Origin of the sequence: Streptomyces sp. NPDC050617 (assembly GCF_040654795.1) — a bacterium.
Classification (GTDB): domain Bacteria; phylum Actinomycetota; class Actinomycetes; order Streptomycetales; family Streptomycetaceae; genus Streptomyces.
The window spans coordinates 114,870-169,726 of the sequence record NZ_JBFAIS010000019.1; the positions used below are offsets into that span (position 1 = coordinate 114,870).

The 54,857-nt window shown below is 72.1% G+C and carries 46 protein-coding genes (1 of these 46 only partly in view); 15 read left to right on the top strand and 31 right to left on the bottom strand.

The window, feature by feature from the left end; translation table 11 throughout:
* The 5 genes in view from hisH to hisD are tightly spaced (at most 43 nt apart) and all read right to left on the bottom strand, a layout consistent with a single transcriptional unit that may run on beyond the window.
* Nucleotides 1-479 carry the 5' portion of an imidazole glycerol phosphate synthase subunit HisH gene (gene hisH / locus AB0I49_RS24405; protein WP_363229182.1) on the bottom strand. Its footprint begins 166 nt before the window's first position, so the window shows 479 of its 645 coding nt (coding positions 1-479); the start codon lies at nucleotides 477-479; the stop codon falls past the left edge of the window.
* The gene (locus AB0I49_RS24410) at nucleotides 479-646 is read right to left on the bottom strand and encodes a hypothetical protein (protein WP_363229183.1); all 168 of its coding nucleotides are present in this window, start codon (nucleotides 644-646) and stop codon (nucleotides 479-481) included. The genes hisH and AB0I49_RS24410 overlap by 1 nt, the downstream gene beginning before the upstream one ends.
* Nucleotides 647-689: 43 nt before the next feature.
* Nucleotides 690-1,283: an imidazoleglycerol-phosphate dehydratase HisB gene (gene hisB / locus AB0I49_RS24415; RefSeq protein ID WP_363229184.1), complete on the bottom strand. Its 594-nt coding sequence runs from the start codon at nucleotides 1,281-1,283 to the stop codon at nucleotides 690-692.
* Complete coding sequence (locus tag AB0I49_RS24420) at nucleotides 1,280-2,479, bottom strand: histidinol-phosphate transaminase (RefSeq protein WP_363229185.1); 1,200 nt, start codon at nucleotides 2,477-2,479, stop codon at nucleotides 1,280-1,282. Before AB0I49_RS24420 ends, hisB begins: the two co-directional genes overlap by 4 nt.
* Nucleotides 2,480-3,808, bottom strand: a complete 1,329-nt coding sequence (hisD, locus tag AB0I49_RS24425) for a histidinol dehydrogenase (protein WP_363229186.1) — start codon at nucleotides 3,806-3,808, stop codon at nucleotides 2,480-2,482. It lies immediately after the preceding gene.
* 184 nt (nucleotides 3,809-3,992) lie between these two features.
* Here hisD and AB0I49_RS24430 point away from each other — a divergent pair, with 184 nt between their 5' ends.
* Genes AB0I49_RS24430 through ybaK form a run of 3 tightly spaced genes read left to right on the top strand, consistent with a single transcriptional unit; the run spans nucleotide 3,993 to nucleotide 6,934 of the window.
* Nucleotides 3,993-5,594, top strand: a complete 1,602-nt coding sequence (locus AB0I49_RS24430) for an oxidoreductase (protein ID WP_363229187.1) — start codon at nucleotides 3,993-3,995, stop codon at nucleotides 5,592-5,594.
* Between the two features lie 44 nt (nucleotides 5,595-5,638).
* Nucleotides 5,639-6,379, top strand: a complete 741-nt coding sequence (locus AB0I49_RS24435; protein ID WP_363229188.1) for an LON peptidase substrate-binding domain-containing protein — start codon at nucleotides 5,639-5,641, stop codon at nucleotides 6,377-6,379.
* 57 nt (nucleotides 6,380-6,436) lie between these two features.
* Entirely contained in the window at nucleotides 6,437-6,934 is a 498-nt protein-coding gene (ybaK, locus tag AB0I49_RS24440) for a Cys-tRNA(Pro) deacylase (protein WP_363229189.1), read from the top strand.
* Nucleotides 6,935-7,253: 319 nt separating this feature from the next.
* Here ybaK and AB0I49_RS24445 read toward each other — a convergent pair whose 3' ends face one another.
* The 4 genes from AB0I49_RS24445 to AB0I49_RS24460 form a co-directional block, all read right to left on the bottom strand.
* Nucleotides 7,254-7,949, bottom strand: coding sequence for a hypothetical protein (locus AB0I49_RS24445; protein WP_363229190.1), 696 nt, complete (start codon nucleotides 7,947-7,949; stop codon nucleotides 7,254-7,256).
* Nucleotides 7,946-8,785 (bottom strand): ABC transporter permease, encoded by an 840-nt coding sequence (locus tag AB0I49_RS24450; RefSeq protein ID WP_363229191.1) that lies wholly within the window; start codon nucleotides 8,783-8,785, stop codon nucleotides 7,946-7,948. Before AB0I49_RS24450 ends, AB0I49_RS24445 begins: the two co-directional genes overlap by 4 nt.
* A gap of 103 nt (nucleotides 8,786-8,888) precedes the next feature.
* Complete coding sequence (locus AB0I49_RS24455) at nucleotides 8,889-9,860, bottom strand: ABC transporter ATP-binding protein (RefSeq protein WP_363229227.1); 972 nt, start codon at nucleotides 9,858-9,860, stop codon at nucleotides 8,889-8,891.
* 265 nt (nucleotides 9,861-10,125) lie between these two features.
* Nucleotides 10,126-11,415 carry an NYN domain-containing protein gene (locus tag AB0I49_RS24460; RefSeq protein WP_363229192.1) on the bottom strand — a complete coding sequence of 430 codons (1,290 nt, stop codon included), beginning with the start codon at nucleotides 11,413-11,415 and terminating at the stop codon, nucleotides 10,126-10,128.
* A gap of 254 nt (nucleotides 11,416-11,669) precedes the next feature.
* On the opposite strand from AB0I49_RS24460, the gene AB0I49_RS24465 reads away from it, so the two are divergent.
* Nucleotides 11,670-11,846, top strand: a complete 177-nt coding sequence (locus AB0I49_RS24465; protein ID WP_363229193.1) for a hypothetical protein — start codon at nucleotides 11,670-11,672, stop codon at nucleotides 11,844-11,846.
* Between the two features lie 159 nt (nucleotides 11,847-12,005).
* Here the strand turns inward: AB0I49_RS24465 and dnaE are convergent, their stop codons facing one another.
* A complete protein-coding gene (gene dnaE / locus AB0I49_RS24470; protein WP_363229194.1) occupies nucleotides 12,006-15,548 on the bottom strand; it encodes a DNA polymerase III subunit alpha in 3,543 nt (1,180 codons plus the stop codon).
* A gap of 180 nt (nucleotides 15,549-15,728) precedes the next feature.
* Between dnaE and AB0I49_RS24475 the strand changes: the two genes are divergently transcribed.
* The 5 genes from AB0I49_RS24475 to AB0I49_RS24495 all read left to right on the top strand — a co-directional run bounded on the left by AB0I49_RS24475 (nucleotide 15,729) and on the right by AB0I49_RS24495 (nucleotide 20,380).
* Nucleotides 15,729-17,084 carry a DUF2252 domain-containing protein gene (locus AB0I49_RS24475; RefSeq protein WP_363229195.1) on the top strand — a complete coding sequence of 452 codons (1,356 nt, stop codon included), beginning with the start codon at nucleotides 15,729-15,731 and terminating at the stop codon, nucleotides 17,082-17,084.
* Nucleotides 17,085-17,147: 63 nt separating this feature from the next.
* Entirely contained in the window at nucleotides 17,148-17,786 is a 639-nt protein-coding gene (locus AB0I49_RS24480) for a hypothetical protein (protein WP_363229196.1), read from the top strand.
* Nucleotides 17,787-17,866: 80 nt separating this feature from the next.
* Nucleotides 17,867-18,688, top strand: coding sequence for a thioredoxin domain-containing protein (locus AB0I49_RS24485; RefSeq protein WP_363229197.1), 822 nt, complete (start codon nucleotides 17,867-17,869; stop codon nucleotides 18,686-18,688).
* A gap of 101 nt (nucleotides 18,689-18,789) precedes the next feature.
* Nucleotides 18,790-19,479, top strand: coding sequence for a hypothetical protein (locus AB0I49_RS24490; protein ID WP_363229198.1), 690 nt, complete (start codon nucleotides 18,790-18,792; stop codon nucleotides 19,477-19,479).
* A gap of 52 nt (nucleotides 19,480-19,531) precedes the next feature.
* Nucleotides 19,532-20,380 carry a thioredoxin domain-containing protein gene (locus AB0I49_RS24495; RefSeq protein WP_363229199.1) on the top strand — a complete coding sequence of 283 codons (849 nt, stop codon included), beginning with the start codon at nucleotides 19,532-19,534 and terminating at the stop codon, nucleotides 20,378-20,380.
* Between the two features lie 56 nt (nucleotides 20,381-20,436).
* Here the strand turns inward: AB0I49_RS24495 and AB0I49_RS24500 are convergent, their stop codons facing one another.
* Nucleotides 20,437-21,027, bottom strand: a complete 591-nt coding sequence (locus tag AB0I49_RS24500; protein WP_363229200.1) for a dienelactone hydrolase family protein — start codon at nucleotides 21,025-21,027, stop codon at nucleotides 20,437-20,439.
* 103 nt (nucleotides 21,028-21,130) lie between these two features.
* Between AB0I49_RS24500 and AB0I49_RS24505 the strand changes: the two genes are divergently transcribed.
* Complete coding sequence (locus AB0I49_RS24505; RefSeq protein WP_363229201.1) at nucleotides 21,131-22,240, top strand: mechanosensitive ion channel domain-containing protein; 1,110 nt, start codon at nucleotides 21,131-21,133, stop codon at nucleotides 22,238-22,240.
* A gap of 153 nt (nucleotides 22,241-22,393) precedes the next feature.
* Here the strand turns inward: AB0I49_RS24505 and AB0I49_RS24510 are convergent, their stop codons facing one another.
* The 4 genes from AB0I49_RS24510 to AB0I49_RS24525 all read right to left on the bottom strand — a co-directional run bounded on the left by AB0I49_RS24510 (nucleotide 22,394) and on the right by AB0I49_RS24525 (nucleotide 26,791).
* Nucleotides 22,394-23,980, bottom strand: a complete 1,587-nt coding sequence (locus AB0I49_RS24510) for a Na+/H+ antiporter (protein ID WP_363229202.1) — start codon at nucleotides 23,978-23,980, stop codon at nucleotides 22,394-22,396.
* Nucleotides 23,981-24,151: 171 nt separating this feature from the next.
* The gene (locus tag AB0I49_RS24515) at nucleotides 24,152-25,093 is read right to left on the bottom strand and encodes an RluA family pseudouridine synthase (protein ID WP_363229203.1); all 942 of its coding nucleotides are present in this window, start codon (nucleotides 25,091-25,093) and stop codon (nucleotides 24,152-24,154) included.
* Between the two features lie 92 nt (nucleotides 25,094-25,185).
* Complete coding sequence (gene lspA / locus AB0I49_RS24520) at nucleotides 25,186-25,755, bottom strand: signal peptidase II (protein ID WP_363229204.1); 570 nt, start codon at nucleotides 25,753-25,755, stop codon at nucleotides 25,186-25,188.
* 148 nt (nucleotides 25,756-25,903) lie between these two features.
* Complete coding sequence (locus AB0I49_RS24525) at nucleotides 25,904-26,791, bottom strand: TraR/DksA C4-type zinc finger protein (protein WP_363229205.1); 888 nt, start codon at nucleotides 26,789-26,791, stop codon at nucleotides 25,904-25,906.
* A 618-nt stretch (nucleotides 26,792-27,409) separates the two neighbouring features.
* Between AB0I49_RS24525 and ileS the strand changes: the two genes are divergently transcribed.
* On the top strand, nucleotides 27,410-30,553 hold the full coding sequence (ileS, locus tag AB0I49_RS24530; protein ID WP_363229206.1) for an isoleucine--tRNA ligase: 3,144 nt from the start codon (nucleotides 27,410-27,412) through the stop codon (nucleotides 30,551-30,553).
* Nucleotides 30,554-30,722: 169 nt separating this feature from the next.
* On the opposite strand, the gene AB0I49_RS24535 is transcribed toward ileS, so the two are convergent.
* The 16 genes from AB0I49_RS24535 to rsmH all read right to left on the bottom strand — a co-directional run bounded on the left by AB0I49_RS24535 (nucleotide 30,723) and on the right by rsmH (nucleotide 48,551).
* Nucleotides 30,723-31,895: a DivIVA domain-containing protein gene (locus AB0I49_RS24535; RefSeq protein WP_363229207.1), complete on the bottom strand. Its 1,173-nt coding sequence runs from the start codon at nucleotides 31,893-31,895 to the stop codon at nucleotides 30,723-30,725.
* Nucleotides 31,896-31,953: 58 nt separating this feature from the next.
* Complete coding sequence (locus AB0I49_RS24540) at nucleotides 31,954-32,238, bottom strand: YggT family protein (RefSeq protein WP_363229208.1); 285 nt, start codon at nucleotides 32,236-32,238, stop codon at nucleotides 31,954-31,956.
* Between the two features lie 72 nt (nucleotides 32,239-32,310).
* Nucleotides 32,311-32,913 (bottom strand): cell division protein SepF, encoded by a 603-nt coding sequence (gene sepF / locus AB0I49_RS24545; RefSeq protein ID WP_363134495.1) that lies wholly within the window; start codon nucleotides 32,911-32,913, stop codon nucleotides 32,311-32,313.
* Nucleotides 32,914-33,037: 124 nt separating this feature from the next.
* The gene (locus AB0I49_RS24550; protein ID WP_363229209.1) at nucleotides 33,038-33,757 is read right to left on the bottom strand and encodes a YggS family pyridoxal phosphate-dependent enzyme; all 720 of its coding nucleotides are present in this window, start codon (nucleotides 33,755-33,757) and stop codon (nucleotides 33,038-33,040) included.
* A gap of 3 nt (nucleotides 33,758-33,760) precedes the next feature.
* Complete coding sequence (pgeF, locus tag AB0I49_RS24555) at nucleotides 33,761-34,492, bottom strand: peptidoglycan editing factor PgeF (RefSeq protein WP_363229210.1); 732 nt, start codon at nucleotides 34,490-34,492, stop codon at nucleotides 33,761-33,763.
* A gap of 10 nt (nucleotides 34,493-34,502) precedes the next feature.
* On the bottom strand, nucleotides 34,503-35,735 hold the full coding sequence (ftsZ, locus tag AB0I49_RS24560) for a cell division protein FtsZ (protein ID WP_363229211.1): 1,233 nt from the start codon (nucleotides 35,733-35,735) through the stop codon (nucleotides 34,503-34,505).
* A 240-nt stretch (nucleotides 35,736-35,975) separates the two neighbouring features.
* The gene (locus AB0I49_RS24565) at nucleotides 35,976-36,770 is read right to left on the bottom strand and encodes an FtsQ-type POTRA domain-containing protein (protein WP_363229228.1); all 795 of its coding nucleotides are present in this window, start codon (nucleotides 36,768-36,770) and stop codon (nucleotides 35,976-35,978) included.
* 109 nt (nucleotides 36,771-36,879) lie between these two features.
* Nucleotides 36,880-37,974 carry an undecaprenyldiphospho-muramoylpentapeptide beta-N-acetylglucosaminyltransferase gene (gene murG, locus AB0I49_RS24570; RefSeq protein WP_363229212.1) on the bottom strand — a complete coding sequence of 365 codons (1,095 nt, stop codon included), beginning with the start codon at nucleotides 37,972-37,974 and terminating at the stop codon, nucleotides 36,880-36,882.
* Nucleotides 37,975-37,980: 6 nt separating this feature from the next.
* On the bottom strand, nucleotides 37,981-39,372 hold the full coding sequence (ftsW, locus tag AB0I49_RS24575) for a putative lipid II flippase FtsW (RefSeq protein ID WP_363229213.1): 1,392 nt from the start codon (nucleotides 39,370-39,372) through the stop codon (nucleotides 37,981-37,983).
* Nucleotides 39,373-39,426: 54 nt separating this feature from the next.
* Nucleotides 39,427-40,872 carry a UDP-N-acetylmuramoyl-L-alanine--D-glutamate ligase gene (gene murD, locus AB0I49_RS24580; RefSeq protein WP_363229214.1) on the bottom strand — a complete coding sequence of 482 codons (1,446 nt, stop codon included), beginning with the start codon at nucleotides 40,870-40,872 and terminating at the stop codon, nucleotides 39,427-39,429.
* Nucleotides 40,854-41,918 carry a phospho-N-acetylmuramoyl-pentapeptide-transferase gene (gene mraY, locus AB0I49_RS24585; RefSeq protein WP_363229216.1) on the bottom strand — a complete coding sequence of 355 codons (1,065 nt, stop codon included), beginning with the start codon at nucleotides 41,916-41,918 and terminating at the stop codon, nucleotides 40,854-40,856. Before mraY ends, murD begins: the two co-directional genes overlap by 19 nt.
* The gene (murF, locus tag AB0I49_RS24590; protein ID WP_363229217.1) at nucleotides 41,915-43,345 is read right to left on the bottom strand and encodes a UDP-N-acetylmuramoyl-tripeptide--D-alanyl-D-alanine ligase; all 1,431 of its coding nucleotides are present in this window, start codon (nucleotides 43,343-43,345) and stop codon (nucleotides 41,915-41,917) included. The genes mraY and murF overlap by 4 nt, the downstream gene beginning before the upstream one ends.
* Nucleotides 43,346-43,410: 65 nt before the next feature.
* Entirely contained in the window at nucleotides 43,411-45,111 is a 1,701-nt protein-coding gene (locus AB0I49_RS24595) for a UDP-N-acetylmuramoyl-L-alanyl-D-glutamate--2,6-diaminopimelate ligase (RefSeq protein ID WP_363229218.1), read from the bottom strand.
* A 12-nt stretch (nucleotides 45,112-45,123) separates the two neighbouring features.
* Nucleotides 45,124-47,076, bottom strand: coding sequence for a penicillin-binding protein 2 (locus AB0I49_RS24600; RefSeq protein WP_363229219.1), 1,953 nt, complete (start codon nucleotides 47,074-47,076; stop codon nucleotides 45,124-45,126).
* Between the two features lie 3 nt (nucleotides 47,077-47,079).
* Complete coding sequence (locus AB0I49_RS24605) at nucleotides 47,080-47,595, bottom strand: septum formation initiator family protein (protein ID WP_363229220.1); 516 nt, start codon at nucleotides 47,593-47,595, stop codon at nucleotides 47,080-47,082.
* Complete coding sequence (rsmH, locus tag AB0I49_RS24610; protein ID WP_363229221.1) at nucleotides 47,592-48,551, bottom strand: 16S rRNA (cytosine(1402)-N(4))-methyltransferase RsmH; 960 nt, start codon at nucleotides 48,549-48,551, stop codon at nucleotides 47,592-47,594. Before rsmH ends, AB0I49_RS24605 begins: the two co-directional genes overlap by 4 nt.
* A gap of 383 nt (nucleotides 48,552-48,934) precedes the next feature.
* On the opposite strand from rsmH, the gene AB0I49_RS24615 reads away from it, so the two are divergent.
* The 4 genes from AB0I49_RS24615 (at nucleotide 48,935) to AB0I49_RS24630 (ending at nucleotide 54,591) form a co-directional block, all read left to right on the top strand.
* Nucleotides 48,935-49,489, top strand: a complete 555-nt coding sequence (locus AB0I49_RS24615) for a carbonic anhydrase (protein ID WP_363229222.1) — start codon at nucleotides 48,935-48,937, stop codon at nucleotides 49,487-49,489.
* 202 nt (nucleotides 49,490-49,691) lie between these two features.
* Nucleotides 49,692-50,732: a MoxR family ATPase gene (locus tag AB0I49_RS24620; protein WP_363229223.1), complete on the top strand. Its 1,041-nt coding sequence runs from the start codon at nucleotides 49,692-49,694 to the stop codon at nucleotides 50,730-50,732.
* 83 nt (nucleotides 50,733-50,815) lie between these two features.
* Complete coding sequence (locus AB0I49_RS24625) at nucleotides 50,816-52,156, top strand: DUF58 domain-containing protein (RefSeq protein WP_363229224.1); 1,341 nt, start codon at nucleotides 50,816-50,818, stop codon at nucleotides 52,154-52,156.
* Entirely contained in the window at nucleotides 52,153-54,591 is a 2,439-nt protein-coding gene (locus AB0I49_RS24630; RefSeq protein WP_363229225.1) for a DUF3488 and transglutaminase-like domain-containing protein, read from the top strand. Before AB0I49_RS24625 ends, AB0I49_RS24630 begins: the two co-directional genes overlap by 4 nt.
* The last annotated feature ends 266 nt before the right edge of the window (nucleotides 54,592-54,857 follow it).

The window sequence follows — 54,857 nt, forward strand, 5'->3', positions numbered from 1 at the left end:
TCGAAGCCCCACTCGCGCACCGCGTAGGAGTGCACGAAGTAGTAGTACGCGTCGGCGTCGAGTCCTTCGAACAGCCGCGATCCGGCGGCGGGTTCGACGGTGTTCCAGCCCATGTGGGGCACGACCGGGGCCTTGAGGGGCTCGACGGAGCCGGGCCATTCGTCGAGGCCCTCGGTCTCGACGCCGTGCTCGATGCCGCGCTGGAAGAGGATCTGCATGCCGACGCAGATGCCCATGACCGGGCGGCCCCCGGCGAGGCGGCGGCCGACGATCCAGTCGCCGCGGGCCTCGCGGAGCCCCGCCATGCAGGCGGCGAACGCGCCGACGCCGGGCACCAGCAGCCCGTCGGCGTTCATCGCCCGGTCGTAGTCGCGGGTGATCTCGACGTCCGCGCCGACGTGCGCGAGCGCCCGCTCGGCGGAGCGTACGTTGCCGAAGCCGTAGTCGAAGACCACGGCCTTCTTCGCGGAGCCGCCCATCAGTCCCAGACTCCTTGCAGCCGCATGACGCCCGCGACCAGGCACATCACGGCGCCGATCGAGACGAGCACGATGAGGCCCTTCGGCATCTTCTGCTTCCAGAAGGAGTAGACGCCGCCGGCGAGGAAGAGCCCCACGACGATCAGAATGCTGGAAAGGCCGGTCACTTCTCTGTCTCTCCGTTCACTTCTCCACCCGCGAACACGCCGCTCACAGTGCGCCCTTCGTCGAGGGAAGGATTCCCGCGGCACGCGGGTCGCGCTCCGCGGCGTAGCGCAGGGCCCGCGCCAGCGCCTTGAACTGGCACTCCACGATGTGGTGCGCGTTGCGCCCGTACGGGACGTGGACGTGCAGCGCGACCTGGGCCTGCGCGACGAAGGACTCCAGGATGTGCCGGGTCATCGTCGTGTCGTACGTGCCGATCATCGGCGCGATGTTCTCGGGCTCCGTGTGCACCAGGTAGGGGCGGCCGGAGAGGTCGACGGTGACCTGGGCGAGGGACTCGTCCAGCGGCACCGTGCAGTTGCCGAAGCGGTAGACGCCCACCTTGTCGCCGAGCGCCTGCCGGAAGGCGGCGCCGAGCGCGAGGGCGGTGTCCTCGATGGTGTGGTGGGTGTCGATGTGCAGGTCGCCGTCGGTCTTGACCTTGAGGTCGAAGAGGCCGTGGCGGCCGAGCTGGTCGAGCATGTGGTCGTAGAAGCCGACCCCGGTCGAGACGTCCACCTGTCCCGTGCCGTCGAGGTCGATCTCGACGAGGACCGAGGTCTCCTTGGTGGTGCGCTCCACGCGCCCGACGCGGCTCATCGCTTGGTCTCCTTCGTGCTGCGGTCCTGCGAGCTGTGGTCCTGCGCACTGCCGGCCTGCGTATTGCCGGCCTTTGTACTGCGGTCCTTGAAAAGCGTGCGCACCGCGTCCAGGAACGCGTCGTTCTCGGCCGGGGTGCCGGCGGTGACCCGCAGCCAGCCCGGTACGCCGTTGTCGCGGACCAGCACCCCCTGGTCGAGGATGGCCTGCCAGGCGGCGTGCGCGCCGCCCACACCGTCGAAACGGCCGAATTGCACGAAGTTGGCGTCCGAGTCGGTGACCTGGCAGCCGATGGCCCGCAATTCGGTGACCAGGCGGTCGCGTTCGGCCTTGAGCTGCCGCACGTACCCCAGCAGCGTATCGGTGTGCTCCAGCGCGGCGAGCGCGGTGGCCTGGGTGACGGAGGACAGGTGGTACGGCAGGCGGACCAGCTGGACGGCGTCGACGACGGCCGGGTCGGCGGCGAGGTAGCCCAGGCGCAGCCCGGCCGCGCCGAACGCCTTGGACATGGTGCGGGAGACGACGAGGCGGGGGCGGCCCTCGATGAGCGGGAGCAGCGAGGGGCGGTGGCTGAACTCGCCGTACGCCTCGTCCACGACGACGAGCGCGCCGCGCCCGCCGCGGGCCGCCTGGGCCGCGTCGTGCAGCCGCAGCACGGTCTCCGCCTCGACGGCGGTGCCGGTGGGGTTGTTGGGCGAGCAGACGAAGACCACGTCGGGCCGCTGCTCGTGTATGGCCCGTACGGCGGCGTCGACGTCGATGGTGAAGTCGTCGTTGCGGGGGCCGGAGATCCAGCCGGTGCCGGTGCCCCGCGAGATGAGCGCGTGCATCGAGTACGAGGGCTCGAAGCCGATCGCCGTGCGGCCGGGCCCGGCGAAGGTCTGGAGCAGCTGCTGGATGATTTCGTTGGAGCCGTTGGCCGCCCAGACGTTCTCGGTGGCGACGCGGTGCCCCGCGGTGCGCGTGAGGTACGCGGCGAGTTCGCGGCGCAGCTCGACGGCGTCCCGGTCGGGGTAGCGGTTGAGGGAGCGGGCGGCCTCGCCGACGCGCTCGGCGATCCGCCGCACCAGCGGCTCGGGCAGCGGGTACGGGCTCTCGTTGGTGTTCAGGCGTACGGGCACGTCGAGCTGGGGCGCCCCGTACGGGGACTTGCCGCGCAGCTCGTCCCGGATGGGGAGATCGTCAATCCCGGTCACTTACTCGGGCACCTTCCAGTCGAACCGCGCCTTGAGCGCGGCTCCGTGTGCGGGCAGATCCTCGGCTTCGGCGAGCGTCACCACATGGCGGGTGACCTCGGCGAGCGCGTCGCGGGTGTAGTCCACGACATGGATGCCGCGCAGGAAGGACTGGACGGACAGGCCGGAGGAGTGGCAGGCGCAGCCGCCGGTGGGCAGGACGTGGTTGGAGCCGGCGCAGTAGTCGCCGAGGGAGACGGGGGCGTACGGGCCGACGAAGACGGCGCCCGCGTTGCGGACCCGGGCGGCGACCTGGGCCGCGTTCTCGGTCTGGATCTCCAGGTGCTCGGCGGCGTAGGCGTCGACGACGGCGAGGCCGTGGTCGAGGGAGTCGACGAGGACGATGCCGGACTGGCGGCCGGCGAGCGCCTCGGTGATCCGCTCGCGGTGCTTGGTCGCGGCGACCTGGGTGGCCAGCGCGGCTTCGACGGCCTCGGCGAGCGCCTCGGAGGGCGTGACGAGGACGGCGGCGGCCAGCGTGTCGTGCTCGGCCTGGCTGATCAGGTCGGCGGCGACGTGCGCGGCGTCGGCGGTGTCGTCGGCGAGGACGGCGATCTCGGTCGGCCCGGCCTCGGCGTCGATGCCGATACGGCCCTTGAGCAGGCGTTTGGCGGCGGCGACCCAGATGTTGCCGGGGCCGGTGACGAGCTGGGCGGGGCGGCACTCGTCGGTGCCGTACGCGAACATCGCGATGGCCTGGGCGCCGCCCGCGGCGTACACCTCGTCGACGCCGAGCAGCGCGCACGCGGCGAGGATCGTCGGGTGCGGCAGGCCGCCGAAGTCCTTCTGCGGCGGGGAGGAGACGGCGAGCGAGCCGACGCCCGCCTCCTGGGCGGGCACGACGTTCATGACGACGGAGGAGGGGTAGACGGCGTTGCCGCCCGGTACGTACAGGCCGACGCGCTCGACGGGGACCCAGCGCTCGGTGACGGTGCCGCCGGGCACGACCTTGACGGTCGCGTCGGTGCGGCGCTGCTCGCGGTGGACGAGGCGGGCGCGCCTGATCGATTCCTCCAGGGCGGCCCGTACGTCCTGATCGAGGTCCTCAAGGGCGCGGGCGATGGCCTCGGCGGGCACCCGGACCCGGTCGATCCGTACGCCGTCGAAGCGCTCCGCGTAGTCGATCAGCGCCGCGGTGCCCCGATGATGCACGTCCTCGCAGATGGGCCGCACCTTCTCCAGGGCGGCCTCGACGTCGAGTTCGGCTCGGGGCAGCAGGTCGCGGTCGATGACGGCCTCGGGGGAACCCTCGGCCGCGGCGGCGCCGCGCAGATCGATTCGGGAGATCACACGGTCAATTGTCTCAGACCCGCTCCGGCGGCCGACGCCCTGTATCACTCCCTGATATCTCCGCCCCGCCTCTCTCACCGATATGGCCGGGGGCCGCTTCTCTCTGACCACACGCGTTCAAGCAGTCACACAGCGGGAATGGGGTGCCGTACAGGCGTACGGCGATTTCGGAGGGGGTGTGGCCATGTCCGAGCCGCCCAGCGAGCCGCCCGCCGGTCTTGAACTCACCACGGCCGAGTGGGGCATGTGGCAGGCGTTCCGCAACGGCAGCACACACGATCTGCGCACCCCCCACCCCGAGCAGAACGATCCGACGGGCCCGCACACCTGGGGCCCCGAGCGCACGGTCCGGGCGCGGGTCGTCGCGCTCCTGATGCTGAACGGCCCGCCCGCCCAGCCTGGCCGGGTCTCCTCCCTGAAGCTGATCGGGGCGCAGATCAGCGGGGTGCTGAACATCTCCGGCGGCACGGTCGTGCCGTATGTGGAGATGCAGAACTGCCGGTTCGAGGAGCAGGTGCTGCTGCCCGAGTCGCGGTTCACCACGCTGCGGCTGATCGGCTGCTCGATACCCCGGCTGGAGGCGGCGCGGCTGACCACGGAGGGCGATCTGCATCTGCCGCGCTGCACGGTGGAGAACGGCATCCGCCTCACCGACGCCCATATCGGCACGGACCTGCTGCTCAACCAGCTCACCGTGCACAAGGACCGGCACGACCGGTCCATCGCCGCGGACGGGCTGACCGTCGCACAGGACCTCCAGGCCGAGATGATGGAGTCGTACGGCGAGCTGAGCCTGCGCGGCGCGCAGATCGGCGTCTCGCTGAGCTTCCGCGGCTCCCGGCTCAACAACCCGTTCGGGCGGCGCGCGCTCAACGCCCCGCAGCTGACCGTCGAGCGGACCCTCTATATGACGGCGGCGGGGCTGACGGGCGCGTCGCCGTTCAGCAGCGGCACCACGCCGCCGTACGGCATCCCCGTCACCCCCGAGCGCGGTACGCGCATGCAGCCCTTCGAGTGCCAGGGCGGGGTGCGGCTGGACGACGGGCGGTTCGGGGACGCCATCGACTTCAGCCAGGCGCGGTTCGTGATGGAGACCGAGCAGGAGCTGTCGCTGCGCCGCATCCAGACGCCCGAGCTGCGGTTCCTCGGCGAGGCGCAGCAGCGCGGGCGGGTCGTCCTGTCCGGCGCCAAGGTCGGCAACCTCATCGACCGGGCGTCGAGCTGGCCGGGGCCGGGCGGCCTGGTGATGGCCGGGTTCGCCTACGAGACGCTGATCCCGCACGGCCACTTCCCGCTGTCGCGGCGGCTGGAGTGGGTGGCGGCCGCGACCCCGGAGTACGCGCCGGAGCCGTACGAGCAGCTGGCCGGGGCGCTGCGCAACAGCGGCGAGGACGCGGACGCGCGGGAGGCGCTGCTCGCCAAGCAGCGCCGCCGCCGGGAGACGCTGCCGCTCGCCGGGAAGGCGTGGGGCTATCTCCAGGACTGGACGGTCGCCTACGGCTACAAGCCGGGGCGCGCCCTGGTGTGGATGGCGGTGCTGTGGGCGGTGGGCGCGCTGTATTTCTCGCTGTACCCGCCGGACGCCCTGGTGCGCGGCCAGGCCCCGCACTGGAACGCGCCGCTGTACGCCCTGGACCTCCTGCTGCCCGTCATCGACCTGGGCCAGGACACGTACTGGAAGCCGCTGGGCGTCGCGCAGTGGGCGGCCACCGCGCTGATCCTGCTGGGCTGGATACTCGCCACCACGGTGGCCGCCGGAGCGACCCGCTTGCTGCGCCGCCAGTGAAACGGCGGACGGGACGGCTCCGGCGGCTATTAGGCTTGCGGGCTGTGACCACCGCGCGCCTTCCGCTCTTCCCGCTGAACTCGGTGCTGTTCCCGGGCCTCGTGATGCCCCTGAACGTCTTCGAGCAGCGGTACCGCGCGCTGATGCGCGACCTCTCCGAGCTCCCCGAGGAGGAGCCACGCCGCTTCGGGGTGGTCGCCATCCGCGACGGCCGCGAGGTCGCGTTCAGCGCTCCGGGGCTGCCGGACGAGACGGGGCGGCTGGAGCGCGGCCCCGGCGCGGGGTTCGGGGCCGACCCGATGAACGCCTTCTACGCGGTGGGCTGCGCGGCGGACGCCGCCACGATCCGGGAGCGCGAGGACGGCTCGTACGAGGTGCTGGCCACCGGCACCACCCGGTTCCGGCTGCTGTCGGTCGACGCGAGCGGCTCGTATCTGACGGGCGAGGTCGAGGAGGTCGAGGAGGAGGAGGGCGACGGCGCCGGAGCCCTCGCCTCCGGTGTCGTACGGGCCTTCCGCACATATCAGAAGCGGCTGGCCGGGGCGCGCGAGCGGTCGCTGTCGGGCGAGAGCGACCTGCCGGACGAGCCGGCGGTGCTGTCGTATCTGGTCGCGGCGGCGGCGGTGCTGGACACCCCGACCAAGCAGCGGCTGCTCCAGGCGCCGGACACCGCGTCGCGGCTGGCGGAGGAGCTGAAGGTGCTGCGCGCGGAGGCGGCGGTGATCGGTAAGCTCCCGTCGGTGCCCGCCGTGGAGCTGACCCGTCGGCCGACCAGCCCGAACTGACGGCGCGGCGCCGCAGCGACCCCTATCGCGTATCGCGGAGAGTTCCGGAGAGTCCCGGTGAAGAAGTCCAAGAAGCAGCAGTCCGGCGGCACGCCCGCCACCGTCGCGCTCACCGCGGCCGGCACCGCCTTCACCCTGCACGCGTACGAGCACGACCCGGCCGCCGCGTCCTACGGCGAGGAGGCCGCGCAGGCCCTCGGCGTCGATCCGGGCCAGGTCTTCAAGACCCTGGTGGCCGAGGTGGACGGGGCGCTGACGGTGGCCGTGGTGCCGGTCTCCGGCTCTCTGGACCTGAAGGCGCTGGCCTCGGCGGTGGGCGGCAAGCGCGCGGCGATGGCCGACCCGGCGGCGGCCGAGCGGACCACCGGCTATGTGCGGGGCGGCATCTCGCCGCTGGGGCAGCGCAAGAAGCTGCCGACGGCGCTGGACGCCTCGGCGAGCGGCTATCCCACGATCTGCGTCTCGGCGGGGCGCCGGGGCCTGGAGGTCGAGCTGGCGCCGGGCGATCTGGCGGAGCTCACGGGCGCGGTCGTCGCGCCGATCGCGCGCGCCTGAGCGCCGAGGGCTTCCGTCCTAGCCCTGAACCTGCGGTTCCTCTGGACCCTTGCGGTCCGTTCGGCTAGGACCGAGGGGCGGGCCGCCGCTCGGGCGCCCGCTCAGGGAGGGCCGCTCATGTCCAAGCGCACCCGCAAACGCCGCTGGCGGATCAAGAAGAACAAGTCGAACCACGGGAAGCGCCCCGCGTAGGCACCGCGCGCGAGGCACCGCCTCGGGGCCGGCCCGGCGCTCGGGCCGGCCTGGTGGACGCGTGCCGACGGCCGTTTCGTACGGGGCCGCAGCGTGCCGACGGCGTTTCGTACGGGGCCGCAGCGTGTCAGCGGCCGTCCGGAAGCGGCGGGACCGGGTCGGGCCACTGCGGTTCGGGCTCGGGGTCGCGGGGGCCGAACAGCGCGGTCAGCACCAGATGCACGACCATCGCCGCGAACGGCCAGGCCAGCAGCGCGCCCTTCGCGCTGATCTTGAGCGGCGCGTCGAAGACCACGCCCTTCCCGGCCGACCTGGCGGCGGCGACGATATCGGTCTCGGGGCCGAGCCAGACGCCCACCCGCCAGGCGAGCACGGAGCCGAGCAGCCCGCCGACGACGAGCCCGACGACCAGGGCGATGCCGCCGCGGCGGCGGAGCCAGAAGACGACGGCCGAGCTGAGGACGCCGAAGCCGAGCGCCAGCAGGACGAAGGTGCCGTCCATGCCGATCGCCTCCTCGCCCTCGGGGTTCTTGAGGTAGACGGCCCGGTCGTCGGAGATCAGCGGCAGGCGCGGCGCGAGCCAGAGCCACAGCAGCCCCAGCAGCACCCCGGACACCGCCACGGCCACGGCGATGACCGCCGCCTGCCGCAGCTCGCGGGCCATGCCCGGCTCCCCCGGCTCCTGCTGCGGGTCCGGGTGCGCGCCCTGGGCCGGGGGCTCTTCGGGTGGCTGCTCGTGCGGCGTCAACGGTGCGGTCACCCCGCCATCGTGCCAGGTCGGCGACGTACCGTCGGCAGCAGGACGGGTCTCCCGGCGCGTCATCGGACGGCCGCCCGGCGGTACGCCCAGGTCGCGGCGGCCAGCGAGACCACGCCCACCGCCGCGCAGACCCCCAGATCCGCGCCGACCGCGAGCCAGTCGGGGTGCGCGTCGAAGCAGCGGGCCAGCGCCTCCACCCCGTACGTGGACGGCAGCAGGTCGCGCGCGAGGCCGAGCACGGCGGGCAGGTGCGCGGCCGGCAGCACACCGAGCAGCAGCGCCGCGGACATGCCCAACTGGCCGCACAGGGTGGCCAGTTCCTGGCGCGGGGCGAGCAGCCCGAGCGCCGCACCGAGCCCCGCGAGCGCCGCTCCGGCGAGCGGGATCACGGCGACGAGCACCCACAGATGGGTCAGCGGCAGCTTGAACAGGACGCTGCCGACGACCGCGGTGACGGCCGTGCCGGGCACCGTGAAGGACGCGTACGCGCCGGCCGCGCCCAGCACCACGGCGGCCGGCGGCACCGGCAGCGTGGCGTAGTGGTCGAGGCCGCCGCTGGCCCGCAGCTGGCCGAAGTACTGCGCGAGCAGGTTGAGCGCGACGAACGCGACGACCAGCACGCTGGAGCCGGCCACCACGGCGCGCGCCTCGTCGCCGCCGTCGACCACCCCGCGCATCAGGATCATGATCCCGACCGACTGGAAGGTGGCCACGAACAGCAGCGGGATGCGCGCCACCCGCGCCCGCGAGAGCTGCGCCCGGTACACGGCCGCGAGCGACGGCAGCAGCCGGGCCCGCGGCGCGAGCGGGGCGGCCCCGCCGCCGTCCCACGGATGGGGCTCGGCCTCCGGCTCGGTCCGGACCCCTCCGGTCACCGCCTCGGCGGACACGGCACTCACGTTGCGCTGCTCCCCTTCGCTGCGTTCGCTGCGTTCGTCACGGTCGCTGCGAACCGCCCGGCGGCGGCGCCCGGCCCCCGCACCTCCGGCGTCACCCCGCGGCTCATCCCTTCACCAGCCCCTCCGCCCGGCCGCCGAGGGCCAGATACACGTCCTCCAGGCTGGGCGTGGCGAGCGTGAAGTCGTCGAGCGCCGCGAAGGCGGGGCCGCCGGTGACGGCGGCGACGGCGGCACGGGCCTCGGCCGGGCCGAGCCGCAGCGTCCAGCGGCGGCCCGCCTCGGCCGCGCCGTCGCGCAGCGCGGCCACCTCCGGTACGTCCAGCGGCGGCGCGTCGCGCCACACCAGCTCCACCCGCACCTCGTCGGCGACGAGCGCCTTGAGCCCTGCGGGGGTGTCGCAGGCGATGATCCGGCCGCGCTCCAGCACGGCGACCCGGTCGAGTACGGTCTCGGCCTCGATGACGTTGTGGGTGACGAGCAGCACGGTGGCGCCGCGCTCGGCGCGGCGGCGGTCCACGGCGGCCCACACGGCCCGGCGGGCGACCGGGTCCATGCCGGTGGTGGGCTCGTCGAGTACGAGCATGGGCCGCTCCCCCACCAGCGCCGCGGCGAAGCAGGCGAGCCGGCGCTGGCCGCCGGAGAGCTTCTTCAGCGGGCGTCCGGCGATGGGGGCGAGCCCCAGCTCGTCGAGGACCGCGTCGCGCTCGGCGCGGGCCGTGCGCAGGTCCAGGCCGCGCAGCCGGCCGGTGGTCTCGGCGGCGAGGGCGACGGTCAGCTCGTCCAGCGCGCTGGACTCCTGCCCGAGGTAGCCGATCAGGCGGGCGGCGCGCTCGGGGTGGCGGACCAGGTCGTGGCCGAGGAGTTCGACGCTGCCGCCGTCGGGCCGCAGCAGGCCGGTGAGCTGCCGGACGAGGGTGGACTTGCCGGCGCCGTTGGGGCCGAGCAGCCCGAAGATCTCACCGCGCCGCACGTCGAGGTCGACGCCGTCGCTGGCCCGGACGGCGGGGGCGTCGGCGGTGCCGCGGCGGCCGCGTGCGGCGGGATAGGTCTTGACCAGACCGCGCACGGTGCACACCGCGTCGCCCGTCACCTCGCCGCCGGAGCTCCGCTCCGTCACTCTCGCGCCCGTCCTCACGAGCTACGAGGGTACGCGCCCGAGCACCTCACCCCGCCCGCGGGTCGCCCGTGCCACGCCGCGGCGCGGGCCCCGCTCACGCCCGAACTCCGGTCGCGGCCCCGGCGGAGCGCCGCGGCGCCCGACAGCCACGGCCCGGTTCGGGCCCGTGCGCGCTGCCCTCCGCCCCGTCGGCGGAGCGGCCGGGTCGGGCTGCTGGGGAGCTTCAGTCCCCGGCCGGTGAGTGCTCGGCGGCCGTGCGGGAGTCGAGTTCGCGCCAGAAGCCGGCGCGGATCGCGTAGCGGTCGTGTTCGTCGATCTGGTCGTCCTTGTGGGCGAGCAGGCCGAAGCGGGCCGCGTAGCGCAGCAGTTCGCCGTCGATGCGGTGCGGGATGCGGGGGTATTCGGTGGAGATCAGCTGGAGGTGCGAGGTGTCGGAGAGGCGCTCGGTCCAGCGCCGCGCGAAGACCTGGCCGACCTCGAAGGGGTCGCCGCCGACGGTGGTGATGTCCTCTTCCCGGTCGGCCCAGCGCTGCTCGGCGCTGGTGAGCTGGGCGAGCGTGGGCAGGGCCGAGGTCTCGGAGGGCTCGCCGCCGCCCGGTCCGGAGCCCCGCTCCACCCACCCTTTGTCGGAGGACCACCGCAGGGTGGCGCTGGGCGCCGGCTGCTGGACCGGCGGGGAGCCGGAGCCGCGCCCCGGTCCGAGACCGGCGAGGTCCTTGGGGGTGGGCACGCCCGTGGGCGCCCCCTTCCCGGCCGGTTCGGCGGCCACGGCGGGGTCCGGCCGGGACCGCGGGTCGCCGTCGGCGGCGGGGCCGGACGGCGGGCCCGCGCCGTTGCGCTGGGGCGCCCGCTCGACCGTGCCGTTGCCGGAGACGGCGGCCGCGGCCGTCTCGGGCAGCGGCGCGGAGAGGATGGCCGCGATCTCCGGACGCGGCACGGGCGGCGGCGCGCAGGCCCCGCTGAGCTCCTTGGTCCGTACGGCCCTGGTGATCCACGTACGGTCCAGGACGCGCCGCTCGTCCGCCTCGGCGACGAGGTCCTCGGACTGGTTGTAGTCGCCGTCGGCGGCCTGGAGGGCCCAGAGATGGACGGCGACGCCGTGCTCCTTGGCGGACATCAGGCCGGGCAGCAGATCCCCGTCCCCGGTGACGAGCACGATGTCGGAGCAGGCGCGGTTGCGGGCGAGCTCGGTCAGCTCGGCGTGCATGGCGGCGTCCACCCCCTTCTGCGCCCAGCGCCCGTCGCTGCGGGTCAGAGCCCCCAGCCGCACGGTCACGCGCGGCATGACGCGCAGCCGCCGGTGCTCGGGCTGCGGCACCCGGTCGGGCGCGCCGTCGAACCAGTAGATGCGCAGCAGTGGCTGTTCGGTCTCGGCCTCGGCGCGCTCCCGCAGCCCCTGGATGAGGGTCGCGTGGTCGACGGTGATGCGTGATCGCGCCGGCTCCCCGGCCAGCAGGCTCGCGGCGGCGCCCAGCAGATAGCCGGCGTCCACCAGGACGACGCAGCGGTCCACGTTCCACCCTCTTTCCTGGAGTCCAGACGTTCGGTCGCCCCCCGGTACAGCTGTGCCCCGGACTTTTCCTTCGGCTTTCCTTCGAGTCTGCCCGACCGTGCCGGGGTTATCAGCGGGAACTCGATCATCGGCGTGGCGGAAATCACGTGTGCTGGGCAATTAACCGGTTCACTCACGGTAATTGCCCGAAATGCGGTGCCGTTCGGGCCGTGCCACCGTGTTTTCGGGGGGCGACCCCGACTGGAGGCATGACGATGAGCAAGCACAAGAACCGCGACCGCAACAAGCATCAGGCACGGAGTACGGCGGAGCGCGGTGCGGAGGAGTCGAAGAACACCTCCATGGAGGCTCAGTCAGAGCAGATGCAGACCCAGGCAAGCCCGTCGAACATGGCTCACAAGGGGCGCGAACGGCGGTTCGGCCACAACTGACCGGACGCACTGAGCGTACGAGGGGCGCACCCGGTATTGGGTGCGCCCCTTATTTCTGTCCTATTTCTGGACTGTTTCTGTCCTACGGGATGCGACGGCCTGCGTCACGGCCCCGGATCACCCGGACGGACACGCGGATCATCCGACCAGGCACCCGGCTCACCCGGCCAGGCAGGCGGGGCCCAGCAGCACCTTGAGGTCGCCGAAGAGCGCGGGGTCCGGATTGACGCGGTGCCGGTCGAGCCGCAGGACGGTGTTCTTGCGCGCGCCCAGGAGCTTGATCCGCACCTCGGTGGAGCCGCGGTGGTGGCTGAGCACCTGGCCGAGCTTCTCCACCAGCGGCGGGGTGACCTTCACCGTGGGGATGGTGATCAGCACGGGCGCGTTGGTCCCGGCGTTCGACAGGTCGGGGACCATCATCTCCATGGCGACCAGGCGCGGGATGTCCTCGCGCTTGTCGAGGCGGCCCTTGACGAAGACGACGGTGTCCTCGACGAGCTGGGTGGAGACGAGCTGGTACGTCGCCGGGAAGAACATGCACTCGATGGAGCCGGCCAGATCCTCGACCGTGGCGATCGCCCAGGCGTTGCCCTGCTTGGTCATCTTGCGCTGGAGGCCGGAGATGATGCCGCCGATGGTGACGATCGAGCCGTCGGAGTAGTCGCCGCCGGTGAGCTGCCCGATGCCCGCGTCGGCCTTGTCCGACAGGACGTGCTCCAGGCCGAAGAGCGGGTGGTCGGAGACGTACAGGCCGAGCATCTCGCGCTCCTGCGCGAGCAGGTAGGTCTTCTCCCACTCGACGTCGGAGAACTCCACGTCGAGCCCGAAGCCCGGCCCCTCGTCGGCCGCATCGTCGCCCATGCCGCCGAAGAGGTCGAACTGCCCCTCGGCCTCCTTGCGCTTGACCTGCACCACGTTGTCGATCATGGGCTCGTAGTGCGCGGTGAGCCCCTTGCGGGTGTGGCCCATGGTGTCGAAGGCGCCCGCCTTGATCAGCGACTCGGTGGTGCGCTTGTTGCAGGCGGCGGCCTCGACCTTGTCCAGGTAGTCGGGGAAGGAGACGTACTTCCCCTTCGCCTTGCGGGACCGGATGATCGACTCGACCACGTTGGTGCCGACGTTGCGGACGGCCTCCAGGCCGAAGAGGATCACGTCGTCGCCCTGGGCGGCGAAGTTGTGCACGGACTCGTTGACGTTCGGCGGGAGCACCTTGATGCCCATGCGGCGGCACTCGTTCAGATAGACGGCCGACTTGTCCTTGTCGTCCTTGACCGAGGTGAGCAGCGCCGCCATGTACTCGGCGGGGTAGTTCGCCTTGAGGTAGGCGGTCCAGTAGGTGACCAGGCCGTACGCCGAGGAGTGGGCCTTGTTGAAGGCGTAGCCGGCGAACGGCACCAGGACGTCCCACAGCGCCTGGATCGCGGCGTCGGAGAACCCCTTCTTCTTCGCGCCCGCCTGGAAGAGGACGAAGTTCTTCTCCAGCTCCTCCGGCTTCTTCTTGCCCATCACGCGGCGCAGGATGTCGGCCTCGCCGAGCGAGTACCCGGCGATGATCTGCGCGGCCTTCTGCACCTGCTCCTGGTACACGATGAGGCCGTAGGTCAGACCCAGGGTCTCCTTCAGGGGCTCTTCGAGCTCCGGGTGGATCGGGGTGATCTCCTGGCGGCCGTTCTTGCGCTCCGCGTAGTTGATGTGCGAGTTCATGCCCATCGGGCCCGGCCGGTAGAGGGCCGAGACGGCGGAAATGTCCTCGAAGTTGTCGGGCTGCATCTGGCGGAGCAGCGAGCGCATCGGGCCGCCGTCGAACTGGAAGACGCCGAGCGTGTCACCGCGGCAGAGCAGCTCGAAGGTCTTGGGGTCGTCCAGCGGAAGGTCGAGCATCTCCAGGTCGATGCCCTTGTTGGCCTTCACCATCTTGACGGCGTCGTCCATGATCGTGAGGTTGCGCAGGCCCAGGAAGTCCATCTTGAGCAGGCCGAGCGACTCGCACTGGGGGTAGTCCCACTGCGTGATCGTCACGCCGTCGGTGTGCCGCGTCCAGAGCGGGGCGTGGTCGACGATCGGCTCGCTGGACATGATCACGCCGGCCGCGTGCACGCCCATCTGCCGGACCAGGCCCTCGACGCCCTTCGCGGTGTCGATGACCTTCTTGACGTCCGGTTCGCTCTCGTACATCCCCCGGATCTCGCCCGCCTCGCTGTAGCGGGGGTGCTTGGGGTCGGTGATGCCGGAGAGGTCGATGCCCTTGCCGAGGACGTCGGCGGGCATGGCCTTGGTGAGCCGGTCGCCCATCGCGTACGGATATCCGAGCACGCGCGCGGAGTCCTTGATGGCGTTCTTCGCCTTGATCTTTCCGTAGGTGCCGATCATGGCGACCTTGTCGGCGCCGTATTTCTCGGTCACGTACCGGATCACCTCGACGCGCCTGCGCTCGTCGAAGTCGATGTCGACATCGGGCATGGAGACGCGCTCGGGGTTGAGGAACCGCTCGAAGATCAGCCCGTGCGTGATCGGGTCGAGGTCGGTGATGCCCATGGCGTACGCGACGATCGAGCCGGCCGCGGAGCCTCGGCCCGGGCCCACCGCGATGCCGTTGTTCTTGGCCCACATGATGAAGTCGGCGACCACGAGGAAGTAGCCCGGGAACCCCATCTGGATGATGACGTCCATCTCGTACTCCGCCTGCTTCTGGCGGTCCTCGGGGACACCGCCCGGGTAGCGGCGGGCCATGCCGACCCGGACCTCCTCCTGGAACCAGGTGACCTCCGTGAACCCCTCGGGGATCTCGAACTTCGGCATGAGGTCGCGCTTCTCGAACATGCCGGTCGTGTCGATCTGCTCGGCGACCAGGAAGGTGTTGCGGCACCCCTCCTGCCAGGCGTCCGAGGAGTCGATGGCGTACATCTCGTCCGTGGACTTCAGGTAGTAGCCGGTGCCGTCGAAGCGGAAGCGGTCCGGGTCGGAGAGGTTCTTGCCGGTCTGGATGCACAGCAGCGCGTCGTGCGCGGTGGACTCGTGCGCGTACGTGTAGTGCGAGTCGTTGGTGACCAGCGGCGGGATGCCGAGCTCTTTGCCGATCTTGAGCAGGTCCTCGCGGACCCGGTGCTCGATGTCGATGCCGTGGTCCATCAGCTCCAGGAAATACCGGTCCTTGCCGAAGATGTCCTGGTACTCGCCGGCCGCCTTGCGCGCCTCCTCGTACTGGCCGAGCCGCAGCCTGGTCTGGAGCTCGCCGGAGGGGCAGCCGGTGGAGGCGATGAGCCCCTCCGACCACTGGGAGATCGTCTCCTTGTCCATCCGGGGCCACTTCTGGAGCCAGCCCTCCGCGTACGCGTCCGAGGAGAGCTTGAAGAGGTTGTGCAGCCCCGTGCTGTTGGCCGCCCAGATCGTCTTGTGCGTATAACCGCCCGAACCGGACACGTCATCGCGCTTCTGATGCGGCTGGCCCCACTGCACCTTGCGCTTGTTGCGCCGCGACTCCGGCGCCACGTACGCCTCGATCCCGATGATCGGCGTGACCCCCGCCTTCTGGGCGGAGTGGAAGAAGTCGTACGCCCCGTGCAGATTGCCGTGGTCGGACATGGCGATATGCGTCATGCCCATCTCGTTGCACGCGTTGAACATGTCCTTCAGCCGTGCGGCGCCGTCCAGCAGCGAGTACTGGGTGTGCACGTGCAGGTGCGTGAAGGGCGGCTTGGACACGGTGGAGGACCTCCGGCGAACGGTCGGCGACGGCTTGAGGAGACGGCTACGAAGTCTACGACGGCCCACCGACAACGGCGGGGCACTCACGGACGGCCTCGCGCGTTGGAGGCGGTGGGACGGACGTCCCGGCGGCGGGACGCATGTCCCCGGTGCGCGACAACCCAGGAGGACCCAGCGATGGCGACCGAGCAGGACCGGGCCACGCGGCGCGGCGAGGAGATACTCGCCGTTTTCCAGACCGCCTTCGGCGACCTTCTGGCGGCCGACCCGGCCGCCTTCCGGGTCAAGTTCCGGAAGATGGCCGCCTCCGCCTTCGCCTTCTACCGGGGCACGGCCTGCCTGTTCTACAACGACCTGGCCGCAGGCCCCGATGGCGCGGCGGGCGACGACGGCGGCGCGTACCTGGACGAGCGCACGAGCCGGGTGTGGGTGCACGGCGATCTCCACGCCGAGAACTTCGGCACGTACATGGACGCCAACGGCCGCCTGGTCTTCAACGTCAACGACTTCGACGAGGCGTATGTGGGCCCCTTCACCTGGGACCTCAAGCGCTTCGCCGCCTCCATCGCGCTGATCGGCTACTCGAAGGCGCTCAGCGACGGGCAGATCGGCGAGCTGGTGGGCGTCTTCGCCGCCGCGTACCGCGCCCGCGTGCACGACCTGGCGACCGGCGCCAAGGATGACGAGGTGCCGCCGTTCACCCTGGACACCGCCGAGGGCCCGCTGCTGGACGCGCTGCGCGACGCGCGCTCGCGGACCCGGTTCGCGCTGCTGGACTCGATGACCGAGATCCGCGACTACGAGCGCCGCTTCACGGCAGGCGGCGGCACGATCGAGCTGGACGCGGCGGACCGCTACCGGGTCCTCGCGGCCTTCGACGGCTATCTGGAGACGCTCCCGGAGTCCAGCCTGGCCCGGCCCGACTCCTACCGCGTCAAGGACGTCGTCGGCCGCCGGGGCATCGGGATAGGGAGCGCCGGCCTGCCCTCGTACAACATCCTCCTGGAGGGCAACAGCGACGCCCTGGAGAACGACGTCGTCATCTATATGAAGCAGGCGCAGACCCCGGCCGTCTCCCGGCACATCACCGACCGGGCGGTGCGCGACTACTTCCAGCACGAGGGCCACCGCACGGTCATCTCGCAGCGCGCCCTCCAGGCGCACGCCGACCCCTGGCTGGGGTGGACGGAGCTGGAGGGGGCCGGCAGCCGCTGGGGGCAGCTGGTCGCCGAGGTGTCGCCGTACGCGGTGGACCTCGACTGGTCGGACATCGACGACCCGGCCGAGATCGCCGCCGTCGTCGCGGACCTGGGCCGGGCCACCGCCGCCATGCACGCGGCCGCCGACGACCAGAGCGGCCACTCCCTGGTGCCCTTCTCCACCGAGCGCGCCATCGACGCGGTCATCGCCGCCGACGAGGACGGTTTCGGCGAGCTGCTGACCGGCTTCGCGCACTCCTACGGGGCGCGGGCGCGGGCCGACCACCAGATCTTCGTGGACCTCTTCCGCAACGGCCGCATCCCCGGCCTGTGAGCCGCACTCCGGTCACGGCCCTTTAAGCGACCCCTACCCCCGCCCATGACAGACTTCTTTCCGATGAACATGTCAGCGGTACGACTGCGGGCTCTGCGCGCGGCGCTCTTCACGGCGCTGTGCGTACTGCTGTCCGCGACGTCCCATGTGCTGCTGTCCGGCGCCCCGCTGCAGGTGACGACCGTCGTCGCGCTGTCGGTCGCCGTCTTCGTGATCGCGTACGCGCTGGCGGGACGGGAGCGCGGCTACTGGCACATCGCCGCCCTCCTCGTCCCCCTGGAACTGGCCGCCGACGCCGTCTTCACCACCGGGCAGGACGCCTGCCACGGCCAGGTGGCCGCCGCCCCCACCGGAGGGCCGCTGGTCCTGCTGTGCGGCGGGGGCGAGGTCGGCTCGCCGCTGCCGAGCGTGCCGGACGCCGCGACGGCCTGCTGGCTGCTGCTCGCCGCGCACCTCGCGCTCGGGCTGCTGGGCGCGGCCTGGCTGCGGCGCGGCGAGGCGGCGCTGGGGCAGCTGCTGCGCGCCGCGGCCGTCTCCGCGTTCCGCCCGCTGCTGCTCGCCCTCGCCGCGCTCGCCGCGGCGGTGTCGCCGGTACGGGCCGCCGTGCGGCGCGTCGCGCGCCGCACCCCGCCCGCTCGTCAGCACCCTCTGCTCGTGCATTCGGTCGTCCGCCGGGGACCGCCTCTCCCGGCGATCGCCTGAGCCATCCGGTCGAACGGCCGCCGTGCGAGAAGCCGGCCGGCCGTCGGACGACCGTCACACGACGCAGAGAGAGCATCCTCATGAGCAACCGCAACAGCCAGCAGAACAAGCAGGCCGCCCGCGAGCGGCTGCGCGCCGAGCGCGAGCGCCAGGCCAAGAAGGACAAGACCCGCCGGCAGCTCGTCGTCGGCGGCTCGGTCGTCGCGGTGCTGGCCGTCGCCGCGGGCATCGGGGTCGCCGCCACGCAGCTGGGCGGCAGCGGCAGCAAGAGCAGCGACTCGTCCTGGGACGCGGCCGCGAAGCAGACGCTGGTCGAGCCCGCGAACACCGCGGGCAAGGGCGGCACCGACATCACCGTCGGCGACCCGAAGGCCAAGCACACGCTGGAGGTCTACCAGGACATGCGCTGCCCGATCTGCTCGGTCTTCGAGCAGAACGTCGGGGGCGAGATCCAGAAGGACGTCAAGGCCGGCACGTACAAGGTCACGTACCACATCGGTACATTCCTGGACAAGAACATGGGCGGGACCGGGTCGAAGAACGCGCTCAGCGCGATCGGGGCCGCCGTCAACGTCAGCCCGGAGGCGTTCGTCGCCTACAACCAGGCGCTGTACTCCAAGGCCAACCACCCCGAGGAGACGCAGGACAAGTTCGCCGACGACGACTACCTGCTGAAGATCGCGCAGCAGGTCCCGGCCCTCAAGGACAACGCCGAGTTCAAGAAGAACGTCACCAAGGGCACCTTCGACAAGTGGGCGCTGAACGTCTCCGACACGTTCGACAAGGCGAAGGACGTCACGGGGACGCCGACCCTCAAGCTCGACGGCAAGAAGCTGACCAAGGGCCAGGGCGTGCCGATGACCCCGGCGGACTTCGAGTCGGCCGTCAAGGAGCACCTCTGATCCGTCCTCGGTGAGCCGGCTCCGACGAGCCGGCTCCGATACGGACCCGAGTCCGAATCTTGACACGACGCCTACCCGCCGCCGTGGCAAAATTCGGCGTCATGGAGGGGACGGGAGAGCAGTTGAGAGCCGTACGCGCGGCGCTGTTCACGGCCGTGTGCGTCACGCTGTCCGCCGGTTCCCACGTCGTGCTCTCCCGCACCCCCCTCCCGCTGTCGACGGCGGCCGTGCTCTGCGCCGCCTTCTTCACGATCGCGTACGCCCTGGCGGGACGGGAGCGCGGCTACTGGCGCATCGCCGCCCTCCTCGTCCCCCTGGAACTGGCGGCGGACACGGTCTTCACCACCGGCCAGCACACGTGCTACGGCCGCTCGGGCGGCCCCGTCACGGGGCCGCTGCACTCCATGGGCGTCGATCTGCTGTGCCACAGCGGCGAGTTCGGCACGCCGCTGGCCCGGCTGACCGCCCACTCCGGCGACCCCGCGCCGCTCATCGGCACCGCGTCGACGCCCTGGCTGCTGCTGGCCGCGCATCTCGCGGTCGGGCTGCTGGCCGCCGCCTGGCTGCGGCGCGGCGAGGTGGCGCTGCGGCGGCTGCTGCGCGCGGTCGCGTCGCTCGCCTTCCGGCCGCTGCTGTTCGCCGTCGCCGTGATCGTCGCCGCCGTACGGCCGGGGGCTCCCGTCATGGCGAACGGGCGCGCGCGGGTCGGCCGCACGCTCCCTCTGCTCCTCCACTCCGTCGTACGGCGCGGTCCGCCCCGCCCGGCTGCCCACGTATTCGCGGGCGCCTGAGCAGTCCGGTCCGTTTCGCATACCGCGCACGTCAATCCACGGAGTCGAGATCATGAGCAACCGCAACAACCCGCAGAACAAGCAGGCCGCCCGCGAGCGGCTGCGCGCCGAGCGCGAGCGCCAGGCCAAGAAGGACAAGACCCGCCGGCAGCTCGTCGTCGGCGGCTCGATCGTCGTGGTGCTCGCGATAGCCGGCGGCATCGGCTTCGCGGTCAGCAACATGGACGGCGGTTCCGGCAAGGACAAGTCCACCGGCAGCAAGGAGTGGGACGCCGCCGCCAAGAAGACCCTCGTCAAGCCCGCCAACACCTCGGGCGAGAACGGCAATGTGATCACCGTCGGCGACGCGAAGGCCAAGAAGACCCTGGAGGTCTACGAGGACCCGCGGTGCCCCGCGTGCGCGGCCTTCGAGCAGAGCGCCGGCCCGCAGCTGCGCCAGGACGTCAAGGACGGCCGGTACAAGGTGCGCTACGTCCTCGTCAACTTCATCGACAGCATGGGCGCCAAGGGGACCGGCTCGAAGAACGCGGTCAGCGCGCTGGGCGCAGCCCTGAATGTCAGCCCGGACGCGTTCATCGCGTACAAGGAGGCCCTGTACTCGCAGAAGAACCACCCGGAGGAGACGGACGACGCCTTCGCCAAGGACCAGAAGCTCATCGACGTCGCGCAGCAGGTCCCGGCCCTCAAGGGCAACGCCGGCTTCGAGAAGGCCGTGAAGGACGGCACCTACGACAAGTGGGCGCTGGAGATGGGCAAGCTCTTCGGCAAGAACGGCGTGCAGGGCACGCCCACGCTGCTCGTCGACGGGAAGAAGCTGAACGCCGAGGGCATGGATCGCGCCCCGATGACCAAGGACGAGTACGTCGCGGCGATCGACAAGGCGTTCGGCCCGAAGAAGTAGCCCTCAGGCCGCGGGTGGGCGACCGTATGCGCCGCCCACCCGCCGCCGGGAACCGGCTACGCGTCGCCGAGGTCCGCGAGGAAGCCGAGCGACACCTTCCAGGCCGCCTCCGCGGCCTCCGCGTCGTAGTCCGGGAGCTCGGGGTCGGTGAAGAGGTGCCCGGCCCCCTGGTAGCGGTAGACCTCCACGTCCGCGCCGGCCCGCCGCATCCGCAGATACCAGGCGTTCAGCCAGTCCTGCGGCTCGAACGGGTCCGGGTCCGCGACATGCAGCTGTACGGGCAGCTCGTCGACGGACGCGTCCTCCGCGAGGTCGGAGGTGCCGTGCAGGAGCAGCAGCCCCCGCGCCTTCTCGTCGCCCAGCGCCAGGTTCTGCGCGATCGACCCGCCGAGCGAGAAGCCCGCGTACACGAGGCCGCGCTCCGAGAGCGGGGCGACCGCGGCGATGGCCCGGCGCAGCAGCTCCTCCTTGCCGATCTCGTCCTTGATCGCCATGCCGTCCTCGACGGTCTCGGCGGTCCGCCCGTCGTAGAGGTCCGGCACATGCACCTCGTGCCCGGCGGCGCGCAGCCGCTCGGCCGCCGTGTGGACGGCAGGGCGCAGCCCGTAAGCCGAGTGAAACAGGACAATCGTGGTAGAGGACGCCACTGGAGCCACTTCCCTGTAGGTGAATCGCGATCACCCCATCGTGCCAGTTACCGTCGGTGGGACGCGGACCACCCGAATCGCGCTGGAAGGAGCCGAGGTGTCCATGGAGGACGTGTTGCGTCCGCTCATCGTGATCGGCGGCTCGATCGCCATCACCCTGCTCGTCGGCTGGGCCGCCGACCTGGTGGTGCGCCGGATCGACGCCCGCCACCCCGAGACCCCGCTGTGGGACCTGCTGCGCCGCTGCCGGCTGCCGCTCCAGCTGGTGCTGTGCGCGGCCCTGCTGCGCGGCAGTTTCACCTCCATACGGTTCACGGTGGTCGAGGAGCACGAGGCGGGCATCGGCCAGACCCTGACGCTGGTGCTGATCGCCGCCGTCGCGTGGCTCGCGGTGCGCGGCGCCGCGGCCATAGTGGAGTCGACGTACGCCCGTTACGCCGCGAACGCCCACGACCGGGCGCGGGTCCGCCGGGTCCGTACCCAGGTGACGCTGATCCAGCGGATCGTCACCGCGGTCGTCGTGGTGGTGACGGTGGCGGCGATGCTGCTGACCTTCCCGGCCATGAAGACGGTGGGGACCTCGATGCTGGCCTCGGCCGGTGTGATCGGCATCGTCGCCGGTGTCGCCGCCCAGTCGACGCTCGGCAACCTCTTCGCCGGGCTCCAGATCGCCTTCGGCGACATGGTGCGGATCGGCGACACGGTGGTGGTCGACGGCGAGTGGGGCACGGTCGAGGAGATCACCCTCACCTACCTGGTGGTGACCACCTGGGACGAGCGCCGGATCACCATGCCCGTGTCGTACTTCACGAGCAAGCCGTTCGAGAACTGGACGCGCGGCACGCCCCGGATGACCGGCACGGTCTTCTTCCACCTGGACCACACCACGCCGATAGACCTCATGCGCCAGCGGCTGCACGAGATCCTCATGAAGAGCGCCGAGTGGGACCGCCGGGCCTGGAGCCTGGTGATCACCGACACCACCCCGTCCACGATCCAGGTGCGGGCGCTGGTCACCGCGAAGGACTCGGACGACATCTGGACGCTCCGCTGCGTGGTGCGTGAACAGCTGGTGGAGTGGCTGCGCCGGGAGCACCCGTACGCGCTGCCGCGGATCAACACGGCGCACGCGCCGGGCCTGCGGGAGGCGCCCGACCGCCCCCAGGCGCCGCCGAGGTCCGAGGACATCGGCCCCGGCCCCGGCACCGCCTGACCGGAGCCGGGCCCGGTCCCGTACGGCTTCGGGCCCGTACGTCCTTCGGCCCGTACGGCTTTCAGCCCGTACGTCCTTTGGCCCGTACGTCCTTTGGCCCGTAGGCCCCGGATCAGCTCCGTGCGCGGGGCCGGACAGCCCCGCGCGGCGCCGTCAGCGCAGGCTCCGCACGTCGAGGTGGCGCAGCACCCGGTCGACGATCTCCGGGTCGGCGCCCGCCTCGCTGCGCGCGGAGAGCACCTCGTGCCGGGCGGCGGACAGCATCTCGCTCTGGATGCGCTGCACGGTGCGCAGCCGCTTGACGCGCTGGGCGTGCGCCTCCCGGCGCTCGTCGTCCACCATGTCGGGGCTGATGCGCGCGCCGACGTCGTACGCGCGCCGGTTCAGCTGCTCGGCGAGGTCCTCGGGCAGTTCCTCGACCGCCTGGATCTCCTTGAGCCTGCTCTTGGCTGCCTTGGCGGCGCGGATCGCGAGCCGGCGTTCCGTCTCCCGCTCGGCGTCGGTGTCCGCCTTCACCCCGAGCCTGCGCACCAGCCAGGGCAGGGTCAGCCCCTGGACGACGAGGGTGGCCATGATGACGGAGAAGGCGATGAAGAGGATCTCGTCGCGGGCGGGGAAGTCCGAACCGTCGTCCATGGTGAGCGGGATGGCGAGGGCCAGCGCGACGGAGGCGACGCCGCGCATCCCGGACCACCACATGACGACGGTCTCGCGCCAGGTCATCGGGATTTCTTCCTCGACGTCCCGGTGCCGGTGCATCTTGCGGGCGAGCCAGGCGGCGGGCAGCAGCCACAGCAGCCGTACGCCGACCACGACGCCGACCACCGCGCCGCCGGCCGCGAGCATCTCGCCCCAGCGGCCGGAGGCCGTGCCGAAGACATTGTGGAGTTCGAGGCCGATGAGGCCGAAGGCGACTCCGGTGACGAGGGTGTCGACGATCTCCCAGAAGGTGTGGCCCGCCAGCCGGCCCAGCACGTCGTCCGCGTCCACCGCGTGCTCGGCGAGGAAGAGCGCGGTGGTGAGCACCGCCAGCACCCCCGAACCGCGGAACTCCTCGGCCAGTACGTACGCGACGAACGGCACCAGCAGGGTGAGGCCGATCTGGAGGGTGGCGTCGCCGAGCAGGTTCATCAGCTTGTTGGCGGCCCAGCCGAGCACCAGGCCCACCGCTATGGCGACCACCGCGGAGAGCACCAGCTCGCCGACGGCGTGCGGGAGGGAGAAGGAGCCGGTGACGGTGGCGGCGATGGCCACGTGGTACAGCACGATCGCGGTGACGTCGTTGAAGAGCCCTTCGCCCTCCAGGATGGAGACCAGGCGGCGCGGCAGCCCGAGCGACCCGGCGACGGCGGTCGCGGCGACCGGGTCGGGCGGGGCGACCAGCGCGCCGAGCGCGACGGCCGCGGCGAGCGGCAGGCCGGGCACGACGGCGTTGGCGACGACGGCGACCGCGGCGGTCGTCACGAAGACCAGCGCCACCGCGAGCAGGAAGATCGGTCTGAGATTGGCCGCGAACTGCCGCCAGGACGTGCGCTGCACGGAGGCGTACAGCAGCGGCGGCAGCACCAGCGGCAGGATGTACTCGGGCGGCACATTGACGTTCGGCACGAACGGCAGCAGCGCGAGAACGATCCCGCCCAGGGTCATCAAGACCGGCGACGGGAGTCCCAGCCGGTCACCGAGCGGCACCATGACCACGGCCCCGAGTAGCAGTACGAACAGCAGGGCAAGCTGGTCCACGACGTATACGCTCCGGTGTCGGTCCGACGATCAACGCCTCAAGCCTGCCATGACCGGTCACACAAACCGCTCAACGCGGCATTGATCACATATCGCCGCACCCGGAATACGCGCGTGTCCGCACCCGGAACGCGCGGACCCACCGCCCCGCCCGCCGGGGGTGACGCAGCGTCAGGAGCTCTCCGCCCGCACGATGTCCAGCGCCCGCTGGAGGTCCTCGGGGTACGCGCTCTCGAACTCGACCCAGCTGCCGTCGCCGGGGTGCTCGAAACCGAGCCGCATCGCATGCAGCCACTGCCGGGTGAGCCGCAGCCGCTTGGCCAGCGTCGGGTCGGCGCCGTACGTGGTGTCGCCGACGCACGGGTGCCGGTGCGCCGACATGTGCACGCGGATCTGGTGCGTACGGCCGGTCTCCAGCTTGATGTCGAGGAGGCTGGCGGCCCGGAACGCCTCGATGAGGTCGTAGTGCGTCACGGACGGCTTGCCCTCGGCCGTCACCGCCCACTTGTAGTCGTGGTTCGGGTGCCGCCCGATGGGGGCGTCGATGGTGCCGCTCATCGGGTCCGGGTGGCCCTGCACCAGCGCGTGGTAGCGCTTGTCGACCGTGCGCTCCCGGAACTGCTGCTTGAGCAGGGTGTAGGCGCGCTCGGACTTGGCCACGACCATCAGCCCCGAGGTGCCCACGTCGAGGCGGTGCACGATGCCCTGGCGCTCGGCCGCCCCCGAGGTCGAGATGCGGTAGCCGGCGGCGGCGAGCCCGCCGATGACGGTGGTGCCGGTCCAGCCGGGGCTCGGGTGCGCGGCCACCCCGACCGGCTTGACGATCACGACGATGTCGTCGTCGTCGTGCACGATCTCCATGCCCTCGACGGGCTCGGCGACGATCTGCACCGGCACCGGGGCGCCGGGCATCTCGACCTCCAGCCAGGCGCCGCCGGTCACCCGGTCGGACTTGCCGGCCACCGCGCCGTCGAGCTGGACCTTCCCCCCGGCGGCGAGCTCGGCCGCCTTGGTCCGCGAAAAGCCGAACATGCGGGCGATGGCGGCGTCCACGCGCTCGCCTTCGAGGCCGTCGGGTACGGGCAGGGTGCGGATCTCGGGAATCGTGCTCACCCGTCGAGTATGCAGGACGGCGCGGACCTGTCCGTACGGCCGTATGCCCGTACGGCTGTATGCCCGTACACGCCGTCAGTCCTTACACGCCGTCAGTCCTTGTGCACCGTGCCGTCGGGGTCCAGGCCGCGGAAGGAGAGGATCACGATCAGGATGCCGCCGCAGACGATCGCCGAGTCGCCCAGGTTGAAGACCGCGAAGTGCGCGGGCGCGATCCAGTCGACCACGCCGCCCTGGAACCCGCCGGGCGAGCGGAACACCCGGTCGGTGAGGTTGCCGAGCGCCCCGCCGAGCAGCAGGCCCAGCGCGATCGCCCACGGCACGCTGTAGAGCTTGCGGGCGAGCCGCGCGATCACCACGATCACGATCACCGCGATGCAGGTGAAGACGATGGTCATGGCCTCGCCGAAGCTGAAGGCCGCGCCGCGGTTGCGGATCACCTGGAGCTGCAGCCAGGTGCCGATCACGTGGACCGGGTCGTGGTGCTCCAGCTTGGCCACCACGGCCAGCTTGCTGACCAGGTCCAGGAGGTAGGCCAAGGGAGCGACCGTCAGCAGCACCCCGATCCGCCGCTTCCTCCCCTTCGGCGGACCCACCTCCTGCGAGGCACCGTCCCCTTCGGCCTCTCCCGGCGTACCGGTGGTCTGCTCCGCCTCTGTCACCTGAGTCCCTCGACGTCGTCCCGCCCGCCGCGCACCACCGCCCGGTCCGGCGGTGCTGCCCGGCAGCGCGGCGCACTCCTGCGTTCGCTGGGCGCCGGGCGCCCCCGCCCGGCTGAGGACGAGAGTACGGCACGCCGCCGCGGGCCGGTCAGCGGCGTTCCTGCCGCTGCTTGCACTCGACGCACAGCATGGCGCGGGGAAACGCCTGCATCCGGGCCTTGCCGATCGGTTTGCCGCAGTTCTCGCAGATCCCGTACGTGCCGGCGTCGAGCCGCTCCAGGGCGCGCTCGGTCTGCTCCAGCATCTCGCGGGCGTTTCCGGCCAGCGCCAGCTCGTGCTCGCGCGTGATGTTCTTGGTGCCGGTGTCGGCCTGGTCGTCCCCCGCGCCGTCGCCGGAGTCGCGCATCAGCCCGGCGATGGCCTCCTCGGAGGCGATCAGCTCGGCGCGCAGCCGCAGCACCTCGCTGTGCAGCTCGGCGCGCGCCTCGGCCACCTCCGCCGGCGACCAGGGGTCCTCCCCCGGTCGTACGGCCAGCTCGTCGGGCTCGGCGGCGGCCGTACGGGCCCCCGGCACCGTCGTCGCGGCCGCTGTCGTGGCCTTGGCGGCCCGTTCCCCACCCGTGGTCTTCTTCGCAGCCACCGTCTTGGCTCCCGTCGTCTTCTTCGCGGGCACCGCCTGCTCGGCCGGTGCGGCCCTCTTGGCTGTTCGCTCGCCTGTGGTACCTGCTGCGCCGTTCTTCGCGACGGCCTCCTCGGCCGTGCTCTTCTTCACCGCGGTCTGTCCGGCCGGAGCCTTCTCGGCCGGGGTTTTCGCCGCCGCGGTCTTCTTCGCCGTCGCCTTCTTCGCCGGGGCTTTCCCGGCCGCGGTCTTCTTCGCCGTCGCCTTCTTCGCCGTCGCCTTCTCGGCCGTGCCCTTCTTCGCCGGGGCCTTCCCGGCCGCCGTCTCCGTCTTCTTCGCCGCGGCCTTCTTCGCCGTCGCCGCCGACGCCTCGCCGGACGGCGCAGTCTTCTTCGCGGCGGTCTTCTTCGCCACCATGGCCGCGGCCCCTTCACATTTTGTGATCTTGCTCGCGAATCGTGCCGGAACGATAAATCGACTCCGGGCACGCGGCAACGGGGCACGCCGCCGGATTCGCCCCGGCTTGCCCGTGCGGCAGGCCGGTCTCATCGGTTGTGCCCAGCCCATGGCCCGGTAATCCGGCGGTACGGGCGGCACGGCGGGGCGCCCCGGCCCGCCCGCCCGAGGGCACACCGGACGTATCGGCATTCGGGCCAACCCAGGACCGGCCGGTACCTCAGCCGACGCAGCGCGGCGGCCGCCCCTCCGCGCCTCCGGCGGAAAACGGGTCGGCGGCGCTCGGTACGGGCCCGTACACTGGGCGCAGCGAAAGGCGTGGAAGGGACGAGTAGCGCCGCACGCAGCCAAAAGCGACCCGGGGACGGTGCGAGCCCGGGGGTGTGCGCGACGTGAAGATCACCCCGGAGCCGCCGGAAGAACGCCCGCCCCGGCGGGCCAGTAGACCCGGCCTCGCGAACCCCAATGAGGGGGCCTCGGGCACGGCCCGCGGCCAAGGAGGGTGGTACCGCGGGAGCGCGTCAAGCTCTCGTCCCTCCGACGGACAGCGAAACGACGTTCCGCCGGAGGAAGAGCCAGATGACCCCGTCGCCGCAGTACCGGCAGGTACCCGCACAGGTCGACCTGCCCGCCCTGGAGCACGCCGTGCTCGACTTCTGGCGCGAGAACAAGATCTTCGACCGCACCCTCGCCCAGTCCGAGGGCCGCCCCGAGTGGGTCTTCTACGAGGGCCCGCCCACCGCCAACGGCATGCCGGGCGCCCACCACATCGAGGCCCGCGTCTTCAAGGACGTCTTCCCCCGCTTCCGCACCATGCAGGGCTACCACGTCGGCCGCAAGGCGGGCTGGGACTGCCACGGCCTGCCGGTCGAGCTGGCCGTCGAGAAGGAACTGGGCTTCAACGGCAAGCAGGACATCGAGGCGTACGGCATCGCGGAGTTCAACGCGAAGTGCCGCGAGTCGGTGACCCGGCACACCGACGCCTTCGCCGAGCTGACCACGCGCATGGGCTACTGGGCCGACCTCGACAACGCCTACCGCACCATGGACCCGGACTATGTGCAGTCCGTGTGGTGGTCGCTCAAGGAGATCTTCGACAAGGGGCTGCTGGTCCAGGACCACCGGGTCGCCCCCTGGTGCCCTCGCTGCGGCACCGGCCTCTCGGACCACGAGCTGGCCCAGGGGTACGAGACCGTCGTCGACCCGTCGGTCTTCGTCCGCCTCCCGCTGACCTCCGGCCCGCTGGCGGGCGGCGCCTCGCTGCTCATCTGGACGACCACCCCCTGGACCCTGGTCTCCAACACCGCCGTCGCCGCCCACCCCGACGTCCGCTATGTCGTGGCGACCGACGGCGAGGAGCGGCTCGTCGTCGCCGAGCCGCTGCTGGAGAAGGCGCTCGGCGAGGGCTGGGAGGCCACCGGGGAGTCGTTCACCGGCCGGGAGATGGAGCGCTGGACGTACTCCCGCCCGTTCGCGCTCGTCGAGCTGGCCGACGCCAACTTCGTCGTCAACGCCGAGTACGTGACCACCGAGGACGGCACCGGCCTCGTCCACCAGGCGCCGGCCTTCGGTGAGGACGACCTCAAGACCTGCCGCGCGTACGGCCTGCCGGTCGTCAACCCGGTCCGCCCCGACGGCACCTTCGAGGCGGAGCTGCCGCTCGTCGGCGGCCAGTTCTTCAAGAAGGCCGACGAGGCGCTGGTCGAGGACCTGCGGGAGCGCGGCCTGCTCTTCCGCCATGTGCCCTACGAGCACAGCTACCCGCACTGCTGGCGCTGCCACACGGCGCTGCTCTACTACGCGCAGCCGTCCTGGTACATCCGCACCACCGCCGTCAAGGACCGGCTGCTGGAGGAGAACGAGGCGACCAACTGGTTCCCGGACTCGGTCAAGCACGGCCGGTTCGGCGACTGGCTCAACAACAACATCGACTGGGCGCTGTCCCGCAACCGCTACTGGGGCACCCCGCTGCCCATCTGGCGCTGCGAGGAGGGCCACCTCACCTGCGTCGGGTCGCTGGCCGAGCTGACCGAGCTGACCGGCGCCGACCAGTCGGGCCTGGACCCGCACCGCCCGTACATCGACGCGGTCACCTTCGACTGCACGGCCGAGGGCTGCGCGCTGGAGGCGGTCCGCGTGCCCGAGGTCATCGACGCCTGGTACGACTCGGGTTCGATGCCGTTCGCGCAGTGGGGCTACCCGTACAAGAACAAGGACCTCTTCGAGAAGCGGTACCCGGCGCAGTTCATCTCCGAGGCCATCGACCAGACCCGCGGCTGGTTCTACACCCTGATGGCGGTCGGCACCCTGGTCTTCGACAAGTCGTCCTACGAGAACGTGGTCTGCCTGGGCCACATCCTCGCCGAGGACGGCCGGAAGATGTCCAAGCACCTGGGCAACATCCTCCAGCCGATCCCGCTGATGGACCAGCACGGCGCGGACGCGGTCCGCTGGTTCATGGCGGCCGGCGGCTCCCCGTGGGCCGCGCGCCGGGTCGGCCACAGCACGATCCAGGAGGTCGTCCGCAAGACGCTCCTGACGTACTGGAACACGGTCGCCTTCCAGGCGCTGTACGCCCGTACGTCCTCCTGGGCGCCGTCCGCCGCCGACCCGGCCCCGGCCGACCGGCCGCTGCTGGACCGCTGGCTGCTCGGCGAGCTGAACGCGCTGGTCGTCGAGGTCACGGCGGCCCTGGAGTCCTTCGACACCCAGCGCGCCGGCAAGCTGCTGTCCGCGTTCGTCGACGACCTCTCCAACTGGTACGTGCGCCGCTCCCGCCGCCGCTTCTGGCAGGGCGACCCGGCCGCGCTGCGCACGCTGCACGAGACGGTGGAGACGGTCACCCGGCTCATGGCGCCGCTCACCCCCTTCATCACCGAGCGGGTGTGGCAGGACCTCGTCGTGCCGGTGACGCCGGACGCGCCCGACTCGGTGCACCTGACCAGCTGGCCGGTCGCGGACGAGAAGCTGATCGACCCGACGCTCTCCGAGCGCATGCTGCTGGTCCGCCGGCTGGTCGAGCTGGGCCGCGCGACGCGCGCGGAGTCCGGCGTGAAGACGCGTCAGCCGCTGTCGCGGGCGCTGGTGGCGGCGTCGGGCTTCGAGTCCCTGTCGGACGAGCTGCGCGCCCAGATCACGGAGGAGCTGAACGTCTCCTCCCTCGCCTCCCTCAACGAGGTGGGGGGCTCGCTCGTGGACACCACGGCCAAGGCCAACTTCCGCGCGCTGGGCAAGCGGTTCGGCAAGGGCGTCCAGGCAGTGGCGAAGGCCGTCGCCGAGGCGGACGCCGCCGCCCTGTCCCTGGCCCTGCGCGAGGGCACGGCCGCGGTCGAGGTCGACGGCGAGCGGGTGACGCTCGCCCCCGACGAGGTCATCATCACCGAAACCCCCCGCGAGGGCTGGTCCGTGGCCTCCGACTCCGGCGCCACCGTCGCCCTCGACCTGGAGATCACCCCGGAACTGCGCCGCGCGGGCCTGGCCCGCGACGCCATCCGGCTGATCCAGGAGGCCCGTAAGAACAGCGGCCTGGACGTCGCCGACCGCATCCTGGTCCGCTGGGAGACACCGGACGCCGAGACGTCCGAGGCGCTGGCCGAGCATGCCGGGCTGATCTCCGACGAGGTCCTGGCCGACGAGTTCGCGACGACGGTCGCCGATGCCTCCTTCGGCGACCCGTTCACGGACGAGCCCCTGTCCCTGACCTTCCGGCTGCGCAAGGTGTAGCAACCGCGGCATGGAAAAGCCGGGCGGGCTCGAACTCCGAGCCCGCCCGGCTTTTTGACGCCTATACGTGCTGTCACGTGAACGCGAAACGGGCCGGGCCCCTGGGATGTCCCAGAGGCCCGGCCCGTAAATACCGCCGACGGCTACGCGCGAGGCGCGGTCCGACCGGTCAGTTGTCGTCCTCGTCGATCAGGAAGCCGCGCATCGGAGACGGCGCCTGCTGCATCGGCTGCTGGCCCTGCGGCCGGACCGGTGCCATCGGCTGGGTCATCGCCGGGGACATCTGCTGCTGGCCGCCGTAGGACGGAGCCCCGCTGGAGGGGCCGCCGTGGCCGCCCATGGACGGGTTGCCGCCCATGGAGTGCTGCGAGCTCATGCCCGCGCCGGCGCCGGCCATCGAGGGGGACGGCGGCAGCGAGGCGGTCGCCGGGGTCCGCGGCGGGGCCAGCGAGTCGTCGGCCTGGTTCTCCAACTGGCGCAGCTGGCTCTCCAGGTAGGACTTGAGCCGGGTGCGGTACTCGCGCTCGAAGCCGCGCAGGTCCTCGACCTTGCGCTCCAGCGTGGCGCGAGCGGACTCCAGCGAGCCCATCGCCACGCGGTGCTTTTCCTGCGCGTCCCGCTCCAGCGCGTCGGCCTTGGCTCGGGCGTCCCGCTCCAGACCCTCGGCGCGGCTGCGCGCCTCACCGACGATCTTGTTGGCCTCGGACCGGGCCTCCGCGATGGCCTGATCGGCCGTCTGCTGAGCGAGCGAGAGCACGCGGGCCGCGCTGTCGCCGCCCGGACCCTGGCCCGGCTGCGGCAGCTGGGGGCCGGGGCCGCCCATCGGACCGTTCTGGCCCATGCCGTTCGGGTTCATGCCGTTCTGACCCATGGGGCCGCCGAGCGGGCCGCCCATCGGACCGTTCTGCCCCATCGGGCCGGGGCCGTGCGGGCCCTGCGGACCGGGGCCGTGGCCGCCGGGGCCGGGCGGCAGCTGCGGAGCGCCGCCGGCCAGCTGAGGGGGGCCGCCCATCTGCTGCTGCTGTTGTTGCTGCTGCTGTTGTTGCTGTTGCTGCTGGGGCGGCACAGGCTGCGGACCGGATATGGCGGCGGGCACCGGGGCGCCGGGCCGCTGGTCCTGCGGCTCCTGCTGCTGCTTGCGCATCCCCTGCTGCTGGTTCTGCGCGGCGGCCCTGGTGGCCGCGGCCAGCTTGGCTCGCAGGTCCTCGTTCTCGCGGAGGAGGCGGGTCAGTTCGGCTTCGACCTCGTCGAGGAAGGCATCGACCTCGTCCTCGTCATAGCCTTCTCGGAGACGGACGGTCGTGAACTGTTTGTTCCGTACGTCCTCGGGGGTCAACGGCATCTCTTCTTCACCTCAACGTAGTCGTCGGCAATCGGCAAGAACGTATGTGACATCGCGCTCACAGCCAGCTCACCGCGGTGATCAGGATGTACACGATGATCATCAGTACGAAGAAGGACAGGTCGAGCGCCACGCCCCCGAGACGCAGCGGCGGAATGAACCGCCGCAGAAGCTTGAGTGGCGGATCAGTGACAGTGTAGGTGGCCTCCAGAACGACCACCATCGCCTTGCCGGGTTGCCATGAGCGGGCGAACTGGAAGACGTAGTCCATCACCAGCCGGAAGATCAGCACGATGAGGAAGCAATACAGCGCGATGTAGATCACCTGCAGTGCGATGCCCATCTCGCGCGTCCCTCTCCCCTTGCTCGTACTAGGCCAGTTGGCCGTTGATCACGGTCTTGCCGGTGTTGCGTCTCAGCTCTGGTTGAAGAACCCGCCCTCTGCGATGCGGGCCTTGTCCTCCGCCGTGACATCGACGTTAGCAGGAGACAGCAGGAACACCTTCTGCGTCACCCGCTCGATGCTGCCGTGCAGTCCGAAGACCAGACCGGCGGCAAAGTCGACAAGTCGCTTCGCATCCGTGTCGTCCATCTCGGTCAGGTTCATGATCACCGGAGTGCCCTCGCGGAAGTGTTCCCCGATGGTACGGGCCTCGTTGTAGGTCCGCGGGTGCAGTGTGGTGATGCGGTAAGGCTCCCGCTCGGACACAACCTTGGGCATGATCACCGGTGCGTTCTTCTCCAGAGACTGACGTTCGGGTGTGATGGACGCCACGGGGGCGATTCGCGCGGGTCGTCCGCTTTCCGCTACGAGCGGAGCAGGCTCCCGCTGCGCCGGCGGATGCGCGACTCGCACCGGTTCGTCCTGTTGCGTCTGTTGGGGCTGCTGCTGCCTTCGAGCCCGGTCGGGCTCCGGCTCGGGTTCGAACTCGTCATCGGGGTCGAACCCCGGGCCGTCGTACCCATCGTCCTCCACGAGGCCGAGGTAGACCGCCATCTTGCGCATCGCGCCGGCCATGCTCCGCATCCTCCGCTCTGTGGTGGATCGGCTCCGTCACCGGTCGCCCTGGATCCACTCGGCCTGCCCGCCCTTTGGCGGAAATGACCATATTTTGTGCTGTGGTCCGACCTGCTTGGCGACGTTACCTGAGGCTGGGTCGGACTCCGAGTACCGCAGTGCCGACGCGTACATGTGTCGCCCCCGCCGCCACTGCGTCCTCAAGGTCCGCGCTCATACCTGCTGACACCATGTTCGCAGCCGGATGAGATACGCGCAGGCCCGTTGCGATTTCCATCAGCCGGTCGAACGCCGCCCGTTGTCTGCCGGCGTACGCCCCGGCGAGCGGAGCCACCGTCATGACCCCGTCGAGCCGGAGCCCTTCGGCCGCGGCTATGGCGTCCGCCAGCGCCTCGACGCCGTCCGGCGCCACCCCGCCGCGCTCCCCGCGCTCGCCCGACTCCGCGTCGAGGGCCACTTGGACGAGCGCGCCGAGCTCCCGGCCGGCCCGCACCGCCGCCGCGGAGAGCGCCGTCACCAGCTTGGGCCGGTCGACGGACTGCACCACATCGGCGTAACTCACCACAGACCGTACCTTGTTCGTCTGCAATTGACCCACAAAGTGCCAGTTGAGGGGCAGGTCGGTGGATTCCGCGGCCTTCGGCGCGGCGTCCTGGTCGCGGTTCTCCGCGACATGACGCACCCCCAGTTCCGCGAGCAGCCTGACGTCGCTCGCGGGGTAGGTCTTGGTGACCACGATGAGGGTCACTTCTTCACGCTTGCGGCCGGCGGCGGCGCAGGCGGCAGAGATACGTTCCTCCACCCGCGCCAGATTCCCGGCCAGTTCATTCCTGCGATCCGTCACAGCTCAGCCGTCCAACCAGACATAGCTCGCGAGCCGCCCGGTCGTGCGCTCGCGCCGGTAGGAGAAGTGGTCCGTCGACTCCAACGTACAGACGTTCGACCGAACGCCGATGTCGACGCCGAGGCGGGCGAGTTGCGCGCGTACGCCCGCCGGAACATCCACGGCCGGGGTCGACCACGAGGTGGCGGACCACGCCTCGGGCACGGTCTCGGCGACCTCGTCGCGCATCGCCTCCGGCACCTCGTAGCAGCGGCCGCACACCGTGGGCCCGAGGTGGCCGATGATCCGCGCGGGCTCCGCGCCCTGCCGGACCATCTCCGCCACGAGCTCCGGAACCACCCCGGCCACCAGCCCCGGCCGCCCCGCGTGCGCGGCGCCCGCGACCCCGGCGTAGGGGTCGGCGAGCAGCACCGGAGCGCAGTCGGCGGTCAGGACGGCGAGCGCGAGGGAGCGACGGGTGGTCACCACCGCGTCCACGGCCGGCGGTTCGGCGTCCCCCCACGCCCCGTCGACCACGGCCACGTCGCGGCCGTGCACCTGGCGCATCCAGACGACCGCCGCCGGGTCGAGGCCGAGCGCGCCGGCCGCGAGCCCGCGGTTGGCCCGTACGGCCGCGGGGTCGTCGCCGACCGCGCCGCCGAGGTTGAGCGTGTCATACGGAGCGGCGCTCACCCCGCCCCACCGGTCGGTGAAAGCGAAGTGCGCGCCGCTGTCGTCGTGCTGTTGCCCTATCACTTCAGGGAATTCACTTGAGGAAGTCGGGAACGTCCAGTTCCTCGGCCGTGCTGTCCTGGTACGGACGGGCCGGCGGGACCTGCGGCGTGCTGATCGGGGGCGGCGGGACCTCGGAGACGGGGGTCGTCTCGGCCGGGGCCGGCTCCTCGTCGCGCGGGGGCGTGACGCTGCCGAGGCCGCCGAAGGACGGGCGGGCCGGCTCGGCCGGACGGCTCGGAGCCGGGGCGGGAGCGCTCTCCTCCCGGTTGCCGTAGGTGGAGCCGAGCACCTTCTCGCGGTTGCCCTTCGGCGGCGGCTGGCCGCCGTCGAAGCCGGCCGCGATGACGGTGACGCGGACCTCGTCGCCGAGCGCGTCGTCGATGACCGCGCCGAAGATGATGTTGGCCTCGGGGTGTGCGGCCTCACTCACCAGCTGCGCGGCCTCGTTGATCTCGAAGAGACCGAGGTCGCTGCCGCCGGAGATGGAGAGCAGCACCCCACGGGCGCCGTCGATGGACGCCTCCAGCAGCGGGGAGGAGATCGCCATTTCGGCGGCGGCCACCGCGCGGTCATCGCCGCGCGCCGAGCCGATGCCCATGAGCGCCGAGCCGGCCTCGGACATCACGGACTTGACGTCCGCGAAGTCGAGGTTGATCAGGCCCGGGGTGGTGATGAGGTCGGTGATGCCCTGGACGCCGGAGAGCAGTACCTGGTCCGCGGACTTGAACGCGTCGAGCACGCTCACCTGGCGGTCCGAGATGGAGAGCAGCCGGTCGTTGGGGATGACGATCAGAGTGTCGACATTCTCCCGCAGCCCGGCGATGCCGTCCTCGGCCTGGTTGGCGCGGCGGCGGCCCTCGAAGGTGAACGGCCGGGTGACCACACCGATCGTCAGGGCGCCCAGCGAGCGGGCGATGTCGGCGACGACGGGCGCGCCGCCCGTGCCGGTGCCGCCGCCCTCACCCGCGGTGACGAAGACCATGTCGGCCCCCTTGAGGACCTCCTCGATCTCCTCGCGGTGGTCCTCGGCCGCCTTGCGGCCGACGTCGGGGTTGGCGCCGGCGCCGAGGCCGCGGGTGAGCTCCCGGCCGACGTCGAGCTTGACGTCGGCGTCGCTCATCAGCAGGGCCTGCGCATCGGTGTTGATCGCGATGAACTCGACGCCCTTGAGACCGACCTCGATCATCCGGTTGATGGCGTTCACGCCACCGCCGCCGATGCCGACGACCTTGATGACTGCGAGGTAGTTCTGCGGTGCTGCCACGTCGAAGGCCTCTCGCCTCGAGTTACGTATGCCTGGGGGACGGTTCTGAATGCCGACCCGAACCCTAACGTTGAAGTTTAGGGTTACCGGTGTCACTGTTCCGTGGGTTCTCCGAACAGGACACTAAGTCGACAAGTGGCGCACGTTCAATGAACACGCCGAACCTCCCGTTTTTCTTTTCACCCTATGTGATCACCCATAGCCCTAGCCAACCAGGGTGCTGGCCTGCTGCGATGTGCGTCAACTTCCGGACACCGCGGGCGAGCTGGGTGCACTTACGTCGAAATGATCCGCTCCGCGGGCCGCTTTCATCAGCGCGGTGAGCGTCCGGGCCTTCTCCGCCCCCCGCTCACCGCTCCCCCATACGACTTCCCGACCGCCCGTCAGCTCCAGGGTGATGGAGTCGTACGAGCGTACGCGGATGGTCCGGGTGTCCTTGCGGACCGCCGCCGGCAGCTCGGCCGCCACCCGGACGGCCTCCCGGCGGAGCCGGTCCGGGCCGAACCGGCGCAGGCTCGACGCCGCCGGGCCGTTGCCCTTCTCGGGCTCCACCGCCAGGAACGGCACACCGCGCGGCGGCTTGTCCACTGTGGCGAAACGCACGCCCCCGGCATCGACTTCGACGAACTTCGCACCCTTCTTGATGAGCGCCTCGGGCCGCCGCTCGGTGACTTTCAGACTGATTCCGTGCGGCCAGGACCGTTCGACGTCCACGGTGTCGATGCGCGGCAGCTCCGCCCGCAGCCGTGCCGCGATGGCACCGGTGTCGACGGAGATGAGGGGCGCGCCGAGCGGTACGCGCGCCGCGTCGCGCACCTCGCTCCGGGTGAGCACGTCGGTGCCGCCGACCTTCACCTGCGTCGCGCGCAGCCAGCTGGATCCGTACAGCGCCCAGAGGGCGGCGCCCCCGACCAGGACGACGGCGACGGCGGAGACGATCAGGGTGCGGCGGCTCGGCAGCCGCCGCCCGCCGGGCCGGGGCGGGCCGGACCCCGACGACTTCCGCTTCGGCTTCGGCCTCGATGTGGGTTTCAGTCCCAGCTTCGTCTGAATCCGAAGTTTCGACTTACCGCTCTTCGAGTCACCGCGCTGAGCGGTCGTCGGTCCGGCCACGCTCCCCTAGCCTCCTGCTCCCACGGGCCGTTCAGCCCGTTCTGCGTGCGGCGATCGCCTCGTACACCATCGCGACGAGCAGCTCGTCGGCGTCCCGGCGGCCGAACTCCGCGGCGTGCCGCGACATCTCGTACAGCCGGTGCGGGTCGGCGAGCACCGGCAGGACATTGCCCTGCACCCACTCGGGGGTCAGCTCGGCGTCGTCGATCAGCAGACCGCCGCCGGCCTTGACCACCGGCTGGGCGTTGAGCCGCTGTTCGCCGTTGCCGATGGGCAGCGGTACGTACACGGCGGGCAGCCCGACGGCGGACAGCTCGGCGACGGTCATCGCGCCCGCGCGGCAGAGCATCATGTCGGCCGCGGCGTACGCGAGGTCCATCCGATCCACGTACGGTACCGGGATATAGGGCGGCATACCGGGCATGTTGTCGACATGCGGCAGCTCATTCTTCGGGCCGACCGCGTGCAGGATCTGAATGCCCGAGCGCTGGAGCGCCGGCGCGACCGCCTGGACGACCTCGTTCAGCCGGCGGGCGCCCTGCGAGCCGCCGGAGACCAGCAGCGTCGGCAGGTTGGGGTCGAGGCCGAAGTAGGCGCGCGCCTCGTGCCGGACCGCGCCCCGGTCGAGGGTGGCGATGGAGCGGCGCAGCGGGATGCCGACATAGCGGGCCCCGCGCAGCTTGCTGTCGGGCGTGGAGACCGCGACGGACGCCGCGTACCGGGAGCCGATCTTGTTGGCGAGGCCGGGGCGGGCGTTGGCCTCGTGGACGATGATCGGCACGCCGAGCCGCTTGGCGGCCAGATAGCCGGGCAGCGCCACATAGCCGCCGAACCCGACCACGCAGTCGGCCTTGGTCCGCTCCAGGATCTGCTCGGCCGCCTTGATGGTGCCGCGCAGCCGCCCGGGGACGGTGATCAGCTCGGGGGTCGGCTTGCGGGGCAGCGGCACGGCGGGGATCAGCCCCAGTTCGTAGCCCCGCTCCGGCACGAGCCGGGTCTCCAGCCCCTTCTCCGTGCCGAGCGCCGTGATCCCCACGGTCGGGTCCTGCCTTCGCAGGGCGTCCGCGAGGGCGAGCGCGGGCTCGATGTGGCCGGCGGTCCCCCCACCGGCGAGTACGACATGCACCGAAATTCACCGCTCTCCGGACGGTCGCTTCTTGACGCGCCGTCTCATCGTCTTCATCGCCCCAGCCCGCTTCTTGCTGAAGACAGGCTGCCGCATGGCCAACGCCGCTCGCGCACCGGGCTGCTCGCGCGCGAAGGCGATCAGCAGTCCGACGGCGAACATGGTCGGCAGCAGGGCGGACCCTCCGTAGGAGAACAGCGGGAGCGGGACTCCGGCGATCGGCAGCAGACCGAGCACCGCACCGATGTTGACCATGAACTGCGCCATGATCCAGGTGGTCACGCCTCCCGCGGCATACCTCACGAAGGGGTCCTCCGTGCGTCCGGCCACGCGGATACCCGCATAGCCTAGAGCCGCGAAGAGGGCGAGGACCGACAGCGTCCCCGCCAGCCCCAGTTCCTCGCCGGTGATGGCGAAGATGAAGTCCGTGTGCGGCTCGGGGAGTTCTCCCCATTTTTCCACACTCGCACCCAGTCCGGAACCGAACCATCCGCCGTTGGCCAGCGCGTAGATCCCGTGCACGGCCTGCCAGCACTGGTCGTGCGGGCCGGGGTCGGTCGCGCCGATGCAGGCGAGCCGGCCCATCCGGTTGGCGCTCGTCTTGATGGCGAGCAGGGCGAGGGCCCCCGCGACGCCGAGGACGCCCGCGAAGAGCCGGGTGGGGGCGCCCGCCAGCCAGAGCATGCCGAAGAGCACGGCGGTCAGGATGATGGAGGTGCCCATGTCGCCGCCGAGCATGATCAGGCCGAGCAGCAGGAACGCCACCGGCACCAGCGGCACCAGCAGGTGCTTCCACTGGGTGAGCAGCTTCTTCTCCTGCTTGCGGGCCAGCAGGTCGGCGCCCCACAGGACGAGGGCGAGCTTGGCGAACTCGCTGGGCTGGAGCTGGAACGGGCCGCCGAGCGAGAGCCAGTTGGTGTTGCCGTTGATCGTCTGGCCGATCCCCGGCACCTGCACCAGGCAGAGCAGGAAGACGGTGCAGGCCAGCAGCGGGTAGGCGAAGGCGCGGTGCAGCCGCAGCCGCGCGCGGCAGGCCACGATCATCAGCACCCCGCCGAGCACGGCCGCGATCAGCTGCTTGCGGAAGAAGAAGGTGGGCGCCTGGCCGTACTGCAACGCCTTGATCTGGGAGGCCGAGTAGACCATCACCAGGCCCAGCACGATGATCAGCAGGCTGCCGCCGAGCACGAGGTAATAGGCGGTCAGCGGCCGGTCCCAGGCCCGCTTGAACCGCGTGGGCAGCGCCCCCAGGCCGCCTGCCGCGCTCCGGCGCGGGGGGCGCGGGCCCCCGGCGGCCGGGCTCCGGCGGCGCGGGCCGGCGGCTCTCGCGGTACGGGGCGTGGCCCCGCCGCGCGCCGCCCCCCGCGGCGCCTTGGCGGCAGGCTGGTCGGCCTTCATCTCGTATCCCCTCCAGGGTGCCCGCGCACGGTCCTCGCGCGGGGACCCCGCGGGCTACCGCTCGGTCGCGTCCCGGCCCGTGGCCAGTGCGCGCACCGCGTCCGCGAAGGCGTCGCCGCGCTCGTTGTAGTTGGCGAACATATCCATCGACGCGCACGCGGGCGCCATGAGGACCGTGTCCCCCGGCCTGGCGAGCCGCGTCGCCTCGCGGACGGCCGCCGCCATCGCACCAGTGTCCGTCCGTTCGAGGTCGACAACCGGGACATCTGCGGCGTGTCGCGCCAGCGCTTCGCCGATCAGGGCGCGGTCGGCGCCCATCAGGACCACGCCGCGCAGCCTGCCCGCCGCCGCGGCGACGAGGTCGTCGAAGGCGGCGCCCTTGGCGAGGCCGCCCGCGATCCAGACGATCGGGTCGTAGGCCGCGAGCGACGCCTCGGCTGCGTGCGTGTTGGTGGCCTTGGAGTCGTCGACGTAGGCGACCCCGTCGACGTCCGCGACGTGTTCGATGCGGTGCGCGTCGGGGCGGAAGGCCCGGAGCCCGTCCCGTACGGCCGCGGGCTCGACGCCGTAGGCGCGGGCCAGGGCCGCCGCGGCGAGGGCGTTGGCGATGTTGTGCGGCGCGGGCGGGTTGACGTCCGCGACCTCGGCCAGCTCCTGCGCCTGCTTCTGACGGTTCGCCACGAAGGCCCGGTCGACGAGGATTCCGTCGACGACGCCGAGCTGGGAGGGGGCGGGCGGGCCCAGGGTGAAGCCGATGGCGCGGCACCCCTCCACCACGTCGGCCTCGCGGACCAGCGCCTCGGTGGCGGGGTCGGCTGTGTCATCGGCGTTGTAGACGCAGGCGACCTCGTTGCCCTCGTAGATCCGGCCCTTGTCGGCGGCGTACGCGGCCATGGAGCCGTGCCAGTCGAGGTGGTCGGGGGCGAGGTTGAGGACGGCGGCGGAGTGCACGCGCAGGCTCGGCGCCCAGTGCAGCTGGTAGCTGGAGAGTTCGACGGCGAGGACGTCGTACGGCTCGCCAGAGAGGACCACGTCGATCAGCGAGACGCCGATGTTGCCGACGGCCGCGGTCCGCAGCCCGGCCGCCTCCAGGATCGAGGCGAGCATCCGGACGGTGGTCGTCTTGCCGTTGGTGCCGGTGACCGCGAGCCAGGGGGCGGCGTCGGGGCCGCGCAGCCGCCAGGCCAGTTCGACGTCGCCCCAGACGGGGACGCCCGCCTGCTCCGCGGCGCGGAAGAGCGGGCTGGAGGGCTTCCAGCCGGGGGTGGTGACCACCAGTTCGGCGCCCTCGGGGAGGGTGTCGCCGTCGCCGAGGCGGACGGTGACGCCCAGCGCCTGAAGTTCGGCGGCCTGGGCGCGCTCGCGCTCGCCGTCGCTGCCGTTGACCGCGGTGACGCGGGCGCCGAGGCCGGCCAGGGCGCGGGCGGCGGGGACGCCGCTCACGCCGAGGCCGGCGACGGTGATCTGCTTGCCGTCCCAGTTCACTTGATGGCCAGCCATCCGGTGTAGAAGAGGCCGAGTCCGACGGCGACGCACAGCCCCTGGATGATCCAGAAGCGGACCACCACAAGGACTTCGCTCCACCCCTTGAGTTCGAAGTGGTGTTGGAGCGGCGCCATGCGGAAGACGCGCTTCCCGGTGAGCCGGAAGGAGCCGACCTGGATGACCACGGACATGGTGATCAGCACGAAGAGGCCGCCCAGCAGGGCGAGGAGCAGCTCCGTGCGGGAGCAGATCGCGAGTCCGGCGAGCGCGCCGCCGAGCGCGAGGGAGCCGGTGTCGCCCATGAAGATCTTGGCGGGCGAGGTGTTCCACCACAGGAAGCCGAAGCACGAGCCCATCAGGGCCGAAGCGACGACCGCGAGGTCGAGCGGGTCCCTGACCTCGTAACAGGCGGCGCCCGCGGTCAGCGGGTTGGCGCAGGACTGCCCGTACTGCCAGACGCCGATGAACACGTACGCGCCGAAGACCATCACGGAGGCGCCGGTGGCGAGGCCGTCGAGGCCGTCGGTGAGGTTCACGCCGTTCGACATCGCGAGGATCATGAACAGCGCCCAGACCGCGAAGATCACCGGGCCGATGGACCAGCCGAAGTCCTGCACGAAGGAGAGCTTCGTGGAGGCCGGCGTCGCGCCGCGGGCGTCCTGGAACTGGAGCGCCAGGACGGCGAAGGCGATGCCGACGATCAGCTGGCCCGCCATCTTCGCCCTGGCCCGCAGGCCCAGGCTCCGCTGCTTGACGATCTTGATGTAGTCGTCCAGGAAGCCGACCAGGCCCATGCCCGCCGTGAGGAACAGCACCAGCAGGCCGGAGGGGGTCGGTCCGCCCCCGGTGAAGACCTTCGTCAGCGCGTACGCGATGAGCGTGGCGAGGATGAAGGCGATGCCGCCCATGGTGGGCGTGCCGCGCTTGCTGTGGTGCTCGCGCGGCCCGTCGTCGCGGATGAACTGGCCGTAGCCCTTGCGGGCCAGGAACTTGATCAGCAGCGGGGTGCCGATGAGGGTCAGCAGAAGACCGATGACTCCCGCGAAGAGGATCTGCTTCATGACCCGGCGACCTCGCCCTCGCCGGCCGTCAACGCCTCGCCCAGCCGCTCCAGCCCCACCGACCTGGACGCCTTCACCAGCACGACGTCACCCGGACGCAACTCTCTGCGCAACAGGTCGATCGCCGCCTGCGCGTCGGACACGTGCACCGACTCCTCACCCCACGAACCCTCGTTATAGGCGCCCATGCGCAGCCAGGCCGCTTCCCTGCCGCCGACTGCCACGAGCTTGCTGACGTTGAGCCGGACGGCCAGCCGCCCGACCGCGTCGTGCTCGGCGAGCGACTCCTCGCCGAGCTCGGCCATCTGACCGAGCACGGCCCACGTGCGGCCCCCCGCCGCCGAAGCGGCTCCGCCCATGGCGACGAGCGCGCGCAGTGCCGCTCGCATGGATTCGGGGTTCGCGTTGTAGGCGTCGTTGACGATCGTCACGCCGTCCGCGCGCTCGGTGACCTCCATCCGCCAGCGGGAGAGCGAGCCCGCCTCGGAGAGCGCGCTGGCGATCTCGTCTGCGGGCATACCCAACTCATGGGCGACGGCGGCCGCGGCGAGCGCGTTCGACACGTGGTGCTCACCGTACAGCCGCATGGTCACGGGCCCGCACCCGGTGGGTGTGTGAAGCGTGAAGGCGGGCCTGCCGTCCTCGGTGAGGCGGATGTCCGCGGCCCGTACGTCCGCGTCCGGCGCCTCGCCGAAGAGGACCGTACGGGCCTTGGTGCGCGTGCTCATGGCGCGCACCAGCGGGTCGTCGGCGTTGAGCACGGCGATGCCGCCGTCGGCCTCCGTCGGCAGCGACTCGACCAGCTCGCCCTTGGCCTCGGCGATCTGCTCCCGGCCGCCGAACTCGCCGATGTGGGCGGTGCCGACGTTCAGGACGACGCCGACGCGCGGCGGGGTCAGCTCCGTCAGATAGCGGATGTGGCCGATGGACCGGGCGCCCATCTCCAGCACCAGGTGCCGGGTCGCGGCGTCGGCGCGCAGCGCGGTGAGCGGCAGGCCGATCTCGTTGTTGAACGAGCCGGGGGTCCACACCGTGGGGCCGATCCGCTCCAGGAGCTGGGCGATCAGGTCCTTGGTGCTGGTCTTGCCGACCGATCCGGTGAGGGCGACGAGCGTGGCGCCGAGTCGCTGTGCGACGGCCCTGGCGAGCGCGCCGAGGGCCGCGACGACGTCGTCGACCACGATCGACGGCACCGCGCCCCCGAGCGGGCGGGTGGCCAGCACGGCGACCGCGCCGGCCGCGACGGCGCGCTCGGCGAAGTCGTGGCCGTCCACGCGCTCACCGGCGAAGGCGGCGAAGAGGCCGCCCGGCCGTACGTCGCGGGAGTCGATCACGACCGGCCCGGTGACCCGCTGCTCCGGGTCCGGCAGATCGCGGGGCTGCCCGCCGACGATGGCGGTGATCTCGGCGAGGGACAGGTCGATCACCGCGATTCACCCCCGGCCGTTCGGGAGAGCTTCCGGGGGGAGGGTTGTACGCGCATGGCGGTCTGTCATCCCTGGTTGATCCGGTGCTTGGGGGCCGCTTCGATGGCCTCGCGCAGAACCTGGCGGTCGTCGAAGGGGCGGACCACTCCGGCGATGTCCTGGCCCTGCTCGTGGCCCTTGCCCAGGATGAGAACGGTGTCGTCGGGGTCGGCGCGGGCGACGGCGGCTGCGATGGCGTCGGCACGCTCCTCCGCGAGGAGGACGGTGCCGCGCTCGTGGGCAGGCACCTCGGCGGCGCCCGCGAGCATGGTGGCGAGGATCGCGAGGGGATCCTCGGAGCGGGGGTTGTCGGAGGTCAGCACGGCGGTGTCGGCGAGCCGGGCCAGCGCCGCGCCCATCGGGCCGCGTTTGTGCGGGTCGCGGTCGCCGCCGCAGCCGAGAACGGCGTGAATGCGCCCCTTGGTGACCTTGCGCAGGGCGCGGAGAACCGATTCGACGGCGTCGGTCTTGTGTGCGTAGTCGACGACGGCGAGATAGGGCTGGCCCGCGTCGACCCGGTCCAGGCGGCCGGGGACGCCCGGGACGGCGGCGACGCCGTCGGCGGCGGTCTGCGGGTCGATCCCGGCGACGGCGAGCGTGGTGATCGCGGCGAGCGCGTTGGCGACGTTGAACGTGCCGGGCAGCGGCGACGCGGCCCGTACCCGCTGCCCGTCCGGGCCGAGCACGGTGAAGGTCGAGCCGTGCGGGCCGATCTCGACCGCGTCCGCGCGCCAGTCGGCGTCCGGGTGGCCCTCGGCGGAGAAGGTGGTGACGGGGACCTCGGACTCGCCGCGGGCGAGCCGCTGGCCGTACTCGTCGTCGAGGTTGACGACGCCGACGCGGCTGCGGGCCGTGGTGAACAGCTGGGCCTTGGCCTGGAAGTAGTCCTCCATTCCCGAGTGGAACTCCATGTGTTCCGGGCTCAGGTTGTTGAAGACCGCGACGTCGAAGACGCAGCCGTCGACGCGGCCGAGGACCAGGGCGTGGCTGGAGACCTCCATGGCGACCGCGCGGACGCCGCGTTCGCGCATGACGGCGAAGAGCGCCTGGAGGTCGGTGGCCTCGGGCGTGGTGCGCTCGGACTTGATGCGCTCGTCGCCGATGCGGGTCTCGACGGTGCCGATCAGGCCGGTGAGCGAGCCGTCGCCGCGCTCGGCGGCGGCCTTGAGGCCGCCCTCCATGAGGTACGCGGTGGTGGTCTTGCCGGAGGTGCCGGTGATGCCGATCTGGAGCAGGTCGCGGCCGGGCTCGCCGTAGATCGTGGCGGCCAGTGCGCCCATCCGTGCGCGCGGGTTGTCGACGGTGAGCACCGGCAGGCCGGTGGCGGCGGCGCGGTCGGCGCCCGTCGGGTCGGTCAGCACGGCGACCGCGCCGAGGCCCGCCGCCTGCGCCGCGAAATCCGCGCCGTGGAAGCGGGCGCCGGGCAGGGCCGCGTAGACGTCGCCGGGGCGTACGGCCCGCGAGTCGTGGGTGATGCCGGTCGCGGCGCCCCGCGGGGCGTCCGCCTCGGCCGCGACGCCCAGCTGACCGGCCAGCTCCGCGAGGGACACGGGTTGGACCTGGGTGGGGCGGGGCGCTCCCGGATACGTTTCGGGGGCGTCCTTCTGGGTGGTTTGGAACTGATCAGCTTGGGGCACGGCGGTGAGCGTACCGGGCGCACCCGCTTCGCCGCGAAGTGAGGGGCGCGCCGGGCGGCGGTTCCCCGGCTCGGGGGTGATGGTCGTCACGGCCGGTCCGGCTCACTGACCGGGTTCATAGGTCACGGGCAGCCGAGGGGGCTGTTTTCCGGACGGCGGCACCTGCATCGTCTTCAGCGCGAACCGCATGACCTGCTGATATACCGGTCCGCAGATCTGGCCGCCGAAGTAGCTGCCCTTGGTGGGGTTCTGGATGGCGCAGTAGACCGTGACCCGCGGCTGGTCGGCGGGGGCGAACCCGGCGAACGAGGCCGTATATCCGTGGTAGCGGCCGGTCTTGGGATCCACCCGGTTGGACGTGCCGGTCTTGCCCGCGACCCGGTAGCCGGGGATCTTCGCCTTGCCGCCGGTGCCCCCCTGGTCGTCCACGACGGATTCGAGCATCGTGGCCAGCGTCTTGGCGGTCTTCTCGCTGACCACCCGGTTCTTCTCGGGCGCCGGGGCGGGCTCGAAGCGGCCGTCGGGGCCCTTGGAGCCGCGTACGAGGGTGGGGGTGATGCGCTCTCCTCCGTTGGCGATGGTGGAGTAGACGGACGCGCCCTGCACGGCGTTGAGGGAGAGCCCCTGGCCGAAGGGGATCGTGTACTGCTGGGAGGCGCTCCAGTCCTTCGGCTTGGCGAGGATGCCGGGGGTCTCGCCGGGGAAGCCGAGCCCGGTCGGCTGTCCGATGCCGAACTTGTGCAGGTAGGAGTAGAGGACCTCGTTGGCCTGCTGCTGGCCCTTGCCCTTGGCGAGCTGCTCGCTGGCGAGGATCGTGCCGATGTTGCTGGACTTGGCGAGCACGCCGTTGAGGGTCAGGTGCCAGGTCTCGTGGTCGATGTCGTCGGCGAAGGACCGGTCGGCGCGCGGCAGCCGGTTGGGGACCTCCACCTTGGTGCCGGGCGTGGCGACGCCCTCGTTGAGCACGGCCGACATGGTCATCAGCTTGCTGACGCTGCCCGGTTCGTACGCGTCCTCCACGGCGGCGTTGCCCATGGCGGAGGCGCTGGCGTGTGCGAGGTCGTTGGGGTTGTAGCCCGGAGCGTTGGCCATGGCCAGCACCTCTCCGGTGCGGGTGTCCTGCACGACGACGTAGCCGCGGTCCGCCTTGGACTTCTTCACCTGTTTGGCGATGGCGCTCTGGGCGGCCCACTGGATGTCCCGGTCGATGGTCAGCTCCACGTCGGAGCCGGGCACGGCGGGCTGCTCCTTGACGTCGGCGGTGGGCACCTGGCGGCCGCCGGACTGGGCGTAGACGAGCTTGCCGTTCTTGCCGGCGAGCTGCTTGTCGAGCTTGGCCTCGACCCCGCCGCCGCCCTTGCCCTCGGCGTTGACGAAGCCCAGTATCCCGGCGGCCAGGTCGCCGCCGGGGTAGACGCGCTTGCTGTGCGGTTCGCGGTTGACCCCGGCCAGGACGTTGGTGCCCTTCGTCTTCACGGCCTTGTCGGCGAGCGCGGCCTTGAGGTCCTTGATCTGGTTCCAGACCTGCGGGGTCTGCTGGCGGGCGAGGACCGCGTACTTCGACTTGGGGTTGGCGGTGAGCTTGCGCTCCAGGTCCTTCTCCGGCTGCCCCAGGATGGGCGCGAGGAGCGTCGCGGCCTGCCGCGCGGCGTCGGGGATCTTGGCCCGGTCGGGGGTGAGCAGGTCCGGGGCGGCCGTGACGTCGTACGCGTCGATGGTGGTCGCCAGGTCCACGCCGGCCCGGTCGGTGATCGTGCCGCGCTCGGCGGTCAGCGTCACCGGGATGTAGCGGTTGACGTTCGCCTTGGCGGCGTAGGCGCTCGCGTCGACGGCCTGCACCTGGAGGAGGCGGACGACGAAGGCGAGGAGGACGAGGGCCATGGCGAGCCCGACGAGCCGCAGCCGGGGGCGCGGGCTGCCGAGCCGGATGGACTGGGGGCCGCCGCGGGGCCGGGTGGGGCGGGAGCCGGGCCGCTTGGCGTTCGGGCGGGCCGTCGCGGGCCGCTGCCGCGGGGGGCCGGGGGCGCGGCGGCGGGGGTCCTTGGGGTCGCTCACGCGTCACCTGCCGGGGGTCGGGGTGGCCGGTACGTCCGTACGGGCCGGGGGCGCGGCGTCCTGGCCGGGGACGCCTGGGGCGCCTGTCGCGGCGGGGGCCTGGAGGGGTACCGGGGGCTGCGGCCGGACCGGGACCGTGTACGAGACGGGCTCGTCGCCCTCGGGCGCGGGCGACGGCGAGCCGTGGACCGTGCCGTCCGGGCCGAGGAAGGCCGGGTTGCCGCCGGGCACCATGCCCAGCTCGCGGGCGCGCCGGTCCAGCGCGTCGGGCGCGGAGAGCTTGTCGACGTCCTGCTGGAGCGACTGCTGCTCGTCCGTCAGCTCGGTGGTCTGCTTCTCCAGCCTGCTGAGCTCGAAGGAGCCCTGGTTGAGCGAGGAGTTGAGCACCAGGAGGCCGATCAGGCCGGAGCCGAGCAGCACCACGACGAGCAGGACGAAGGGCGTCCGCTTCGCCCCCGCGGGCCCGGCGGGCAGCAGCCGGCCGAGCAGGCCGCCGGGGCGGCGCGCGGCGGCCGTCACGGGGCGTCCTCCCGGATACGCTTCGCGGCGCGCAGCCGGGCGGGCGCGGCGCGCCGGTTCTCCGCGATCTCCTCCTCGCTGGGCAGCTCCGCGCCGCGGGTGAGCAGCTTGAGGCGCGGCTGGTAGCGCTCGGGCACGACGGGCAGGCCGGGCGGCGCGGTGTTGGCGGCCCCGGCGGCGAAGACCTGCTTGACGATCCGGTCCTCCAGCGACTGGTACGACAGGACGGCGATCCGGCCGCCGACGGCGAGCGCGCCCACCGCTGCCGGAATGGCCCGCTCCACGCTCGCCAGCTCGCCGTTGACCTCGATGCGCAGCGCCTGGAAGGTGCGCTTGGCGGGGTTGCCGCCGGTCCGCTTGGCCGCCTGCGGCAGCGCGTCGCGGATCAGCTCGACGAGGCGGGCGCTGTTGCTGAACGGCTCCTTCTCCCGCTCCCGGACGACGGCGCCGACGATCCGCTTGGCCTGCTTCTCCTCGCCGTACGCGCGCAGGATCCGCACCAGCTCGCCGGGCGGGTAGGTGTTGAGGACCTCGGCCGCCCCGATGCCCGTCGTCTGGTCCATGCGCATGTCCAGCGGCGCGTCCTGCGCGTACGCGAAACCGCGGTCGGCCTCGTCCAGCTGCATGGAGGAGACGCCGAGGTCGAAGAGGACGCCCTGGACGCGCGGGATGGCGAGCCGTTCCAGTACGTCGCCGATCTCGTCGTACACGGCGTGCACGAGGGTGGCGCGGTCCCCGTACGGCGCGAGGCGCTCGCCGGCGAGTTCGAGGGCCGCCGGGTCCCGGTCGAGGGCCACGAGCCGGGCCGCGGGGAAGGTCGACAGCAGCGCCTCGCTGTGCCCGCCGAGGCCCAGGGTGCAGTCGACGACGACCGCTCCGGGCTCCGCGAGAGCGGGCGCCAGCACGTCGAGACAGCGCTGGAGCATCACCGGAACATGTCGCGCGTCGCTGGCCATGCGCCCTTCTGAAGGGTTCGGCGCGGGTCCGTGCGCACCGCCGGGTCCCCGCCCGCTCGAAGGGGAAGCGGCCGGTCTGGCGCCGGGGAAGTGACGTCAGGCGACCGGAGCGGGAGGAGGCCGAGCGGTACGTGCGCCCCGCGCACGTGGAGTAATCGGTTCCAAGGGGAGCGTCACGCCTCCCACTTCGCGCCACTTTAGTCCACTCGTCCCCTCGGTCAACCAACTGGCCAGCGCGTCCCGCGACGACCGGAGGCGACCGCTCCCACCTGTGCGGCAGCGGGGCGATGGGCCTTGTGGGTTACCTCACAGGCATCCGTGCGACACGGGTTTATCGACCCGCACAGAGCCTGGACGACCTGCGGCGGGCTACCTTCGTACACATGTCGATATCTGCGTCTCAGCCGCCGTCCCAGCACCACGACGGCGCCCCCGCCGAAGGAACCGTCACCGACCGCCTGGTCGAGGCCAACGAACGCTACGCCGCCGCCTTCAGCGACCCGGGCATGGACGCCCGCCCCGTCCTCAAGGTCGCCGTCGTCGCCTGCATGGACGCCCGCCTCGACCTGCACGCCGCGCTCGGCCTGGAGCTCGGCGACTGCCACACCATCCGCAACGCCGGCGGTGTGGTCACCGACGACACCATCCGCTCCCTGACGATCAGCCAGCGCGCGCTGGGCACCCGCTCGGTCGTGCTGATCCACCACACCGGCTGCGGCCTGCTCGGGCTGACCGAGGACTTCCGGCATGAGCTGGAGGACGAGGTCGGCCAGCGCCCGTCGTGGGCGGTCGAGGCGTTCAAGGACCTCGACAGCGACGTGCGGCAGTCGATGCAGCGCGTGCGCACCTCGCCGTTCCTGCCGCACACCGAGGACGTCCGGGGCTTCGTCTTCGATGTGACGACGGGTCTGCTCCGGGAGGTCGACGGGCGCGTCTGACGCCGGAAAACGATCACATGACAGAGCTCGGAACCGGCCCCGGCGGAGAGTTATCCACAGGCGGTGACGCGACGCCGCCGGGACGGCGAGAATACGTACGTGGCCCTGCCCTCCGCCGGAGCGGAGCGCGGGGGCCGCGCTTTCGGGGTGGGCCGGTCCGTACGGAGGACCAGGGCTTTGAGAACGGGCCGAGGAGGGCCGGGTGACGACCTATGACGAGCGAGCGAGCCTCAGCGATCTGACCACCACGGCGGAGCGCATCCGCAGGTCGGTGGAGGGCGTGATCGAGGGCAAGCCGGAGGTCGTACGGCTTTCGCTGACGGTGCTGATGGCCGAGGGCCATCTGCTGATCGAGGACGTGCCGGGGGTGGGCAAGACCATGCTCGCCAAGGCGCTGGCGCGGTCCATCGACTGCTCGGTGCGGCGCATCCAGTTCACGCCGGACCTGCTGCCGTCCGACATCACGGGCGTGAGCGTCTACGACCAGCAGCGGCGGGACTTCGAGTTCAAGCCGGGCTCGATCTTCGCCCAGATCGTGATCGGCGACGAGATCAACCGCGCCTCGCCCAAGACCCAGTCGGCGCTGCTGGAGTCGATGGAGGAGCGGCAGGTCACCATCGACGGGCAGACGTACCAGCTGCCGAGCCCGTTCATGGTGGTGGCCACGCAGAACCCGGTCGAGATGGAGGGCACGTATCCGCTGCCGGAGGCGCAGCGCGACCGGTTCATGGCGCGGGTCTCGATCGGCTATCCGAGCCCGGACGCCGAGCTCCAGATGCTGGACGTGCACGGCGGCGCGTCGCCGCTGGACGACCTCCAGCCGGTGGCGCACGCCCACGAGATCATCAAGCTCGTGGACGCGGTCCGCACCGTGCACGTGGCCGACTCCGTGCGGCGGTACGCGGTGGACCTGGTCGCCGCCACCCGGCAGCACCCGGACCTCAGACTCGGGGCGTCGCCGCGCGCGACGCTGCATCTGCTGCGGGCCGCCAAGGCCGCGGCGGCGCTGGAGGGCCGGGAGTTCGCGCTCCCCGACGACGTGCAGGCCCTCGCCGTCGCGGTGCTCGCGCACCGGCTGCTGCCGACCGCGCAGGCCCAGCTGAACCGGCGCACGGCCGAGCAGGTCGTGACCGACATCCTGCAGCGCACCCCGGTGCCCACCGCCGAGCACCGGGGGGCGCCGCCGATGCCGCCCGCGCCCCCGGCGTACGGCGGGCAGCCGCCGGGTTCCCGGCGGCTGTGATGCGGGCCGGGGGGCCGGCGGGAAGCCCCGGAAGCACCGCGGGCCCCGGAGCTCCCGAAGGTCCGGGGCAGGCGGAGGCCGACATGGGCGACGGCGGCGGCCTGCGGTCGGCGTTCGCCGGGCTGACCACCCGCGGCCGCTCGTTCCTGGCGGCGGGCGCGGCCGCCGCGGTCTGCTCGTACGTGCTGGGCCAGTCGGACCTGCTGCGGGTGGGGCTGCTGCTGGCCGTGCTGCCGCTGGTGTGCGTGGGCGTGCTGCACCGCACCCGGCACCGGGTCGCGGGCAGCCGGCGGCTGTCGCCCGCCCGGGTGCCCGCCGCCGCCGAGGCGCGCGTGCAGCTGCGGATCGACAATGTCTCGCGGCTGCCCACCGGTCTGCTGATGCTCCAGGACCGGGTGCCGTACGTGCTCGGTCCGCGCCCGCGCTTCGTGCTGGACCGGGTGGAGGCGGGCGGCCGGCGCGAGGTGTCCTACCGGGTCCGCTCGGACCTGCGGGGGCGCTATCCGCTGGGGCCGCTGCAGCTGCGGCTGACCGACCCGTTCGGGATGTGCGAGCTGACCCGCGCCTTCAGCACGTACGACACGCTGACCGTCGTGCCGCGCGTCGAGGCGCTGCCGCCGGTGCGCCTGGCGGGCGAGGCCGCGGGGTACGGCGACGGGCGGCTGCGTTCGGTCGCGCTGGCCGGCGAGGACGACGTCATCCCCCGCGAGTACCGCTACGGCGACGACCTGCGCCGGGTGCACTGGCGCTCCACCGCCCGCTACGGCGAGCTGATGGTGCGCCGCGAGGAGCAGCCGCAGCGCGCGCACTGCACGGTGCTGCTCGACACCCGCGGCATCGCCTTCCAGGGGGCGGGGCCCGACTCGGCCTTCGAGTGGGCGGTCTCCGCCGCCGCCTCGACGGCCGTGCACCTGCTGGAGCGGGGCTTCTCGGTGCGGCTGCTGACCGACACCGGCGACTCGGTGCCGGGCCCCGACGGCATGGGCGGGTACGCGGGCTCCTCCCACGACTCCGCGGACGCGGCGGGGCTGGTCCTGGACACCCTGGCGGTGCTGGACCACTCCGAGGGCGAGGGGCTCTCCCCCGCCCACGACGCACTGCGGGGCGGCGGCGAAGGGCTGCTGGTCGCGTTCTTCGGCGACCTCGACGGGGAGCAGGCGGCGCTGGCCGGGCGGATGCGGCAGCGCAGCGGCGCGGCGGTCGCCTTCCTCCTGGACTCGCCGTCCTGGGCGCGGGACGTGCGCGGCGGCGACGCCGCGGAGCTGGAGGACCGGCTGCGGGTGCTGCGCGAGGCGGGGTGGACGGCGCTGCCCGTGCCGCCGGGCTCGTCGCTGGCCGCGCTGTGGCGCCAGGCGGACCAGCAGCGGGCCCGTACGAGCGGACCCGCGAAGCAGGGCGGCACGACGGCAGGGGGCTGGTCATGAGTGGACGCGCACGGCTCGCGGTGTGCGCGGCGGTGGCGACGCTGGCCTCGTCGTGCGCGCTGCTGCCGCTGATCGACCGCGCGACGTGGTTCCTGCAGGCCGCGCTGCTCGTGCTGATCCAGAGCTCGGTGGGCGCGCTGGCCCGCCGGGTGCCGCTGGCGCGGGCGCTGACCGTGCTGGCGCAGGCGGTCGTCGCGCTGCTGCTGCTCACCCTGCTCTTCGCGCAGAGCGAGGCGATCGGGGGGCTGCTGCCCGGCCCGGACGTCTTCCATGAGTTCGGGCAGCTGCTGCGGGAGGGCGCCGACGACGTCGGGCGGTACGCCATACCGGCGCCGGCGACCGAGGGCATCAAGCTGCTGCTGGTCGGCGGCGTGCTGGTGGTGGGGCTGACGGTGGACGCGCTCGCCGTCACCTACCGCAGCGCCGCGCCCGCCGGGCTGCCGCTGCTCGCGCTGTACTCGGTCGCGGCGGGGCTGGCCAAGGGCGGCGCCGACTGGCTCTGGTTCCTGGCGGCGGCCGGCGGTTTCCTGCTGCTGCTCCTCGCCGAGGGCCGGGACCGGCTCTCGCAGTGGGGGCGGGTCTTCGCCGGCGGCGGGGCGCGGCGCCCCACGGGGCCGGGCAGCACCCTGGGCCCGGCGCCGGGCGCGGTCGGCCCCGCCCTCGCCCCGGTCCGTACGGGGCGGCGGATCGGCGCGCTGGCGCTCGGCATCGCGCTGGCGGTGCCGGCGGTGCTGCCGACGATGGACGACGGCCTGCTGGGCTCTCGCGGGGCCGGCGCCGGGCAGGAGTCCGGCGGCGGGACGATCTCGGCGGTGAACCCGCTGGTCTCGCTGCAGAACAGCCTCAACCAGCCCGAGAACCACGAGGTGCTGCGGTACCGCACGTCGACCGGCGACACCCAGAACATGTATCTGCGGATCGTGGCCCTGGACCAGTTCGACGGCTCGTCCTGGAAGGCGTCGGAGCGGCACATCACCGATGTGCCGGACCCGCTGCCCACGCCGTCCGGGCTCTCCCCCGACGTGCGCACGGACACCGTCAACACCTCCGTGGTGGCCGCCGAGACCTATGGCCAGACCTATCTGCCGCTCCCCTACCCGGCCACGCAGGTGTCCGTCGGCGGGCGGTGGCGGTTCGAGCCCGAGGGGCGGACCCTGGTCGGCGATCACGGGCAGACCACGCGGGGCTCGCGCTATCAGGTGTCGAGCCTGCTGGTGCAGCCGACGAGCGCCCAGCTCGCGGCGGCGCCCGCGCCGCCGAAGCGGTTCCTGGACGAGTACACGAAGGTGCCGGGCTCGCTGCCGTCCGTCGTGCGCGACCAGGCGAGGAAGGTGACGGCGGGGGCCGCGACCGCGTACGAGCGGGCCGTGAAGCTGCAGGAGTGGTTCTCCACGACCGGCGGCTTCCGGTACAACACCGAGGTGCGGTCGGGCAGCGGCAGCAGCGCCATAGCCAAGTTCCTCCACGACAAGGAGGGGTTCTGCGTCCACTTCTCGTTCTCGATGGCGGCGATGGCGCGGACGCTGGGCATTCCGGCGCGGGTCGCGGTCGGCTTCACGCCGGGGACTCCGCAGGTGGACGGCACGATGTCGGTCGGCTCCAAGGACGCGCACGCGTGGCCCGAGCTGTATTTCGAGGGCGTCGGCTGGACCCGGTTCGAGCCCACGCCCAGCCGGGGATCGCAGCCCGAGTACACGATCGCCCAGACGCCGTCCGGCACGGACCCCGGCAGCCCGTCCGCGGCGCCGAGCCGTTCCGCGGCCCCGTCGGCGGGGGCGTCGGCCTCCCAGGGCTGCGACCCGCGGGCCAAGCGGCTCGGTGAGTGCGGAGCCGCGGCGCAGCAGGCGAGCGGCGGCTCCGGCGACGGCGGCGGGCCCACGGGCGCGATCGTGGCCGGCTCCGTCGGTGTGCTGGTGCTGCTGGCGCTGGCACTGCCGATGTTGTGGCGCACGCGGGTACGGGCCCGGCGGCTCGGTGAGTCCGGCGGCCGCACCCCGCAGGACGGGGCCGACCGGACGCTGGCGGCCTGGCGGGAGCTCATCGACTCCGGCTGGGACTACGGCGTGCCGCCGGACGACTCGCAGACGCCCCGGAAGGCCGCGGCCCGGATCGTACGGCTCGGCGGGCTGGACACCGCCGCGGCGGAGGCGGCGCACCGGGTGGCCGCGGCGGTCGAGCAGGTGCTGTACGCACCGCGCCCGCGGCCGGTGAGCGGCCTGGCGGGCGATGTGGAGCGGGTGCGGTCCGGCCTGCGGGCCTCGGCCGGGCGGGCCGGGCGGCTGCGGGGTCTGCTGGCGCCGCGCTCGACCGTGCGTGTGCTGTGGTCGCTCTCGCGGCGGTGGACGACCGCCGTCGCGCGGCTCCGCACCGGCCGCCTCGGCTCCCTCGCCCGCCGGGCCGGCTCGGCGCTGCGCTTCTCACGGCAGCGGGCATGACGACGACGCCCGTCCGCGAGGACGGCCGGTCCGCCTGACGGCTGGTGAACGGAGGGCGGCTCTTCCTCGGATACGGGGCTGAGCCGCCCGGGCGGCTCAGCCGTTCGAGGGTCCGGCGACCGTCCCGGAGCCGGGGGCTGGCCGGCGGCCGGCCGCCGACGCGGGGCAGCCGGTCAGCCGCCCCTTCCCTTCCCCGCCTGGAGCAACTGCCTGGAGCGATCGCCTGGAGCAGCGCACGGGCGCGGCGCGGGACCGGGGGTCCCGAC

Excerpts from the sequence above, each read along its gene's own strand:
- AB0I49_RS24430 (WP_363229187.1), top strand. The coding sequence starts at position 3,993 with ATGTCCGAGCCGCCCAGCGAGCCGCCCGCCGGTCTTGAACTCACCACG.
- AB0I49_RS24615 (WP_363229222.1), top strand. The coding sequence starts at position 48,935 with ATGTCGATATCTGCGTCTCAGCCGCCGTCCCAGCACCACGACGGCGCC.
- AB0I49_RS24480 (WP_363229196.1), top strand. The coding sequence starts at position 17,148 with ATGAACATGTCAGCGGTACGACTGCGGGCTCTGCGCGCGGCGCTCTTC.
- AB0I49_RS24625 (WP_363229224.1), top strand. The coding sequence starts at position 50,816 with ATGGGCGACGGCGGCGGCCTGCGGTCGGCGTTCGCCGGGCTGACCACC.
- murD (WP_363229214.1), bottom strand. The coding sequence starts at position 40,872 with ATGGCTGGCCATCAAGTGAACTGGGACGGCAAGCAGATCACCGTCGCC.
- AB0I49_RS24630 (WP_363229225.1), top strand. The coding sequence starts at position 52,153 with ATGAGTGGACGCGCACGGCTCGCGGTGTGCGCGGCGGTGGCGACGCTG.
- AB0I49_RS24485 (WP_363229197.1), top strand. The coding sequence starts at position 17,867 with ATGAGCAACCGCAACAGCCAGCAGAACAAGCAGGCCGCCCGCGAGCGG.
- rsmH (WP_363229221.1), bottom strand. The coding sequence starts at position 48,551 with ATGGCCAGCGACGCGCGACATGTTCCGGTGATGCTCCAGCGCTGTCTC.
- mraY (WP_363229216.1), bottom strand. The coding sequence starts at position 41,918 with ATGAAGCAGATCCTCTTCGCGGGAGTCATCGGTCTTCTGCTGACCCTC.
- ileS (WP_363229206.1), top strand. The coding sequence starts at position 27,410 with ATGACCCCGTCGCCGCAGTACCGGCAGGTACCCGCACAGGTCGACCTG.
- AB0I49_RS24540 (WP_363229208.1), bottom strand. The coding sequence starts at position 32,238 with ATGGGCATCGCACTGCAGGTGATCTACATCGCGCTGTATTGCTTCCTC.
- AB0I49_RS24495 (WP_363229199.1), top strand. The coding sequence starts at position 19,532 with ATGAGCAACCGCAACAACCCGCAGAACAAGCAGGCCGCCCGCGAGCGG.
- AB0I49_RS24445 (WP_363229190.1), bottom strand. The coding sequence starts at position 7,949 with ATGACGCGCCGGGAGACCCGTCCTGCTGCCGACGGTACGTCGCCGACC.
- AB0I49_RS24490 (WP_363229198.1), top strand. The coding sequence starts at position 18,790 with ATGGAGGGGACGGGAGAGCAGTTGAGAGCCGTACGCGCGGCGCTGTTC.
- sepF (WP_363134495.1), bottom strand. The coding sequence starts at position 32,913 with ATGGCCGGCGCGATGCGCAAGATGGCGGTCTACCTCGGCCTCGTGGAG.
- ftsW (WP_363229213.1), bottom strand. The coding sequence starts at position 39,372 with ATGAAGGCCGACCAGCCTGCCGCCAAGGCGCCGCGGGGGGCGGCGCGC.
- AB0I49_RS24535 (WP_363229207.1), bottom strand. The coding sequence starts at position 31,895 with ATGCCGTTGACCCCCGAGGACGTACGGAACAAACAGTTCACGACCGTC.
- AB0I49_RS24505 (WP_363229201.1), top strand. The coding sequence starts at position 21,131 with ATGGAGGACGTGTTGCGTCCGCTCATCGTGATCGGCGGCTCGATCGCC.
- AB0I49_RS24525 (WP_363229205.1), bottom strand. The coding sequence starts at position 26,791 with ATGGTGGCGAAGAAGACCGCCGCGAAGAAGACTGCGCCGTCCGGCGAG.
- hisB (WP_363229184.1), bottom strand. The coding sequence starts at position 1,283 with ATGAGCCGCGTCGGGCGCGTGGAGCGCACCACCAAGGAGACCTCGGTC.
- AB0I49_RS24465 (WP_363229193.1), top strand. The coding sequence starts at position 11,670 with ATGAGCAAGCACAAGAACCGCGACCGCAACAAGCATCAGGCACGGAGT.
- AB0I49_RS24475 (WP_363229195.1), top strand. The coding sequence starts at position 15,729 with ATGGCGACCGAGCAGGACCGGGCCACGCGGCGCGGCGAGGAGATACTC.